This window comes from Roseateles flavus (assembly GCF_039872765.1).
Taxonomy (GTDB): Bacteria; Pseudomonadota; Gammaproteobacteria; order Burkholderiales; family Burkholderiaceae_C; genus Roseateles_B; species Roseateles_B flavus.
Map to the genome: position 1 here is coordinate 282,737 of NZ_JBDPZC010000003.1, position 56,308 is coordinate 339,044.

Below are 56,308 nucleotides of genomic sequence, written 5' to 3' on the forward strand. Positions count from 1 at the left end.
TACACATAGGCCGCCAGGCAGCGCGCCGCCTGCTGCGAGACCAGCTGGCGGCGATAGGCCGCCTTGCCTACGGTCACGTTGGAGGCCGAGAGGTTCACCAGCACCGTCGCACCGGCCAGGGCCGCATAGCTGGACGGCGGGATGGGTGTCCAGACGTCCTCGCAGATCTCGGCATGGATCACCAGGCCCGGCACGTCCTGCGCCTCGACCAGCACATCGGTGCCCACCGGCACCCGCTGGCCCAGCAGCTCGATCTCACGGCTCAGCAACTCGTCGGCCGCGTTGAACTGGCGGGCCTCGTAGAACTCGGCATAGTTGGGCAGATAGGTCTTGGGCCACACCGCCAGCAGGCGGCCCCGGTGCAGGGCCACCGCGCAGTTGAAGAGCCGGTGCTCGAGGCGCAGCGGCAGGCCGACGATGGCGATGGGCGTCAGCGCCAGCGAGTGCTGCAGCAGCTCGGCCAGGGCCTCCTCGCAGGCGTCCAGCAGGGCGCGCTGATGGAAGAGGTCGTCGCAGCTGTAGGCCGAGAGGCCCAGCTCGGGAAAGGCCACCACGGCCGCACCAGCCTCATGGGCCTGCTGCATCAGCGCTGCCGTCTGCAGGGCATTGAAGGACGGGTCGGCGATACGGCACTGCGGCACGCCCACGGCAATGCGTGCCAGCTGATGGTTGTAGAGGTTGTGGAATTCCATGGCCTGCATCCTGCCATCATTTGCACGGGGTCCAAATCCCTCCGCAATGGCTGGCTGCGCCCCTCGCCCTAAGATCCCGCCCACGATGAGCCTTCGACCGCCCCTGGAGGTCCGGATCGACGACGATCCCGGCCAGCTGCCCTCCCCCGCCTGGAATGCCCTGCTGGCCGCCAGCCCGCAGCCCACGCCCTTCATGCGCCTGGAGTACCTGCAGGCCCTGCACGATTCGCAATCGGCCGCCGAGCACAGCGGCTGGACGCCCCAGTTCTTCAGCGTCTGGGAGGGCCCCGAGCTCGTGGCCGCCTGCCCGGCCTACCTCAAGACGCATTCCTACGGCGAGTACGTGTTCGACTGGGCCTGGGCCGATGCCTACGCGCGGCACGGCCTGGCCTACTACCCCAAGCTGCTGGTGGCCGTGCCCTTCACGCCCGTGCCCGGCAGCCGGCTGCTGGCTCGCGACGAGGCCGCCCGCCGGGTCCTGATCGAGGCCCTGCGTGCGCATGCCGAAGCCTTGAAGCTCTCCTCCGTCCATGTGCTGTTTCCGACGGCCGCGGAGCAGCAGGCCCTGGTCGGCGCCGGCTGGCTGGGCCGCAGCGGCGTGCAGTTCCACTGGGAGGCCGGGGCGGCTCCACCGGCGAGTTTCGAGGCCTTCCTCGCCAGCCTGCAGCGGGACAAGCGCAAGAAGATCCAGCAGGAGCAGCGCCGCGTGCGCGAGGCGGGCGTGCGCTACCGGGCGCTCCTGGGCGAGGAGATCCGCGAGCAGGACTGGGACTTCTTCCACCGCTGCTACCGCCAGACCTACGCCGAGCACCGCAGCACGCCCTACCTCAGCCGCGACTTCTTCCACCGCATGGGGGCCGCTATGGCGCGGCACTGGCTGCTCTTCATCGCCGAGCTGGACGGCGAGCCCGTCGCCAGCTCCCTGATCGCCCTGGACCCCGACCAGGGTGTGGCCTACGGCCGCTACTGGGGCAGCCTGGTCGACATCTCCTGCCTGCATTTCGACGCCTGCTACTACCAGCCCCTGGCCTGGTGCATGGCCCAGGGCTACCGGCGCTTCGAGGGTGGCGCCCAGGGCGAGCACAAGCTGGCGCGCGGTTTGATGCCGGTCGGCACGCAGTCGGCCCACTGGCTGGCCCATCCGGACTTCCGCGAGGCGGTGGCCGATTACCTGGACCGTGAAGGACCGGCCATCGCGGGCTATGCCGAGGACCTGCGGGCCCACCAGCCCTTCAAGCGTGCTCCTGCAGGCGAAGCCTAGGTGCATGAAAAACGCCGCCGGGGCCTGGGCCATCGGCGGCGTCATCCTGGGGCGTCCTCCGGGGGGGCGGAGCCGACCGGGGGTCAGCTCTTGCCCTGCTCGGTGCCCGGCTTACTTCTGCTGGGCCTTGGCGTAGTTTTCCATGCCGGTCACGATCTCGGCTCGGGCGGACTCGGGGCCTTCCCAGCCCTGCACCTTGACCCACTTGCCGGCTTCCAGGTCCTTGTAGTGCTCGAAGAAGTGCTGGATGGCCTTCAGGCGCATCGGGTTGATGTCCTCGGGCTTGTTCCAGTGGTCGTAGATCGGGAGGATCTTGCTGGTGGGCACGGCCAGCAGCTTGGCGTCACCCCCCGCTTCGTCGTCCATCTTCAGGACGCCGATGGGGCGGCAGGTCACCACCACGCCCGGGGTCAGGGCGAAGGGGGTGATCACCAGCACGTCCACGGGGTCGCCATCGTCCGAGAGGGTCTGGGGGATGTAGCCATAGTTGCACGGGTAGTGCATGGCCGTGGTCATGAAGCGGTCCACGAACAGGGCACCGCTTTCCTTGTCGACCTCGTACTTGATCGGGTCGGCGTTCATCGGGATCTCGATGATCACGTTGAATTGCTCAGGCGCCTTGGGGCCGGGGGTCACGTTGTGCAGGCTCATGGTCTTATGGGTAGTCAACGAAAGGGGTCCGCGCTCGCGTCACGGGGAAACCCGGATTCTAGCGGCGCCCCTGATCTCAGCCTGACACAGGCCCCTGCCTGCCCCTGTTTGAGCGTCCAGGGAATTCTGGCAACCACTGGTAAACGATCAATCTTTCGGCACTTCCGCTCGCATAGCATGGCCCGACGGACCTGTTGAACGGCGTGCAGGACTGACGTTGAGAAGCAGGCGTCTTTTTCAAACGGCAGAGACAACGAAGGAGACATGTACATGTCGACGAGTGTGGCGCTGTATTTCGCGCTGGCCTGCGGCCTGGCCGCGGTTCTGTATGGTTTCATTCAACGCAGCTGGATCCTGAGTCAGGACGCCGGCAATGCCCGGATGCAGGAGATCGCTGCGGCGATCCAGCAAGGTGCGGCGGCCTATCTGGGGCGGCAGTACCGCACCATAGCCATCGTCGGGGTCGTGCTGGCCATCGCGATCGCGGTGGTGCCGGGCCTGGGGTTGCAGACGGCCGTGGGCTTCGTGATCGGGGCCGTGCTGTCGGGCATCTGTGGCTTCATCGGCATGAACATCTCGGTGCGCGCCAATGTGCGCACCGCGCAGGCCGCCACCAAGGGCATGGGCCCGGCGCTCAACGTGGCCTTCAAGGGCGGCGCCATCACCGGCATGCTGGTCGTGGGCCTGGGCCTGATCGGCGTGGGCGGCTTCTACTACGCCATCACCGGCGGAACGGGCGCCACCAGCGAGGCCCTCAAGCCCATGCTGGGCCTGGCCTTCGGTTCCTCGCTGATCTCCATCTTCGCCCGCCTGGGCGGTGGCATCTTCACCAAGGGCGCTGACGTCGGCGCCGACCTGGTGGGCAAGGTCGAGGCCGGCATCCCCGAAGACGACCCGCGCAACCCCGCCGTGATCGCCGACAACGTCGGTGACAACGTCGGCGACTGCGCCGGCATGGCCGCCGACCTCTTCGAGACCTATGCCGTGACCCTGATCGCGGCGATGGCCCTGGGCGCGCTGATGGTGGGCGGCTCCGCCACCCATGCCGGCGTGGTCTACCCGCTGGCGCTGGGCGGCGTGTCCATCATCGCCTCCATCATCGGCTGCGGCTTCGTCAAGGCCAGCGAGGGCATGAAGAACGTGATGCCGGCGCTGTACAAGGGCCTGATCGTGGCCGGCGTGCTGAGCCTCATCGCCTTCTACTTTGTCACGACGGCCATGTTCCCCGGCGAGATCGAGCTGGCCGGCGGCCTCAAGGCCAATGCCATGTCCCTGTTCGGCGCCTGTGCCGTGGGCCTGGTGCTGACCGCCGCGATGGTCTGGATCACCGAGTACTACACCGGCACGCAGTACGCACCGGTGCAGCACGTCGCGCAGGCCTCCACCACCGGCCACGGCACCAACATCATCGCCGGGCTGGGCGTCTCGATGAAGTCCACGGGCTGGCCCGTGATCTTCGTGTGCGCGGCCATCTACACCGCCTTCCACCTGGCCGGGCTGTATGGCATCGCGGTGGCGGCCACTTCCATGCTGTCCATGGCCGGCATCATCGTGGCCCTGGACGCCTACGGCCCCATCACCGACAACGCCGGCGGCATCGCCGAGATGAGCGACCTGCCTGACAGCGTGCGCGACATCACCGACCCGCTGGACGCCGTGGGCAACACCACCAAGGCCGTGACCAAGGGCTATGCCATCGGCTCTGCCGGCCTGGCCGCCCTGGTGCTGTTCGCCGACTACACCCACGCACTCGAAGCCCGGGGCATGCACCTGAGCTTCGACCTGTCCGACCACAAGGTCATCGTGGGCCTGTTCATCGGCGGCCTGATTCCCTACCTCTTTGGTGCGATGGCCATGGAGGCCGTCGGCCGTGCCGCGGGCTCGGTGGTGGTCGAGGTGCGCCGGCAGTTCAAGGAGATCCCCGGCATCATGGAAGGCACGGCCAAGCCCGACTACAGCGCAGCCGTGGACATGCTGACCTCGGCGGCCATCAAGGAGATGATCATCCCTTCGCTGCTGCCGGTGATCGCGCCCATCGTGGTGGGCATGACGCTGGGCCCGGCCGCCCTGGGCGGTGTGCTGATGGGCACCATCGTGACCGGCCTCTTCGTGGGCATCTCCATGTGCACCGGCGGTGGCGCCTGGGACAACGCCAAGAAGCTGATCGAGGAAGGCTTCACTGACGACAAGGGCGTCGTGCACCGCAAGGGCTCCGAGGCGCACAAGGCCGCCGTCACCGGCGACACCGTGGGCGATCCCTACAAGGACACCGCCGGCCCGGCCGTGAACCCCTTGATCAAGATCATCAACATCGTGGCCCTGTTGATCGTGCCCCTGCTGCCCATGACGCAAGGCACCGCCAAGCCGGCGGAGGCCAGCCCGGCGCCCGTCAGCGCCCCGGCCCCGGCGGCCTCCGAGCCGGCGGGCGTTGCCTCGATGCCCGCCATGGCGGCCCCCGCGGCGGATGGCGCTTCAGCCGCCAAGCCCTAGCCACGGGAGACCTGAGCCGCCCGGCGGCTCAGGAATACCCGAATCTGGGCAAAAGAGCTCGCATCCGCGGGCTCTTTTTCATTGGCGGCCGTCAGCGGCAGGCCACAATAGTGCCCAGTATGTTTGCGAGCCGTGAGACCTGACGCCTTCCCTGGATTTGCCATGCGCCGCCCTGTGCTCACTCGCCACGAATTCGAACGCCGCCGCCAGCAGATGGCGGACCTGCAGCGCTATGTCGCCGAGCAGGAGCAGAGCTTTCACCTGCTGCACGCCGCACTGCAGGCCTTCGTGGACCGCTACACCGCCTTGCTGGGCCCGCTCTACCTGGAACTGGACGCGCTGGAGTCCCAGCTGCACGCCGCCAGCCTGTACCTGGCCGAGGCCCTGCGCCGCAACGGCCTGGAAGCACCGCTGCCCACCCCGCCCCGCGCCACCGCCCTGCCCCAGGTCCCGCGCCTGCCGGAGTCGGCGCCGCTGCCGCAGCAGCCCGAGGGCGGCGGCGTGGTCGAGATCGAACCGCCTTCGCTGAAGCAGCTCTACCGCCGCGCAGCCATGCGTCTGCACCCGGACCTGGCGCCCAACGAGTCCCAGCGTCGCCAGCGCGAGCAGGCCATGATGGACGCCAACAGGGCCTATGCCGAGGGCAACCGCTTCCTGCTGGAACGCCTGCTGCTGGATGCCGGCGAGGACCCTTTGAAGGTCACCGGCAGCAATGGCGACGCCGTGCTGGAATGGCTGCGCCGCAGCGAGCTGGCTGTGCAGGGCCGCCTGCGCGTGGTGCAGGCCCACCTGATCTCGCTGCAGGCCCATCCCATGCACCAGCTGATGCAGGCCATCGAGGGCGCCGAGGGCCGCGGCCTGGCCCCCTTCGAGATCATGCAGAGCCGCCTGCGCACCCAGATCAGCCAGCGCCGCCAGGAGCTCTACATCGGCCAGCGCCTGCAGCCGGAGTCCGAGCTGGCGGTGGCCTTCCTCACCCAGCGCGTGGAGCGCCTGGGCGCGTCGGCCTGCTGAGCACGCCCGCGACCCTTCACAAGAATCCCAGGCCACCCCAGGACGGCGCTGACAGCACGATCGCTGCCGTGCTGCACGCTCCCCTCGCCTCGTTCCCGCGCGCCGGATGGCCTGCCTGGCGCGCCGGGGCTCGCCGTCAATGCGAGGTCCCCTCCTCCCGGCTGATCTTGTTCCAGACGTTGTACTTGCCCACTGGCTTGCTCATGGGCAGGCGCTTGAGTTCCTTGAAGGTCCGGGCGTCGTACACGATCAGCGCGCCGTCCATCTCCCACAGGCTGGCCAGCACGTAGCGGCCGTCCTTGGTGAACTCGACGTGGGCCAGGGTCTTGCCCGGCTCGCGCACCTGGGCGACGACCTCCAGGCGCTGCTTGTCGATGATGCTCAGCGTGTCCTTGGCCGCGGGGCTCATCATGGAGTCGGTCCAGGCATAGGGGCTCTGGGCATGGCTGCGCATGAAGAAGCCAGGGCCGGGGGTGACGATCTCCCTGACCAGCTGCCAGCTCTTGAGGTCAACCACGCTGATGCGGCCGTCCTTGAGGTTGGGGCTGGCCAGCAGGCGCCGGCCTTCGCGCGTGAAGCTGATGCCTGAGCCCAGGTGCGGCAGGCCCGGGATGGGCAGCTCGGCGATCTTCTTGCGCACGTCCAGGTTGACCACCTGGCCCAGGCTGCCGCCGCCCTCGCGGGGCCGGGCCGAGCCCAGCACATGGGCGTAGCTGTCGTCGAAGAAGAAGTCGTCCAGCGGCTCCTCCAGCAGGGTGCGGCGAATGTTCTGATAGCCCGGCGTGGGCAGGGCCTCGCCCATCTTGTAGTCGTGCACATAGCCCTCGTGGATGGGCTCGGCCTTGGGGTCGTAGCTGATCTCCCAGAGCTCGGGCAGGTCCTTGAGGGCGACGACGAAGCTCCTGCGCGGCGTGGCGTCGTACACCGCAGAGACCCGGGAGCTCTGCGCCCCGTCGCGGCTCTGGGCGGGATAACTGCGCACCAGTTGCAGGTCCGCGTCGAAGAGCACGGCATTGCGCGGCAGGTAGTTGGCCGCCATCACCCAGCGCCCATCGGCGCTGACGGCCACATTGCGCATGTTCAGCCCGGCGCGCACCTCCGCGACCAGCTTCAGGTTCCAGAGGTCGTACTTGCTGATCCAGCCGTCACGCGAGCCGAAGAAGACATAGCGGCCGTCCGGCGTGAACTTGGGCCCGCCATGCAGGGCGAAGCGGCTGGCGAAGCGGTGCAGGACCTCAAAGCGGTCGCCGTCCACCAGGCTCACGTGGTGATCCCCGCCCTCCACCACCACGAAGAGGTTCATGGGGTCGGCGCTCCACTGGGGCCTTGCGGGCCAGCGGGCGCTGTCGGGCTCGAAGCTGTGGGAGGCCTGGATGTCGGCATCGCTCCAACGCGGCACGGGCAGCTGAGGCGCGTAGACGAAGGCCTGCAGCGCCTGGATCTCGGCCTCGCTGAGCTGAGCGCCAAAGGCCGGCATCTGCGTGGCCGCGCGCCCGCTGCGGATCACCGCCAGGGCCTCGGGCTTGCGCAGGCGCTCCAGGCTCTCAGGCAGCAGCGCCGGGCCCATGCCGCCGGTGCGCTCGGCGCCGTGGCAGCTGGCGCAGTGCTGCTGGTACAACGCCGCGCCGGACAGGGGCTTGGGGGCCTCGTCTGCCGCGCGGGCGTAGTCCAGGCCCACCATCACGAGGCCCAGGGCCAGCAGCAGCTTGCAGAAGGACTTGAAGGTTTCGTTCATGCCGACAGCACCTCGATGACGCGGCGCTTGCCGCTGAAGGGCGTGAGCGCCACCCGCGCCAGCCGGCTCGCGGCCTCCTGCGAGAGGCCGATTTCGTTGTCGTCCAGGTAGCAGCCTGGATCCTCGGCCCAGTAGTCGCCGGTCAGCTGGTGGGCACGGACCCGCGTGTTGCCGCCGCACAGCGCCAAGTGCTGGCACTCGGCGCAGCGGCCCTTGACGGGGCGCGGATGCATCTTGAGGCCGTCCATCAGCGGGTCGCTGCGGTCGCTCCAGATGGCAGAGAACGGACGCTCCCGCACATTGCCGAGCTGGTGGTGCCCCCACATGGTGTCGGGGTGGACCTCGCCCTGGCTGTCGATATTGGCCACGCCCACGCCCGACGCATTGCCACCCCAGGCCACCAGGCGAGCCCGGAGCGGGGCCTGCCACTGGGGCCAGCGCCGGCCCACCCAGGCGAGCAGGTAGGCGGCATCGGCGTCGTTGTTGCCAGTGACGTAGTCGCGGCTGCTGCCGGCCTCGGCATCGGCCCAGGCGGTCTCGAAGAGCAGGTCCAGGGCCTGGCGCGTGGCCTCGAAGTGGGCGTCACGGCCGCGATGGATGTTGCCGCGGCCAGCGTAGTTGAGGTGGGAGAAGTAGAACTTGTCCACGCCCTCGTCCTTCATCAGCTGCAACAGGAAGGGGAAGTCCTGGCCGTTGAGGTCGGTGAAGGTGTAGCGCAGGCCGGTCTTCACGCCGCGCTCGTGCAGCAGGCGGATGCCGGCCATGGACTCGTCATAGGCCCCGACCTTGCGGCGGAAGCGGTCGTGGGTGTCACGGCTGCCGTCGATGCTGACGCCCACGTAGTCGAAGTGCTGGGCCGCGATGCGGTCCGCCATCGCGGCGTCGATCATCGTGCCGTTGCTGGAGAGCGCCGTGTAGAAGCCCATCCCCTGCGCGCGGCTGGCGATCTCGAAGAGCTGCGGGTGCAGCAGTGGCTCGCCGCCCGAGAGGATCAGCACCGGCACGCCATAGGCGCGCAGGTCGTCCATCACGGTGCAGATCTCCTCATGGCTCAGCTCACCGGGATAGTGGTGATCGGCCGAGAGCGCATAGCAGTGCTTGCAGGTGAGGTTGCAGCGGCGGGTCAGGTTCCAGATCACGACGGGGCGGGTCTCGCCGCCCGACTGCGCACGGCGAGGGCTCGGGTACACGCCCTCGCGCTCGGCGGTGGCGATCTCGCGCAGGTATTGGCTGATGCGAAGCATGCTCAGTCCTCCATGGCTGCCGGACGCGCCGACAGGCGCAGGCCGGTCTTCTTCAGGATGGCGCTGCTGTAGAGGATGTCGTTGGCGCGGCAGGCGTCGCCCAGCAGCTGGCGGATCTCCTGCGCCTGCGCCTCCACCTCCTCGCGGCTGCGGCCGTGCAGCATGGCGAAGAGGTTGTAGGGCCACTGCGGCAGGTGGCGCGGGCGTCGGTAGCAATGGCTGACGCAGGCCAGACTGCCGATGCGCTCGCCGATCTCGTCGACCAGGGCGTCGTCCACGTCCCACACCGTCATGCCATTGGCCAGGTAGCCCAGGCGGTAGTGGTTGGGCACGGCACCGATGCGGCGGATCAGGCCGCGATCCTGCATGTCCTGCATCAGGTGCAGGACCTCGGTCTCGCTGATACCCAGCAGCGCGCCGAGGGCCTCGTAGGGCTTGGCCACCAGGGGCATGCCTTGCTGGGTGGCGGCGATGAGGTGGCGCTCCAGCGCACTGAGCGGCGCGGAGGCCTGCAATGCGGGGCTCATGGGCGGGCCTCCATCGTGGCGCGGGCCGGCAGGTGCAGGCCCACGAAATACTCGCGCTCCTTGGGGAAGGCCCAGACCTTGAGGCCGGTCTCGGCCTCGATGGCATGGACCACACGCGTGATGTCCGATTCCTGCTCGGTGGCCAGCACGAACCACATGTTCAGCAGATGCTCGCGGCGGTAGTTGTGAGCCACCTCGGGATGCGCGTTGACCTGGGCCGTGACGGCCTCGTAGCGTTCCTGGGGCACCTGCAGCGCGGCCAGCACGAAGCGTCCGCCGGCGCGCTCGATCTGGAACAGCGGGCCGAAGCGGGTCAGCGTGCCCTCCCCCAGGAGGCGGTGCAGGCGGTCGAGCAGCTCGGCCTCGCTGCAGCCCAGCTCCTCGGCGACGGCGGCAAAGGGGCGGGGCACCAGGGGCAGCGCGCCCTGCAGGCGGTTGATCAGTGCCGCGTCCAGGGCGTCAAGGCGCGCCAGGCTGCGGCGCGCGGCGGAAGGCTCATGCATGGGCACACTCCTGGGTCGACAGGCTGGCGGCCGGGGCCGGCAGCGCATCGACGAAATAGCCCGAGCCGCACTGCTTGAAGCGCCGACGGCTGAACAACTGGGCCTGGGGAAAGGCATGAAGGCCGGCGGCCTCGCGGGCGACGTCCAGCGCCGCACGCACGGCGTCGCGTTCGCGGCCATGGATCATGCAGAAAAGGTTGAAGGGCCAGCCCTGGCCGCGCTCGCGGCGGTAGCACAAGGTGACGCCGGGCTGCTGCGCGAGCACGCGTGCGTGGGCATCGACGTCGTCGTCCGGCACGTCGAAGACGCACATCGCATTGCTGGCGATGCCCAGCTCATGGTGGCGCACGATGACGCCCAGGCGTCGCAGCACGCCCTCGTCCAGCCAGGCCTGCAGCGTCGAAAGCACCTGGGCCTCGGTCCAGCCCAGGGCCGCCGCCCAGGCAGCAAAAGGCCGGGGCTGCAGAGGCAGGCCCTGCTCCAGCAAGGCCGCCAGCGGCCGCTGCGCCGGCGTGATCGCCCGCACGCGCGCGGGCTGGGCCGCACCCGCCGGCACGGGCGCCGGGCCGCGGGCGCGCAGGTCGAAGCCCAGGTTGATGCGATACGGCCGCACCATGGGCAGGCGCAGGGCCTGCAGGCCGCAGCGCTGCTCCAGCTCCCGCAGCCGCTGCTCGATCCATTCCCGCGAGGGCCCGGTGATCACGAACCACAGCGAGTACGCATGCTCGCGCTCGTAGTTGTGGTTGACGCCTGGCACCGCGTTGACCAGGGCCGCCACCGCCTCCAGGCGTTCCGGCGGCACGGCCAGCGCGCACAACAGCCCCGCCCCGCCCGAGCCCGGCGCGAACACGCCGCCCAGGCGCGAGACCGAGCCCTGGCTCACCGCCTGAGCCAGCTGCTCGATCACCACCGCCTCGCTGCAGCCGTAGCGCCGTCCCATGGCCTCGAAGGGCTGGGCCACCAGCGGCAGCCGCTGCTGCCAGTCGTTGAGCAGGGCTTCGCGCAGCGGCGCGGGGCCGGCGGAAGGGTCGAGGGGCCGTGCGTTCACAGGCCCACCTTGCCGGCCCGGCTGGTGAAGAAGATGCCGCTGGGCGAGGACGAGTCCAGCGTGGCCAGCGTGGCGAAGCTGGCGGTGTCGATCACCGAGACGCGATTCGCGTCACGCGAGGAGATCCACACGGCCTCGCCGCGCGGCGTGAACTCCATGTGCAGGACGGCCTTGCCAGGGCTCAGGGTCTGCACGATCTGGCGGGTCTGGGTGTCGATGACCTGCACGCGGTCGTAGTCGGGCACGGCGAAGTTGACCCAGACCTGGCGACCATCCGGCCGGGCCATCACGAAGACGGGCTGGCCCTGCACCGGGATGCGGGCGACCTCGCGCCAGGTCTCGGTGTCCACCACCAGCACTTCGTGCCGGCCGATGGCGGGCAGGTAGGCATGACGGCCGGCCACGGCCCAGCCGCGCAGGTGCGGCATCTTGAAGACGGGCAGCGGCTCCTGGCCGCGGCCGTAGCCCCCCAGGATGCGCTCGACACACGGCTCGGCTGCCCAGAGATCGATCTTGGCCAGGCCGTCCTCGCCGAAGAGGCCGGCGATGTAGTGGCGGCCGTCGGGCGTCACCAGCGCGTCGTAGGGCTGGCGGCCGATGTTGCGAAATTTCTGCAGCTTGGGCACGCGCGGGTCGGCGAGGTCGGCGACCCAGATCTCGTCGGCATCGAACAGCGCGTAGATGAAGCGCTGGCCAGGCAGGTCCGCCAGGCCCACCACGCGCGAGAACTTTCCCGGCGCGTATTCGGCGGGGATGTCGGCCAGGGGCTGCAGGGTCTGGGCGTCGAAGACCTTGATGCCGCCAGGCTGGTAGTTCTGGGCCACGACCAGGCGGCCATCCTGCGAGATCGCCCCGCCGATGGAGTTGCCGGCCTGCTGCACGCGGGCCACGATGCGGCGCTCGCCCAGGTTCACCTTGCTGAGGGCGCCGTCGCGGCCAAAGACATAGGCATGCAGGCCGTCGCGCGCATAGACGATGGAGGCATGGGACAGGTCGCCCAGCCCCTCGATGCGGCCCAGCACGCTGCGGCTGCTGGTGTTGACCACCTGCAGGCGGCCGTCGGCTCGCTCGACCACAAGGCCGAGGTCGCCAGTGCCCACCCAGCGCGTCACCGGCGCCGGCGGCGCGCTGACGCAGGCGCCCAGCAGGGTCAGCAGCAGCGCGGACGCGCTCATCCAGAGGGCCCGCAGCCAGGGGCGCTTCTTGTTCATGGTTGTCTCCTCGGCACCGCCTGCGCAGGCGTCAGGCCACTCGGCGGCGGGCTCAGCAGCTGCAGCGCCAGCCAGTCGGCTTCGTCGCTGCTCAGCATGCTCTTCCAGGGCGGCATGGGCGTGCCGGGCCGGCCGTGGAAGATGGTGGCGCTGAGGCTCTGCCAGGGCTTGCCCTGCAGCGCATCGGCCGTGAGGGCCGGCCCCAGGCCACCGGTGAGCCGCATGCCGTGGCAGGACCCGCAGTCCTGCCTGAGCATGCGCAGCAGCTCGGCCTGGCGCTCGGGCACCGGCGCGGCCGAGCCGCAGACCGGCCAGGCCAGGGCCAGCAGGAGCAGGCGGACCGCGCTGCGCATGGGCGCTCAGCTCTTCAGGATCTGCTCGACGGCGGCCTTGAGGTCGCCATCGCTGATCTTGTCCGGGCCGACCGGCGCCATCGGAATCGGGCCGAAGGTGCCGGAGCCGCCCTTGCGGACCTTCTCCATCAGCTTGGCCGTGACGTCCTGGCCCTTGTACTTGGCCGCGATGTCCTTGAAGGCCGGGCCCACCACCTTCTTGTCCTTGCTGTGGCAGGCCATGCAGCCGGCCTTGTTCATGGCCTCATCCACGTCGGCATGCGCCGAGATGGCGGCGAGGCCCAGGCTCAGGGTGATCAACAAAGCTCTCATGTGTGCTCCTTGCTTGCTGTCTTGGAGACCGCCCCGGTCCTCGGTCGAGGGCCGGGGTCAGGTCTTGCCAGCGCTCGATCAATAGACGTCGTGCTGGGTGTTGTAGACGTTGAAGTGGCCCGTCGGCGTGATCAGGCGCGGGTCCTTGATCACGGTCTTGAGCTTCAGCGTCTTGTCGTCCACGACCACCAGGGCGGACTGCTTGTCCTTGGCGGACCAGACGGCGAACCACACCTCGTCACCGGCCTTGTTGTACTCAGGCTGCACGACGCGCTGGGCGCCGCCGTCCGTGATACCGGCCCATTCGGCGATGGGCAGCACGGTGTAGCCCTTGTCCAGGTTCTTGATGTCGAACACGGCGACCGACTGCGAGAGCTTGGGATCCGGGTTCAGCGGCGTGTCGACGTACAAGTGCTGGCTCTTGGGGTGGCTCTTCAGGAACAGCGAACCGCCGCCCTGCCCCTTGAGCACGGCCACCTGCTTGAAGGCGTACTGCTTGTGGCCCTTGGGATCGGTGGCGATCAGCGAGATGCTGTCACCGCCCAGGTGGCCGGTGGACCACACGGGGCCGAACTTCGGATGGATGAAGTTGGCGCCACGACCCGGGTGCGGGATCTTGTCCACGTCAATCAGCGCGGCCAGCTTGCCTTCCTTGGCGTCCACCGCGGCAATCTTGTTGCTCTGGTTGGCCGCGACCATGAAGTAGCGCTTGCTGGAGTCCCAGCCGCCGTCATGAAGGAAGCGGGCGGTGCCGATCTCGGTGGTCTTCAGGGCGTTGAGGTCGGAGTAGTCGACCATCAGCGTCTTGCCGGTCTCCTTGACGTTCACCACGAACTCGGGCTTGAAGTGCGAAGCCACGATGGAGGCCACGCGCGGCTCGGGGTGGTATTCCTGCTTGTCCACCGTCATGCCGCGTGTGGCGACGATCTTCAGCGGCTCCAGCGTGTCGCCCTTCATGATCACGAACTGCGGCGGCCAGTAGCTGCCGGCGATGGCGAGCTTGTCCTCGTAGCCCTTGTACTTGGAGGTGTCGACCGAGCGGGCTTCCAGGCCCACGCGGATTTCGGCCACGTTGTCGGGCTTCTCCATCCACAGGTCGATCATGTTGACCTTGGCGTCGCGGCCGATCACGAAGAGATAGCGGCCCGAAGCCGAGGTGCGCGAGATGTGCACCGCGTAGCCGGTCTTGACGATGTTGATGATCTGCTTCGTGTCGCCATCGATCAGCGCGACCTCGCCGGTGTCACGCAGCGTGGTCGAGAAGATGTTGTCGATGTTGTAGCTGTTCATCTTCTTGGTCGGCCGCTTGGAGGGGTCGATCAAGAGCTTCCAGGTGGCCTTCATCTGCTCCATCCCGAACTCCGGCGGGGTGGGAGGGTCCTGCTGGATGTAGCGGGCCATCAGATCGACTTCCTTGTCGTTCATCTCGCCCGAGGTGAGCCAGTTGGGCATGCCGGCGGCCGAGCCATAGGCAATGAAGACTTTGAGGTAGTCCGTGCCCTTGGCCAGCGTGATGTCCGGCGTCAGCGGCTTGCCGGTGGCGCCCTTGCGCAGCACGCCGTGGCAGCCGGCGCAGCGTTCGAAATAGATCTTGCGACCCAGGTCGAACTCCGCCTGCGTCATGGGCGGCGCCTTGGGATTGCTGCTCTGGTACATGGGCTCGCTGGCCAGGGGCGATGAGCCGGCCTGGTAGTTCACCTCCGCGGGGGTCACGCTCTTCTTGGCATCCTGGGCCTGAGCGTGCAGGCTGGCCAGCAGGGCCAGGGCGGCCACGCTGATCACGGCGAACCGGGGACTTTGCGGTGTCTTCATCACTCCACTCCGACAGGGACGGGGCCCGGCAAACCAATGCAATGGGCGGCGCCCCAGAGGCAGCACGTCGTCCAGACTCTGCTGGGCTCGGCAGGGGCTGCTTGTGCCTGGTCCGAGCGAGGCCATCGTCCCGCCGCCAGCCCCCGGCGTCCTTGAACTGGTTCAAGGACGCCACAAGAGCCCCTTTCCACAATGGGCTCATCCAAGGAGAGCCCCATGAGCCGACTCGACGAGCCGCTGTATTTCTCGACCCCCACCAGCGCCAGCGCAGCCCAGCCCGCGCCGGTCACGCTGGTCGGCGCAGGCCCTGGCGACCCCGACCTGCTGACGGTCAAGGCCGCACGCGCCCTCGGCCAGGCCACGCTGGTGCTCTACGACCACCTGGTGTCCAAGGACGTGCTCAAGCTGATCCGCGACGACGCGGACTTGATCTATGTCGGCAAGGAAGCCGGCCATCACACGCTCACGCAGGAAGGCATCATCGAGCTGATGATCCGCCTGGCCCGCAGCGGCCGCGCGGTGCTGCGGCTCAAGGGCGGCGACCCCTACATCTTCGGCCGCGGCGGCGAGGAGGCGCAGGCCCTGGCCGCCGCCGGCATTCCCTTCGAGACGATCCCCGGCATCAGCGCTGCGCAGGCCGCGGGCGCGCTGGCGGGCATCCCGCTGACGCACCGGGACCACGCCTGCTCGCTGGTCTTCGCCACCGGTCATCTGCGCGAGGCGGTCGACGGCGAGCCACGCTCGGTGGACCTGGACTGGGACATGCTCGCCCGGCCGCGCCAGACGGTGGTGATCTACATGGGCCTGGGCAGCTTGGCCATCATCAGCGAGCAGCTGATCGGCCACGGCCTGTCGCCGGACACGCCGGCCGCGCTGGTGGAGAAGGCCAGCACCCCGCAGCAGCGCTGCCTGCGCGGCAGCCTTCAGACCCTGCCCATGCTGGCCAGGCTGCATGGCGTGAAGCCGCCGGCCCTGCTGATCATCGGCGAGGTGGTCGCGCTTCACGAGCAGCTGTCTCCGGCCATGCAGGCCACTCACTGCAAGGGGTAGGACGCCAGGCCGCGGGTGTTGAGGATGCGGATGTCGCGGCGGTCGATCTGGATCAGGCCCTCCGCTTCCAGCTCATGCAGCACGCGCGAGAAGTACTCCGGCGTCAGTGACAGCCGCGACGCGATCGTGGCCTTGCTGACGGGCAGCGAGACGGTCAGCGTGTCACCGTCCTCGTAATCCTCCTCCTGCTCGCTGAGCAGGAAGCCGATCACGCGCTGGATGCCGCTGTGCAGGCAGTAGGACTCCACGTCGCGGATCAGGCCGTGCAGACGGCGCGAAACGCCGGCCAGCATGCGCAGTGCGAAGCGCGGGTCGCGAGCGATTTCCTCCATCATCGCGGCCTTGCTGATGGACAGCAGCAGGCATTCCGACAGCGTCTGCGCATTCACGATGTGCGGCCGGTCGGTGAACATAAGGGCCTCGCCGAAGCTGTTGCCCGGCCCCACCAGTTCGATCACCTTCTCGGCCCCGCTGGGCGAGAGCGCATAGAGCTTGACCTGCCCCGTCACCACCACATGGAAGGCATCGCAGGCCTGCCCCACGCGGAACACGGTCTCGCCCCGGCCCATGCGGTGCAGCTGGCAGCCTTGCTCGGCCAGGGCCTGCAGCTCGGTGGGCTGCATGTCACCGAACAGCGGCAGGACGGACAGGTAGCGGGGGAGATCGAAGGTGGCTGGCATGGGGGCTCCCGGGAATGGCTGGCGACCTTTGCAGGCCTGACGAGCGCGATTCTGTGGAGCCCGCCGAGCGCGGATTTGAGTTGGATCAAGCGTGCCCGGCACCTAGTTCTTCCGAACGATGGCGGCCCTGTGGCGCCCTAGTTCCTCTGTCGTACTGTGTTTGTGTGGCTCAGGCGGCCAGGCGTGCATAAAGGCGCGGGAGGCTGCTGACGAGCTCCTGCGGCCGCCGCAGATGCACAAAGCCCTGCTGGCCGAACAGATAGGGCAGGTACTCGGCCGGCCCCTCGTCGATGCTGATGCACACGGGGCTCAGGCCCGCCTGGCGTGCTGCCAGCACCGCCTGGCGCGTGTCCTCCAGGCCCCAGCGCCCTTCGTAGTGATCCAGGTCATTGGGCTTGCCATCGGTCAGCAGCAGCAGCAGGCGCTGGCGCTCCGGCCGCTCGGCCAGCCGCTCGGTGGCATGGCGAAGGGCCGCGCCCATGCGGGTGTAGAAGCCCGGCTTGATCGCGCCCACGCGGTGGCGGGACATCGCCCCCCAGCGTTCGTCAAAGCCCTTGAGCTGCTGGATGCGCACCTGCTGGCGCTTGACCGAGGAGAAGCCCAGCATCTCGAAGGGATCGCCCAGGCCAGCCAGGGCCTCGCCGAAGACATAGAGCGCGTCGCGGATGACGTCGATCACCCGCATCTCGCCCTGCACGCAGGCGTCGGTGGACAGGCTCAGGTCCGCCATCAGCAGGCAGGCCAGGCTGCGGTCCTGGCGCTGCGTCTGCTGGAAGACGGGCGGCGACTCCGCCGAGCGGCGTCCACCGATCAGCCGGGTCTCGCTGGCATGGCGCACCCAGGCGTCCAGGTCCAGCTCGTCGCCCTGGGGCAGGCCCTTCTGCCAGCGCGGCGCGGCGCGCAGCACCTCCAGGCGGCGGCGCATGCGGTGGCCCAGCAGACGCAGGGCCGGTGGCGGCAGCCAGGGGTCAGGTCTTGCCGCGACGAAGCGCTGCAGGCCGCAGTAGTCCTCGCGCAGCTGCTGGGCCTTCCAGTCCCACTCGGGCAGGCGCTCAGGCAAGCCCACGGGGGCATCGTCCGCGGCGGCACTGGGCAGGTCCAGGTCGAAGCGCACCCGCGAGGCCAGGGTCTCGCCGCCCTCGGCCACGTCCAGCTGGCGCATGTCATTGGCCACGGCAGCGCCGTCGCTGTCGGGGTCGTCATCGCCGGCCCGGTTGACCTTGACGAATTCGGACCAGGACAGCACCGACTCCGCACGGAACATCAGGATCAGGCCCTGCTTGCTGCTGCTGTCCTCGTTGCGGCGGGCGCTGCGGCGCTGGCGGTCCTGGGCGGCCTTGTGGCCGGCGGTGGGCGCGGCGCCCTCCTGGCGGGCCGCCATGGCCACGCTCGCGGGGGCGGGCTGCAGCCACAGCCACACGGCGGCCAGGGCCTCGGGCTGAAGCGAATGCGCAGCGCCGGGCAGGCCTTCCAGCCGGCCGCGGGCCTGCAGGGCCTGGCGCAGCAGGCGCTCCGGGCGGGCGTCCGCGCCCATGGTGTCCGGATCGGGCCGCTGGCGCAGGTGGGCGTCCAGCAGGCGTTCATGAAGCTGAGACAGGCCCGGGAAGCGCTCCAGCGCCAGAGCCGTGGCCCGAACATTGGCAGCGAGCCAACCGCCCTGCCCTGCTCCGTCGGCGTCCCAGCACGAGGACAAGGCCGCCAGCCAGAGATAGAGACCCCGGTTCAGGGCCGGATCGGGAAACACGTCGAGCCGTGCCGGGAGGGCCAGCACCTCGGGGCCCAGCTGGGCCTGGGCCGCGCGCTGCTCGCTGCCGGCCAGGCGCTGCAGCCAGCCGCGCGGACCGCCGTGGCGCAGGGCCTGTGCCTCGGCCAGGCGCAGGGCATGCGAGCCACCGCCGGCGCGGAACAGCAGGCCCAGGGCGCGCTGCACCTGGGCCAGCTCCACCGCGGCCTGCGGGTGCCCCTGCTCGGCGGCGCGGGTGACCCAGCGGTGCCAGGTCTTGCCAACCCACTCTTCCATCAGGCGGCCTCCCGGTCCGGGCGGCTGTCGTTCGTGGCGGATCCGTCGTTCTCGCGGGGCGTCGTCAACGGGTGGGCCTGCGACTGCTGCAGGGCTTCCAGCTTCTTCTGGCGCAGGGTCTCACGCACCGCCTCGATGCCGACCTGCCACTCCAGCAGCGGCGCCTTCTCGCGCCGGCCCTGCGAGCTTTCGCAGGCGTCCAGGCACTGGCCGCACTGCACGCAGGAGAACATCATGCGCTTGATGTTGCGCGGGTTCAGGCGCATGGGGCAGGCGGTGTCGCAGGCCGAGCCGGCAAGGCCGGGGGCGATGTCGCAGGACTTGCAGTCGCGGGCCTGCTCGCGCTTGAAGGCCACCACCATGCCCTTGGGATTGGCCATCCACATCAGGCTCTGGAACAGGCCCACGGCGCAGCCGAAGCGGCAGAACAGATGGCGGGCAAAGGCGAACTCGGCGCTGAACACCAGCGTGCCGATGCCGATGAAGCGGGCCTGGTTGGGCGTCAGCGTGCCGTTCCACAGGCCGCTCCACAGCTCTCTGGGCGGCAGCAGATAGCTGGCCAGGGTGATGGCCCAGATGAAGCCCATCAGCACGCAGGCCAGGCCGAACACCGGCCACCAGCGGCTGTCCGGGCTGCGGCCGGCACGCTTCACGGGCAGACGGTCCCACAGCGAGAGCTTGCCGATGGCGCGGTGCAGCAGCTCGTTGAGCAGCTCCACGATGGAGAAGTGCGGGCACAGCCAGCCGCAGTAGAGCCGGCCGTAGCGCCAGGCCACGAAGAGAAAGCTGCCGACGACCAGCGCGATGGGCAGCAGGGCCTTCAGCAGCAGGTTCAGCGCGGCATCGGCGCCGCTGGCCCGGCCGTGCTGCACGGCGTCCAGCCCCAGGTGCCAGGGCTGGCCGAAGAGCCACAGCTGCGTCTCGTGCAGGTCGAAGCGCAGCAGGTCCAGCAGCGGCGCAGAGATGAAAAGGAGGAAGAAGCCCAGCTGAAGGCTGCGGCGCAGGCGCTGCGAAGGCGCCGAGCGGCCGCTGCCGCCAGCGGGCTTCAGCAGGACAGAAGGGGGGCGGTCCATGTCAGAGTACCGCGCCCACCACCTCGGCCAGGGCGGCGGCCGTGTCGGCCTCATCGGTCAGCGCATCCACGATGGCGGTCTGCACGGCCAGGCGCAGCGGCAGGCCGGCCACGGCCAGGCGGGCCGCGGCCACCAGCAGCCGGGTGCTGACAGTCTCTTCGAGGTCGTGCTCACCCAGGCGGCGCAGCGCACAGGCCAGGCGTACCAGCTGCTGGGACAGCAGTTCGTCGCAGGCCGATTCGGTCTGCACGATGCGCTGTTCCACCTCAGGCGCCGGATAGCCCATCTGCAGCGCGACGAAGCGCTGCCGCGTGCTGGGCTTCAGGCTCTTGAGCAGGTTCTGGTAGCCGGGGTTGTAGGAGATCACCAGCATGAAGCCGGGCGCCGCGGCGATCTGCTCCCCGGTGCGCTCGATGGGCAGCATGCGGCGGTCGTCCGCCAGCGGGTGCAGCACCACCGTGGTGTCTCGGCGCGCCTCCACCACCTCGTCGAGGTAGCAGAGGGCGCCCTGGCGCACGGCCCGCGTCAGCGGCCCGTCGCTCCAGACGGTGGCGCCGTCCTGGATCAGGAAGCGGCCCACCAGGTCGGCTGCCGTGAGGTCGTCATGGCAGCTGACCGTGATGAGGGGGCGGCCCAGGCGGGCCGCCATGTGCTCGACGAAGCGCGTCTTGCCGCAGCCCGTCGGCCCCTTGATCAGCAGGGGCAGGCGCTGGGCATGCGCGTGAGCGAAGACCCGGCATTCCTCTCCCTGCTCCGCATAGAAAGGCAGTTCACCTTGCCCCAGCTGGGCGGCGGGTACCTGGAGTCTGTCCACCGGGTTCTCCTCGTTCACTGGTCCATCACAGATCACGCACGCGCTGGGCGGGCTGGCCGCGCAGCATGCCGCCGCCACGGGCGTCGGCATCCGCCTGCGTCACCGGCTCGCCGCCGATGAAGAAGCTCGACAGATAGGTCAGCAGCCCCAGCAGGAAGCCCACGCCGCCGGCCAGACGCACCCAGTAGAAGAAGCGCAGCTGGTCCTGGGTCGCCATGAAACCCATGGCGCCTTCGGTGGGCATGCGTTGCAGCCAGACCTGCAGGATGCCGGCGCCGGTCAGGGCCAGCACCATCACGCCCATCCCGATGGTCATGATCCAGAAGCTCCACATTTCCACGTTCTGCGCACGCTGGCTGTTGGCGATGCGGCCGCGCAGGATGGGCATGGCGTAGCTGATCAGCGTGATCACCACCAGCACATAGGCACCGTAGAAGGCCAGGTGGCCGTGGGCCGCGGTGACCTGGGTGCCGTGGGTGTAGTAGTTGACCGGCGACAGCGTGTGGATGAAGCCCCAGAGGCCCGCGCCCAGGAAGCCCATCACCGAGGTGCCTACCGCCCACAGCACGGCGGCCTGGTTTGGATGTTCACGGCGGCGACGCTGCACCATGTTGAAGGCGAAGACCGTCATCATGAAGAAGGGGATGGGTTCCAGCGCCGAGAAGATGCTGCCGATCCAGGTCCAGTAGCCGGGCAGGCCGATGAAGTAGAAGTGGTGGCCGGTGCCCAGAATGCCCGTCATCAGCGCGAAGGCGATGATCACGTACAGCCACTTGTCGATCACCTCGCGGTCCACGCCGGTGGTCTTGATCAGCACATAGGCCAGCAGCGAGCCCAGGATCAGCTCCCAGACGCCTTCCACCCAGAGGTGGACCACGAACCACCAGTACATCTTGTCCCGCACCAGGTTGTGCGGATTGACGAAGCTGAACAGGAACATCAGCGCCAGGCCCCACAGGCCCATCAGCAGGACCAGGGAGATGGCCGTCTTGCGGCCCTTCAGCACGGTCATGCTGATGTTGTAGAGGAAGCCCAGGGCCACGACCACGATGCCCAGCTTGGTCGGCAGCGGCTGTTCCAGGAACTCGCGCCCCATGGTCTGCAGCAGGTCATTGCCGGTCAGCTCGGCCAGCTTGGCATACGGCACGGCCAGGTAGCCCACGATGGTGAGTGCGCCGGCCACGAGGAAGATCCAGAACAGCGCCAGCGCCAGCTTGGGGCTGTGCAGCTCGGTCTCGGACTCCTCCGGCACCATGTAGTAGGCCGCCCCCATGAAGCCGAACAGCAGCCACACGATCAGCAGGTTGGTGTGCACCATCCGTGCCTGGTTGAAGGGGATGTAGGGGAACAGGAAGTCCCCGACGAGGTACTGCAGGCCCAGCCCCAGGCCGAAGAGGATCTGGCCGGTGAAGAGGGCCAGGGCGGCGATGAAGTAGTACTTCGCCACCGCCTGGGATTTGTACTTGAGGGTGATCATGATGGGTGCGCCTCCTCAGCCTTCGATATTGGGGGGCCACTGCTCGGTGTTGACCTCGCTCGTCCACTTGAGGAACTCGACCAGGTCGCTGAGCTGCTGCTCGTCCAGGTTGAACTGGGGCATCTGGCGGCGGCCTTCGGCGTGGGTGGGCTGGGCCTTCATCCAGGCCTTGATGAACTCGCCGCCACGGCGCTTGTAGACATTGCCCAGCTCAGGCGCGAAATAGGCGCCCTCGCCCAGGAGCGTGTGGCAACCAATGCAGTTGCGCGTCTCCCAGATCTTCTTTCCCGCCACCACCGCAGGCGTGATGGCCTGGGCATTGGAGCGCTGCGGGATGCGCTGCTCCGTGTGAAACACGATGGCTGCGAACAGGAGGGCGAAAAATACAGAACCGCCCCAGAACATGTTTCGTGCCATCTGCTTGGTGAAACCGCTGCCCTGACTCATGGGGCCTCCTTGCGTGGATCAAACAGATGGGCGCAAGACTAGGCGCCGCAAGGGCAAGAATCCTTGAACCGGTTCAAGAACCTGCCAATTCCGAAAGATATAGGAAAGATATAACTATTGACAAACAAAAAAGCCGCCCGGAGGCGGCTTCTCACAAGCTTGGCAGCTTCAGGCGTCCTGCATCTGCAGCTCTTCATCGCGGGGATACCAGGCATCCACCCAGCGGCTCACGCGCACCTGCGCCACGGCCGGATAGGCCTTGAGCCAGGCCGCGGCGGCGTCGCGCTGGGCTTCGCTGACCGAGCCGCGGCCCAGGGTACCGACGAAGCCGTCGGTCTCGGCCAGGGGCAGCCAGCCACCCAGGCCGCCAATCTGCAGGCCCTGGGCCGCCAGGGCGGGATAGACGGCGGCGCAGAAGGCATCCAGGGCGGCGTCGTCCAGGGCGGACTTGAATTTCAGCTCCACCCAGAAACCCAGCTCCTGGAATTCGCCGACGCGCAGCTTCTTGCGCTGGCGACGGTTCAGGCGGGACAGGCGGCGCTTGGACAGCGAGGGGACGGTGGTTTGAGTCATGGGCGGCATTCTACGGACGCGGGGGCCAGGCCTTGCTCAGTCCTTCAGCACCGACATCGGGTCCACCAGGTTCACGTCGTGCATCTGCTGAAGATAGGCCTCGTAATAGCCCTTGTGGGATGCGCCGACGATGCTGAGCATCCGCATGCCCCGATGCTGGCCCAGGACCTCGCGCATATTGGCAACCATGCGGAGGTTGCGTGTCTCCCAGTAGCCCAGGTATTCACGCCCGTAGGCCTGGGGTGAGGGCTCCACCAGGGTCGCCCCGAAGTCGGAAGCGTAGACCAGCGTCGGCGCCTCAGGCGCGTTGTAGGCCCTGTACAGCCTCAGCAAGCCCCCTGGCTCCTTCAGACCTGCCTGCAAGGCCTTGTCCTGCGCCATCCGGGTCCGGGTGGCCTCGTTGTTCCAGGCCTTCTGGATGGCCTCTCCTTGCGCCTTTCTTTCGGCGGGGTCGGCGGCATCCGGCGTATCGGCGCTGTGGTCGTCGACGGCGTACAGGCGCTCCAGCCCCAGCTCAGCGGCCAGGGCTGCGGCGATCCAGGTGATTTCGCTGGGGGGCCCCGCCCATCGCTCCAGCTGGCTCAGGGCCTCAGCGTTCATGCCGTCACCGGCCCGGCGCTCCGCTGAAGGCAGGCGCAGCCATTGAACCCATGCCGATGCGGGCTCGCCCGCGGCCATGAGCAGGACCGCCAGGCGCCGACGCTGCGCTGGCGTCGGCGCTGCTGGCCAGGCTGCCAGCTGCCGCTCCACTTCCACGTTGGCGGCCGGCACATCCAGGCCGATGGCGCTGGCGGCAGGCGCCACGTCGAAGCAGTAGGTCGCCACGGTGTCGGCGTAGCGGCCGGGCTGGCGCCGCAGGCTGTCGCACTGCAGGCCGGACAGGCGCTCGATGGCGATGCCAGTCGGCCGCCACTGCGCCAGCCTTTTCAGCAGGGGCGAGAGCATGCCCTGCTCGATCACGCCCTTCATGCCCGACAGATGCGGCGTGCCCAGCACCAGCACCTCGTTGGCCGCACCCGCAGGCGGGCCCTTGTGCAGGCTGGGTTTGAAAGCTGGCTCGTAGGGCAAGCCGGACGATGACTGCGCCTGGGCGATCTGCGAAGCGATCACCCACGACAGGGCGGCCAGCACGGGCAGGAGTCGGGATTTCTGGGGCGTCACGGCAGGACCTCTCGATGTGCTCTGGACAAAGCCCGGGAGCCCCGCCGGCAGCGGGCCCCGAGCGGGCGGTGCAGCGGTCCGGCCTGCTAGCAAGCCGCAAGGCCGGCCGGCATCTGAGGGGCCTGGCATCAGGCGCCCGTCCCGCTGCAATGCCGCCATGTTGTCTGAAAGGTCTGCCTGACGCGCAGTGGCTTGAGACGAACGGTCGCAGGCCAGGGCTCAGCCGTCACGACAGCGGCATGAGTGCTGCACATGAGTGGCTCACATGAAAAGCACACATGGGCGATGCATTCGCGCGGAGGGTCAGGTCTTGCCCCCTCGCCAGCACAGGGTCCCACGGCGCACGGGTGGCTGCAATGCAGACCGCGCCGCACACGGCGCACGACGCGGCTGGCAACCGCGCGCATGGCTCATGGCTCATGGCTCATGGCTCATGGCTCATGGCTCATGGCACGCCCACATGCACTTGGCACGCGCCACATAGCAAAAAGCCCGGTACCTTTCGGTACCGGGCTCGTGCTTATCTTTGGTCGGGGTGGCGGGATTCGAACTCGCGACCCCTTGCACCCCATGCAAGTGCGCTACCAGGCTGCGCTACACCCCGACGAAGAAGAAAGATTATAGAACGATTTTTTAGAGTTGTGCAAGTAGTGTGGAGCGAATTGCCAATAATTCTTCTCGCACCTGCTCCAGGCTCAGTTTTTCCACGCTGACGCTCAGGCGGGCGGACTCGTGCTTGTCGGCAGCCATGGCCATGGCCTGCACGTGCGAGGCCTCGAGGGCGTGCAGTTCCTGGGCCAGGGCCTCGGCAGCCACGGCTTCATCATGGAAGCTGGCGGCCGTCTCCGGACGCGCCAGGCCATCGGCCAGCTGGTTGCGGGCGCCGCTGATGGTGAAGCCCTGGTCATAGAGCAGATCGCGGATGCGGCGGATCAGCAGCACCTCGTGGTGCTGGTAATAGCGCCGGTTGCCGCGCCGCTTCATGGGCTTGAGCTGCGTGAACTCCTGCTCCCAGTAGCGCAGCACATAAGGCTTCACGCCGCACAGCTCGCTCACCTCACCAATGGTGAAGTAGCGTTTGGCGGGAATGGCGGGAAGCGCTTTGTCCATTGAAATCAAGGGCTTCAGGTGGGGAGGTCAGACTCTACTCGAAGTCCTCGTCGCCGGGAACATCCCCCTGCACCACCCCCTTGAGTTTGTGGCTCGCATGGAAGGTCACGACATTGCGTGCCTTGATGGGGATGGACTCGCCGGTGCGCGGATTGCGACCGGGGCGCGGTGCCTTGCGGCGGATGTTGAAGTTGCCGAAGCCCGAGAGCTTCACCTCGCGCCCCTGCACCAGGCTGCCATGGATGATGTCGAAGAAAGCCTCGACCATGTCCTTGGACTCGCGCTTGTTGAGGCCCAGCTTGTCGAACAGCAGTTCGGCCAGCTCGGCCTTGGTCAGCGTGGGCGTCTCCAGGCTGGGCAGCAGCAGCGGGCCGCCCGCTGGCTTCATCTCGTCCGTGCTCATGCGAAAGCTCCTCCTCAGGCGCGCAGACGCGCGCCCAGCTTTTCACCCAGGGCCGACAGCACCGTGGCCACGGCCTGCTCGATGCGTTCGTCCGTCAGCGTGGCTTCTTCGTCCAGCAGCTCCAGCCGGATGGCCATGCTGCGTTCGCCTTCCTTCAGCTCACCACTGGGCTGGGCAGGCTTGAAGATATCGAACAGACGCGCCGAGCGTACCAGGGCATCCCCGGCCGTGCCGATGGTTTGCATCAAGGATTCGTGTGTGACGGTATCCGAGACGATCACCGCGATGTCGCGCAGCACCGCCTGCTGGCGCGGCACGCCCTGCCCCACCGGCAAGCTGCGCGCCAGCACGGCGTCCAGCTCCAGCTCGAAGAGCACCGGCGCGCCCGCGCCCTGAGGCAGCTCGTAGGCCTGGCGCCACTTGGGATGCAGCTCGCCGATCACGCCGATGGGCTGGCCATCCAGCTCCACACGGGCGCTGCGGCCCGGGTGCAGGGCCGGATGCCCAGCCGCCACGAAGCGCAGCTGGCGAGGGGCGAACAGGGCTTCCAGATCGCCCTTGACGTCGAAAAAGTCCACGGCGCGATCGCGCTGGCTCCACTGCTGCTGGTCCGCCGGGCCGAAGGCCAGGCCGCCCAGGCGCATGGGCTGGGCGATGCCGGCCACGCTGGCGGCACCGGTCTGCACCGAGGCGTCGCGCAGGAAGACGCGGCCGATCTCGAACACGCGCACGCGGCTGGCCTTGCGGGCCAGGTTGTGGCGCAGCACGTTGAGCAGGCTGCCCATCAGACTGGTGCGCATCACCGAGAGCTGGCTGGTGATGGGGTTGAGCAGGCGGATGGGGTTCTCCTCACCGGCGAGCTCACGCTCCCAGCGCTCCTCCACGAAGCTGAAGTTGATGGTCTCGAAGTAGTCGCGCGCGGCCACGGCATGGCGCAAGGCATGCACGCCGCGGCGCGATTCCGAGCGGGTCTTTGCCACCACGGGCGCCAGCGGCGGCGTGGCCGGCAGCTTGCCGTAGCCCAGCACGCGGATGACTTCCTCGATCAGGTCTTCCTCGATGCTGATGTCGAAGCGCCAGCTCGGCGGCGTGACGGTCAGGGTGCCCTCACCTTGCATGAAAGGCAGGCCCAGGCGGCGGAACACGCCGGCGCATTCGTCCTGCGTCACGGGCATGCCGATCACCTTGGCGGCACGGGCCACGCGCAGGGTCACGGGCTTCGGCGCGGGCATGTTGACGCGCTGGTCCACCAGCGGGCCAGCCTCGCCACCGCAGATCTCCAGCACCAGCTGGGTGATGCGCTCGATGTGCTCGGCAATGCTTTCGGGATCGACCCCCCGCTCGAAACGGTGGCCGGCATCCGTACTGAAGTTGTAGCGGCGGCCGCGACCCATGACGGCCTCGGGCCACCAGAAGGCCGCCTCGATGTAGACGTTGCGGGTGTCGTCGGAGACGGCGGTGTGGTCGCCGCCCATGATGCCGGCCAGGGACTCGACCTGGCTGGCATCGGCGATCACGCCCACCTTCTCGTCCAGCTCGACGGTGTTGCCGTTCAGCAGCTTGAGCTGCTCGCCCGCCTTGGCCCAGCGCACGATGAGCTCGCGGTCGATCTTGTCGAGGTCGAAGATGTGCGAGGGGCGGCCCAGCTCGAACATCACGTAGTTGGAGATGTCCACCAGGGCCGAGACGGAGCGCTGGCCGCAGCGGGCCAGGCGCTGGACCATCCAGGCCGGCGTCTGGGCCTTGTGGTTGACGTTGCGCACCACCCGGCCGGCGAAGCGGCCGCAGAGATCCGGCGCTTCCACGCGCACGGGCACGGTCTGGTCGACCACCGGCTTCACCGGCGTGATGGCGGGCAGGGTCAGCGGCGCGCCGGTCAGGGCGGCCACCTCGCGGGCCACGCCCAGCACCGAGAGGCCATGGCCCAGATTGGGCGTGAGCTTCAGCGTGAAGAGGGTGTCGTCCAGGTTCAGGAACTCACGGATGTTCTGGCCCACGGGCGCCTCCGCCGGCAGTTCCAGCAGGCCGCCGTGGTCCTCGCTGAGCTTGAGCTCGCGGGCGGAGCACAGCATGCCGAAGCTCTCGACGCCGCGCAGCTTGCCCACCTTGATCAGGAAGGGCTTGCCGTCCTCACCCGGGGGCAGCTCGGCACCCACGGTGGCCAGGGGCACCTTGATGCCGGCGCGCGCATTGGGCGCGCCGCAGACGATCTGCAGCGGCTCGCCGTTGTTGAAGGCCGGGCCGGCATTGACCTTGCAGACCCGCAACTTGTCAGCGTTAGGGTGCTGCTCGGCCTCCAGGATCTCGGCGACCACGATCCCGCTGAAGGGCGGCGCGGCCGGGCTCAGCTCTTCGACTTCCATGCCGGACATGGTCAGCAGCGAAGCCAGCTCTTGGGTGTTCAGGGGCGGATTGCAGAAGGCCCGCAGCCAGGACTCAGGGAATTGCATGGGATTCTCGTCAGCGTGTTCGGTGGTGTTCTTGCGATGCTCGCGATCAGGGCAAGCGGGGCTTACTTGAACTGGCTCAGGAAGCGCAGGTCGCCCTCGAAGAACAGGCGCAGGTCATTGACGCCGTAGCGCAGCATGGCCAGGCGGTCGATGCCGGAGCCGAAGGCGAAGCCGATGTAGCGTTCCGGGTCCAGGCCCATGTTGCGGATCACCTGCGGATGCACCTGGCCGGCGCCGGAAACCTCCAGCCAGCGACCCTTGAGCGGGCCGGTCTCGAACATGATGTCGATCTCGGCGCTGGGCTCGGTAAAGGGAAAGTAGCTGGGACGGAAGCGCAGCTGCAGCGCATCCGTCTCGAAGAAGGCGATGATGAAGTTCAGGTAGACCGACTTCAGGTCCTTGAAGCTGATGTTCTCGCCGACCCACAGGCCTTCAACCTGATGGAACATGGGCGAGTGCGTGGCGTCGCTGTCCACGCGGTAGGTGCGGCCCGGGGCGATCACGCGGATTTCCGGCATGGTGTCCTGACCGGCATAGCGCTTGGCATGGGCCTGCGCGTAGCGGATCTGCATGGGGCTGGTGTGCGGGCGCAGGTTGAACCAGCGGCCGCCCTCGTCCTTCATGTCCACGTAGAAGGTGTCCTGCATGGAGCGCGCAGGATGGTTCTCGGGATTGTTCAGCGAGGAGAAGCTGAACCAGTCGGTCTCGATCTCGGGACCGTCAGCCACGTCGAAGCCCATGGAGCCGAAGATGGCCTCGATGCGCTCCATCGCACGCGTGATGGGATGCAGGCCACCGGTGCCGCGCTGGCGGCCGGGCAGGCTGACGTCCAGGGCTTCGGCCTTGAGCTGCTTCTCGAGCTCGGCGTCGGCGAGCGCCTGGCGGCGGGCGTTCAGCGCCGCCTCGATGCCCTGCTTGAGCTGGTTGATCTCGGCGCCGCGGGTTTTCTTCTCCTCGACCGGCAGCGCGGCCAGGCCCTTCATCAGCTCGGTCACCTGGCCGGACTTGCCCAGGAACCGCGCCTTGGCGTTCTCCAGGTCGGCAGGGGTGGAGGCCTGGGCAAATTCAGCCTGGGCGCTTTGCAGCAATTGGGCGAGATCGTTCATCGCAGCGGCGGACTCGTAAGCAGGAAAGCAATAAGAAAAGGCCGAACACCAGGGTGTCGGCCTTCAAGGGGTGCGCACCCCGGCCTTGCAGCCGGGGCCGCCCTGATGCGGCTTGCACCGCATCGGGACATTTAGGCGAGAGCGGCCTTCACCTTGGCGAAGATGCTGGCAAAGCCAGCCGGATCGTTCACAGCCAGATCAGCCAGGACCTTGCGGTCGATGTCGATCTGGGCCTTCTTCAGGCCAGCCACGAACTTGCTGTAGCTCAGACCCAGGCCACGGCTTGCTGCGTTGATACGAGCAATCCACAGCTGGCGGAACACGCGCTTCTTGGCACGGCGGTCACGGTAGGCGTACTGGCCTGCCTTCATCACCGCCTGCTTGGCGATGCGGAAGACATTCTTACGACGACCACGGAAGCCCTTGGCCAGAGCCAGGACCTTCTTGTGACGAGCACGTGCGGTAACACCACGTTTGACGCGAGGCATGTTGTATCTCCTTAAATCGTGGGATTACAGACCGGCATAGGGCAGCATCGCAGCGATGTGACCCATGTTGGTTTCATGCACGTTCACGGCACCGCGGAGCTGGCGCTTGTTCTTCGTGGTCTTCTTGGTCAGGATGTGGCGCTTGTAGGCCTGACCGCGCTTGACGGTACCACCCGGACGGACGCGGAAACGCTTCTTGGCGCCGCTCTTGGTCTTCATTTTGGGCATGACTGCTCCTTTTAAATGCGTCCCCTGGGGCGGTTGCGGGACTCGCAACACTTGCCAGCCTCAGGGAGACTAATAAGCCCGTCGACGACCAGATCGACGGGCCTGAACCATGGGCCGGGGCCCAAGCAACGCCGGCACACCACCGACAACGATGCCGCCCCACGGGCGGCTCTTTGCCAGCGAGGCCTTTTCAGGCCGTCCGCCGGGCCGCCCCAAGGACGGCCACTTGCATACAAAACCGGGCCAACGCCCGGTTTTGTATGCACCCCCGAATTTTCAAGCTTCAGGGGGTGGGCCCGCGTACCCGCGGGCCCTGGGGTCAACGCTTTTTAGGCGCGAGGACCATGATCATCTGCCGGCCTTCCAGCTTGGGCATGTGCTCGACGACCGCCACATCCGCCAGTTCGTCACGGATGCGCTCCAGCAGCCGCATACCGATGTCCTGGTGGGTGATCTCGCGACCGCGATAGCGCAGCGTCACCTTGCCCTTGTCACCATCCTCGGCGATGAAGCGGCGCAGATTGCGCATCTTGATCTGGTAGTCGCCTTCGTCCGTGCCCGGGCGGAACTTGACTTCCTTGACCTCGATGACCTTCTGCTTGGCCTTGGCCTCGGCCGCGCGCTTCTGCTCCAGATACTTGAACTTGCCGTAGTCCATCAGCCGGCAGACCGGCGGATTGGCAGTGGCGGAGATCTCGACGAGATCCACATCCATGTCGCCCGCCATACGCAGGGCTTCCTGGATGCTCACGACACCGATGGGTTCGTTCTCCGGGCCGTTCAGACGGACCTCGGGAGCAAGGATTTCGCGGTTCAGCCGATGCTTACGCTCGGGAATCGCACGACGGTCAGCAAAAGTAGCGATGGTGCCACCCTTTCAATGAGCCCAAGGCATGGGGCCCGGCAATAAGCAAAAGCGCGCCCAACTCCAACCACTCAGGCCTTGTTGGTGATGTCCGCCGCCAGCCTCTCACTGAAGCTGGCCAGCGACATCACACCCAGGTCCTGGTTGCCACGGGCGCGCACCGCAACGGCTCCGTTTGCCTTCTCCTTGTCACCGACGACAAGGATGTACGGAACCTTCTGCAAGGAATGCTCGCGGATTTTATACGTGATCTTTTCGTTGCGCAAATCTGCGGCCACCCTAAGCCCTTGTTTTTGCAGCGATTTCACGATATCAGCCACGTAATCGGCCTGGGCGTCCGTGATATTGGCCACCACGACCTGGGTCGGGGCCAGCCAGACGGGCAGCGCGCCGGCGTGCTGCTCGATGAGAATGCCGATGAATCGCTCCAGGCTGCCCACGATGGCCCGGTGCAGCATGATGGGGCGCTGGCGGCTGCCGTCCTCGGCCACAAACTCGGCGTCCAGGCGCTCGGGCATGTTGGGATCGACCTGGATGGTGCCGCACTGCCACTGGCGGCCCAGGGCGTCCTTGAGCGTGTACTCGATCTTGGGGCCGTAGAAGGCGCCCTCGCCCGGCAGGTACTCGAACTCGCAGCCCGAGGCGCGCAGGCCCTCAGCCAGGGCGGCCTCAGCCTTGTCCCAGCTCTCTTCCGTGCCGATGCGCTGCTCGGGGCGCGTGGACAGCTTGTAGAGGATTTCCGTGAAGCCGAAGTCCTTGTAGACCTTCTGCAGCAGGGTCGTGAAGGCCGTGACCTCGGTCTGGATCATGTCTTCCGTGCAGAAGATGTGGCCATCATCCTGCGTGAAGCCGCGCACGCGCATGATGCCGTGCAGGCCGCCCGTGGGCTCGTTGCGGTGGCACTGGCCAAACTCGCCAAAGCGCAGCGGCAGGTCGCGGTAGCTCTTGATGCCCTGCTTGAAGATCAGGATGTGGCCGGGGCAGTTCATCGGCTTGAGCGCGTAGTCGCGCTTCTCCGATTCCGTCGTGAACATGTTCTCGCGGTACTTGTCCCAGTGGCCCGTCTTCTCCCACAGCGACTTGTCGATGATCTGCGGGCCCTTGACCTCCAGGTAGCCGTTCTCGCGGTAGACGCGGCGCATGTACTGCTCCACCTCCTGCCAGACCGTCCAACCCTTGGGGTGCCAGAAGACCACGCCGGGAGCGTGCTCGTCGATATGGAAGAGGTCCAGGTCCTTGCCCAGGCGGCGGTGGTCGCGCTTCTCGGCTTCCTCCAGCAGGGTGAGGTACTTCTGCAGGTCGTCCTTGGAGGCCCATGCCGTGCCGTAGATGCGCTGCAGCTGCTCGTTGCGGTGGTCGCCGCGCCAATAGGCACCGGCCACCTTCATCAGTTTGAAGTGCTTGAGCTTGCCCGTGGAGGGCACGTGCGGGCCGCGGCAGAGGTCGGTGAAGGCGCCCTCGGCGTAGAGGGACACGTCCTCGCCCTGCGGGATCGATTCGATGATCTCGGCCTTGTAGGCCTCGCCGATGCTCTTGAAGTAGGACACCGCCTCGTCGCGCGGCAGCACCGAGCGCGTGACCTTCTCGTCCTTCTTCGCCAGCTCGTTCATCTTGGACTCGATGGCCGCCAGATCCTCGGGCGTGAAGGGACGCTTGTAGCTGAAGTCGTAGTAGAAGCCGTTCTCGATGACCGGGCCGATGGTGACCTGGGCCTCGGGGAAGAGCTCCTTGACGGCATAGGCCAGCAGGTGAGCCGTGGAATGGCGGATGACCTCCAGGCCATCGGCGTCCTTGTCGGTGACGATGGCCAGCTGGGCGTCGGCCTCGATCAGGTGACTGGTGTCGACCAGCTTGCCATCGACCTTGCCGGCCAGCGCGGCCTTGGCCAGGCCGGCGCCGATGGAAGCGGCCACCTCGGCCACAGTGACGGCCTGCGGGAACTCGCGCTTGGAACCGTCAGGCAGTTGGATGGAAATCATGGGGTGCTCCGAATCGCAAGGGCCTCGCCGTTCGTGCGCCACGGCAGCTGGAACGAAGCCCGGAAATGAAAAAGCGCGGCCTGGTGCCGCGCTTTGTTCGGGAGGCATCACCGGATCGAGGTGATGGAGTGATGCCCAAAGACGAGACGTGCCGCGGCCGACTATGCTCCGGTGGAGGTCGTAGTTCGCGGTGTCATAACCATCTCGCCTTTCTCAGCCCTTGTTGGTCAAAGAGGCCCCGATTGTAGCCATAACGGGCTGCGCAGGCTCAATAGCGCTGCAGCCGGCCGTCGACGATGCGCACGCGGTCACCGCTGCGCAGACCGTCCAGGCGCTCGAAATCGAAGGCCTGCTCGCCTCCGCGTTCCAGGCGCACCCAGACTCGGTAGCGCGAGCCGCCGCCCCGGTTGCCGTCACGCTCGATCTCATTGCCGATCACGGCGCCCACGACCGCGCCGATGGCCGTTCCCACGCCGCGGTCGCGGCGGTCGCTCATCTCATGACCGATGACGCCGCCGATGACACCCCCCGCCACGGCACCCGCACCGGAGCTGCCACGATCGCCGCCACGGCCGTAGGCCTCGATGCGCCCGACGGTCCCGTACAGCACCCGGTCGCCGCCATAGCGGCTGGGCGGCGGGGCGTAGCGGCGGTCCTCGTAGCGTCCGGCGCCGTAGCCGCGGTTGTCGCCGTAGACCTGGCCGTCGTCCCAGTCGCGACGGCGCTCATGGGCGCAGCCGGCGAGCGTCAACACGGACAGGGCGGACAGCGCCAGGGCCAGAGACCAGGAACGGGGCTTGGAGGACAGCATGGGCGTACCCATCGAGAAGTCAGGACAGCCCTCCAACGCACGAGGCCCGCCTTTGGTTGATCACCGCGGAAGGCTCATGCGCTTTGTTACACGCTCACAGAGGCAGCGCCTGGATCGTGTCCTGCCGGCAGGCCTCGGCGAATTCGTCCCGCAGGCGCTGGCTTTCGTCGATGGCGCGGCGCCACGCGGCAGCGCGAGCGGCCACGTCATCCCCATAGCGCTGGAAATCGGCCCGGTCGGGCAATTTGCTGTTGGGCAGGCTGCGCACCCAGTCGGGGTGCGGGGCCAGCAGCACGACGTTGTCCAGGAAGGCGGTGGCGCGGTGGCGGTGCTTGAGTGCCTTGTCCAGCCAGCCCGGCACCACCTCGCGCTGGAAGTGCGGGTACAGCACAACGCCTTCCCCCACCATCGCGGCGTAGTTGAGGTGCAGATGGTAGTCCGTGATGCCACCGTCCCAGTAGGCGCCAGCCGGCGCCCCGGCGATGTCGTGCACCGCCTGCAGCCAGAAGGGGATCGAGCAGCTGGCCAGCAGCGCCGCCTGCAGATTGCGGGCGTTCAGGCCGACCTGGCGGCTGCGGTAGTCGCGCAGGTCCATGGGCAGGGGCGAGCGCAGGTCCGAGAACACCACACGCTCCAGCCAGCGGCCCATGGCCCGGCGCGACAGCGCATTGGCCGCAAAGGCCGCGGCATAGCCCACCGGCGTGCGCCAGCGGTGCTCGCGCGCGAGCAGGCCCTGCCCGCGCGAGGTGAAGAGGTGCAGACGCCAGCGGGGGTGGCTCAGCACCTGAGCCTCCCGGCCGCCGAAGACCTCATGCAGCTTCTGCCCGAATCCCCGCGAGACCACCGCCGCCGTGGGGGATTTGCCCGGCGCACTTTCGTACTGCTGGTGGATGTACTCCTCGGCCAGGCGCTGGAACTCCGGCACGGCCTCCGCGGGCCGGTGCGCCAGGCAGGCCGTCGCCATGCGCCAGGCGCCGATGGAGGCGCCCAGCAGATGCACCTCCTGGCGGCTGGCGGCCAGCCAGTCGCCGAAGATGTACTGGTCCAGCGGGTTGAGGATCAGCCCCTTGGGACCGCCCGCCGCCGCCGGGATGACCTGGACATCCTCCGGCCGCAGCCCCTGCTGCGCCAAACGGGCGCGGGCCCGAGGGCCCGCGAAGATCTGCAATGCTTTCGTCATGGTCGCGATTAGAACCGCTGACGAAAACCCGAGCGGATCAGAGCTTCATTTCGAGACCGACGTTGAAGTTGGTCCGGCCCTGGCGATCGCTGCGGCTGCCGTAGCCGCTGCTGAGCGTCGTGCTGTTCCAGCTGTCGACCGGCACGAAGTTGTTGGCCGCGATGCGCAGCGAGGTCGTGCGGTTGAAGGCCCACTGCGCGAACACGTCCAGCGAGCGGCTGCGGGACTGCTCCACGCCCTGGCTAGCCGTCTGCTGCGTGGCGTAGCCGGGCGTGTAGGCCAGGCTGGCACCGGTGGTCAGCGGCAGGCTGCTGAAGCGGTAGTCGAAGCCCAGGTTGGCGGACCAGGGCTGCTGGCCTTCCAGGCGGTTGTTGGGCCCTTCGACGGCCTCGACCCTGGAGCGGTAGATGTTCAGCGCGCTGCGCAGGTTCAGCGGCAGCTTGGCGTCGAACAGGGCCGGCAGCAGCTCGCCGGCACGCCCCTTGAGCTCCAGCTCCAGGCCACTGCTCTGGGCCTTGGAGATGTTCACGGGCTGCGAGATCCAGCGCGGCACACCGGCCCAGCTGACGGACTGCAGCGAGACGACGTTGCGGATCAGGTCCTTCACCTCGCGGTGGAAGACGCCGATGCTCAGCATGCCGCCGCCGGTGAAGTACTTCTCGTAGGCCAGGTCCAGGCCGGTGGCCAGTTCGGGCTTCAGCAGGGGGTTGCCCAGGCGGTCCGGCGAGAGCTCGGTGTTGGGCTTGCTGACGTCAGGGAACAGGCCGCTGATGCCGGGGCGGGCCAGCATGGCGTTGAGCTCGGGCGCCTTGTAGCTCCGGGTCAGGCTGGCGCGGATGAGGTCGCGACCCTTGGGGTCCAGCTTGTAGTTGAGGTGCCAGAGGGGCGTCAGCACCGAGCTGCTGTTGCGGATGGTCTCGGCCAGGCCGCGGCTCTCGGTGACGATGCGCTCGTTGCGCAGACCCAGGTAGGTGGACCACTGCGGCGACAGCTCCCATTCGTCCTGGATGAACAGGGCCTGGCGCTGGATGCGGGCGCCGAAGGGCTGGCCGTCGAAGTCGGGCAGCTGCGGGTGGCCCAGCTCGACGACGGTGCGCTCCTCGTCACGGCGGCGCCATTCCAGGTCCCAGCCCAGGGTCAGGCTGTGGGCATCACCGATCAGCTGGCCGAACTTGCCGGCCTGCGTCACGCTGCGGTCCTCGTTGGAGCCCGTGGTGAGGCGACGCTCAGCGTGGTCGCGGTAGGTCTGGCTGCGGAAGGTGCCGCCGGAGTCCCCGCCACCCAGCTTGAGCTCCAGCTTCTGCGTGTCATTGAAACGGCGCGACCACTGCGAGTTCAGGCGGATGTTGTGCCAGGTGCCCTTGTTCAGCGCGTCGTCGTCCAGCACCGCATTGGCCGTGGCCGATTCGGTGATGAAGGTCTGGCGGTTGTTCCAGAACCCCTTCTGGATGAAGGCCTGCAGGCTGGCGTTCTCCTCATCGGAGATCTTCCAGTTGATGCGCGGCGCGGTGTTGAAGCCATGGCCCCAGAAGGCCTGCTCGTTGTCCTGCAGCGAATCCGAGCTCAGGCCGTCGGCACCGGGCATGTGGCGCGCATTGCGGGCATCGTTCTGGCCGCGCCATTCGAATAGCGACACCGGCAGCGAATACGCAAAGCCGCCCTGGCGCGAGCCATAGGTGAAGTTGGCGCCCGGCGTTGGGCGCACGGCGCTGTAGCCGAAGCCCACGCGCAGGTCCTTTTGCGTGACCTTGGGGGCTTCCTTCAGGATGATGTTGATGGCGCCGGCCACGGCCTGCGCGCTCTGGTCGGCGGTGGGGCCCTTGGTGACCTCGATGCGCTCCACCTGGGCCGGATTCAGCTGGGTGAAGTCGAAGCCCGGGGGCGCGGGATCGCCATTGATCAGAATGAGCGTGTAGCCCGCACCCAGGCCGCGCATGCGGGGACCGCCGCCCTGCATGTCCACGCCGGGCAGGCGCTTGAGGACGTCGGCGAGGTTGCTGTCGCCGTACTTGTCCATCTCCTCGCGACCGTAGATCTGCTTGGCCACGGGCGCGCGGCGACGCAGCTCGGTGTCACTTTGCGGGCGGGCGGTGATCTCGACCCGCTCCAGCTTGTTGCCCTGCTGGGGGCGGCCCTGGGGATCGGCTCCCTGGGGCATCTCCTGGCCCAGCGCGGGCAGGGTCGCCAGGGAGGCAAGGGCAAGCGCCGCAGCGGCGGCAATGGGGTGAAGGCGCACGGAAACTCCTGAACTGCGTCCTGTTCTTCGGACTGGGGCGCACGATAGCGGCAGCGGCGCGCGCTGTCAGCACCGCTGCGACCAGCGGCGGTTTCAGCGTCGCCACTGGTCAGTGCCTGCGCCGAACTGCAGGAACCGGCGCCTGGCGTCAGCGCTTGCCCTGCAGCTTGGCGAAGGCGGCCGCCATGGCATTGCCGGCCGGTGCGGCGGGCGCGGCTGCGCGGCCGGGACGCTCGTTGCGCGCGGCGGGGCGGAAGCTGTTGTCCGCCTTGGCTGCGCCGCGTGGCGCCGCGGCGTCCAGCTTCATCGTCAGGGAGATGCGCTTGCGGGCCAGGTCGACCTCCAGCACCTTGACCTTGACGATGTCGCCCGTCTTGACGACCTCGCGGGCGTCGTTGACGAACTTGTTGGACAGCTGGCTCACGTGCACCAGGCCGTCCTGGTGCACGCCCAGGTCCACGAAGGCGCCGAACTGCGCCACGTTGGAGACCGTGCCCTCGAGGATCATGCCCTCGGCCAGGTCCTTGATGTCCTCGACGCCCTCATTGAAGCGGGCCACCTTGAAGTCGGGGCGCGGATCGCGGCCCGGCTTCTCCAGCTCGGCCAGGATGTCCTTGACCGTGATGGCGCCGAAGCGCTCGTCGGCAAAGGCCTCGGGCTTCAGGCTGCGGATCACGTCGGCCTTGCCCATGACTTCCGTGATGGGGCGCCCGACCTGGCCCAGGATGCGCTGCACCACCGGGTAGGTCTCGGGGTGGACGCCGGAGAGGTCCAGCGGGTTGTCGCCATCGCGGATGCGCAGGAAGCCGGCCGCCTGCTCGAAGGTCTTGGGCCCGAGGCCCGTGACGTCCAGCAGCTGCTGACGGTTGCGGAAGGCCCCGTTGGCATCACGCCAGCGCACGATGGAACCCGCCACCGTGGCCGACAGGCCCGACACGCGCGACAGCAGCGGCGCCGAGGCCGTGTTGAGGTCCACGCCCACGGAGTTCACGCAGTCCTCGACGACGGCGTCCAGCGTGCGCGCCAGCTCGCTCTGGTTGACGTCGTGCTGGTACTGGCCCACGCCGATGCTCTTGGGGTCGATCTTCACCAGCTCGGCCAGCGGATCCTGCAGGCGGCGGGCAATGGACACCGCACCGCGCAGGCTCACGTCCAGCTCCGGCAATTCCTTGGAGGCGAACTCGGAGGCCGAGTAGACCGAGGCGCCGGCCTCGCTCACCACGACCTTCTCGATGTGGGTGCCGGGGGCCAGCTGCTGGATGCGCTTGATGAGGTCGGCGGCCAGCTTGTCGGTCTCGCGCGAGGCCGTGCCGTTGCCGATGGCGATCAGGTTCACGCCGTGCGTCGCGCACAGGCGGCCCAGGGTGTGGATGGAGCCTTCCCAGTCCTTGCGCGGCTCGTGGGGGTAGACGGTGGAGGTGTCCAGCACGCGGCCGGTGTCACTCACCACGGCCACCTTCACGCCGGTGCGGATGCCCGGGTCCAGGCCCATCACCACGCGCTTGCCGGCCGGCGCGGCCAGCAGGAGGTCGCGCAGGTTCTCGGCGAAGACCTTGATGGCCACGCGCTCGGCCTCCTCGCGCAGCCGGGAGAAGAGGTCGCGCTCCAGGCTCATGGAGAGCTTGACCTTCCAGGTCCAGGCCACGGTCTTGCGGATCAGCTCGTCGGACGCACGCTTACCATGGCTCCAGCCCAGGTGGCGGGCGATGCGGCCCTCGGCCAGGGAGGGCTGGCCGGGGAGGATCTCTTCGTCGAGCACCAGCTTGGCATCGAGGAACTCCTGCGTGCGACCGCGGAACACGGCCAGCGCGCGGTGCGAGGGCACGGTCTTGATGGGCTCGGCGTAATCGAAGTAGTCGCGGAACTTGGCGACGTCGGCGTTGTTCTCGTCCTTGCCGTCCATCAGCTTCGACTTGAACAGGCCCTCCTCCCACAGCCACTCGCGCAGCTTGCCGATCAGCACGGCGTCCTCGGCCCAGCGCTCGGAGAGCAGGTCCCGCACGCCGTCCAGCACCGCGTAGGCATCGGCAAAGCCGGCGTCGGGGTTGAGGAAGGCCTGCGCCTCGGCCTGCGGGTCCAGGGAAGGATCGGCGAAGAGCTTGTCGGCCAGCGGCTCGAGGCCGGCCTCGCGGGCAATCATGCCCTTGGTGCGGCGCTTCTGCTTGTAGGGCAGGTAGAGGTCTTCCAGCTCCTGCTTGGTCGGCGCGGCCTCGATGGCGGCGCGCAGCTCAGGGCTGAGCTTGCCCTGCTCCTCGATGCTCTTGAGCACCGCGGCGCGGCGGTCCGCCAGCTCGCGCAGATAGCCCAGGCGGGACTCCAGCTCGCGCAGCTGGGTGTCGTCCAGCCCGTCGGTGACTTCCTTGCGGTAGCGGGCGATGAAGGGCACGGTGGCCCCGCCATCAAGCAGCTCCACGGCCGCGTTGACCTGGGCCGGGCGCACATTCAGCTCGGCGGCAATCTGAAGCAGGATCTTGTCCAAGACGTCTGGAGAGGGAAATGCTGAAAGCGCGCGAGTGTGCCACAGGCCCCGCGCGGGCGCGTTTCCGCTGGTTTCAGTGCCGCGTCAGGCCTGGCGCTTCGCGTAGGCTGCCGCGCCCTCGCCTGCCACCCAGCCGCTGGCCATGCTGGCCGTCAGCAGGTAGCCGCCGGTGGGCGCCTCCCAGTCCAGCATTTCGCCGGCGCAGAAGACGCCGGGGCGCTGGCACAGCATCAGGTGCTCGTCCAGGCACTCCAGGCGCACGCCGCCGGCCGTGCTGATGGCCTCGGCCACGGGACGTGCTGCCGCCAGGCGCAGCGGGAGGCGCTTGAGGGTGCGGGCCAGGCGCTCGGTGTCCTGGATCTCGGCCTTGTCCAGCACCTCGTACAGCAGCGCCGCCTTGAGGCCCTCGATGCCCAGACGGCTCTTGAGGTGCGTGGAGAGCGAGCGCGGGCCGCGCGGCCGGCGCACCTCGGCCAGCACCTGGGCCTCGTCATGGTTGGGCAGCAGGTCCAGGTGCAGCAGGGCCTCGCCGAACTCAGCGATCTCGTCGCGCAGCAGGGCCGAAGCCGCATAGACCAGGGAGCCCTCGATGCCGCGGGCCGTGACCACGAATTCACCCTGGCGCTCGAAGCGGCGGCCGCTGCGGCCCTCGAAGACGAGCCGCACCGGCTTCACCGGCTGACCCGCCCAGCGCTCGACGAAGAAGGCGGACCAGCCCGCCTCGGCCGCACCCTCGCGGCGCGGACCCAGGTCGAAACCGCAGTTGGCGGCGCGCAGCGGGGCGATCTCGGCCCCCGCCTCGGCCAGCGGGCCCTGCCAGGCCCCGTTGGAGCCCAGCTGCGGCCAGGACGCGCCGCCCAGGGCCAGCACCAGCGCCGCGGGCGCTGGCACGGTGCGCTCGCCCTCGGGCGCGGCAAAGCGCAGCGCGCCTTCCGCCGCCCAGCCCAGCCAGCGATGGCGCATGTGGAAGCGCACGCCCGCGGCGCGCAGGCGCTGCAACCAGGCGCGCAGCAGCGGCGCGGCCTTCATGTCGGTCGGGAAGACGCGGCCCGAGCTGCCCACGAAGGTCTCGATGCCCAGGCCCGCCGCCCACTGGCGCAGGGCCGGTCCGTCGAGGCGGTCCAGCCAGGGCCGCAGAGCCTGCGCGCGCTCGGCGAAGCGCTGCTCGAAGGCCTCGCGCTCCTCGGAGTGCGTGAGGTTGAGCCCGCCCTTGCCGGCCAGCAGGAACTTGCGGCCCACGGAGGGCATGGCGTCGTAGAGGTCGACACGCAGGCCCGCCGCGGCCAGGCGCTCGGCCGCCATCAGGCCCGCGGGACCTCCGCCGATGACCAGGGCTTGTGCAGGGAGGGAAGAGTTGGAGGACATGGCGGGACTTCAGCGGACGGGGCCGGCAGTGTGCCAGAAGTAGCCAGGCACCCCGCCCCTGCCCTGCTTCAGGACTTGCGCAGTGCCGCCACCAGTTGCTCGCGCAGCGCCGGCTTGTCCGCGAAGGGGTCGGTGGGATTGCGCTGCTGCATCACGTCCTCCAGGCGCGTCTGCACCCCGCCCAGCACCTGCGGGTGGCTGAAGACGTAGAAGCGGCTCTCGTCCATGGCCTGGAAGACCAGGGCCGCCACGTCGGCCGCGGTGATCTTGCCGGCGTTCACCGCCTTGTCAGTCATGGCCTGGGACACCAGCTGGCTCTTGCTGGGCTTGTCCATGGGATGGTCCGGCGTGCGGTTGCGGTGGCTCTGGGAGATGCCGGTGGGCACGAAGTAGGGGCACAGCACCGAGCAGCGGATCTGATCCGTCACCAGGGTCAGGTCTTGATAGAGCGTCTCGCTGAGGCTCACCACCGCGTGCTTGCTGACGTTGTAGACACCCATGTTCGGCGGATTGAGCATGCCGGCCATGGAGGCGGTGTTGACGATGTGGCCCTCCCACGAGGGGTCGGCCTCGGCCGCGGCCAGCATCATGGGCGTGAACAGGCGCACGCCATGCACGACGCCCATCAGGTTGACGCCCAGCACCCATTCCCAGTCGGACAGGCTGTTCTCCCAGATCAGCCCGCCCGAGCCCACGCCGGCGTTGTTGAAGACGAAGTGCGGGGCGCCAAAGCGCGCCTTCACGGCTTCGGCCAGGGCCTCCATCTGGTCGGCCTTGGCCACGTCCACCTGGCGCAGCAGCAAGGGATGGGCGCCGAACTCGGCCTCCAGCCGCGCCATGGCATCGGCCTGCACATCGCAGAGCACGAGGTTCATGCCGCGCTGCGCGGCCAGGCGGGCGACCTCCAGGCCGAAGCCCGAGGCGGCGCCGGTGATCACGGCCGTGCGGCCCTGGTACTGCTTCATCGTTTCACTCCGCGGGTGCCGGGTCGCGGCACATGTCGATATGGGGAATGCCGTCTTCGTCATAGACCGGAGAGACGGCGCGGAAACCCAGGCTGGCGTAGAAGTCCTGCAGATGGGCCTGGGCGCTGAGCTCCTGCCCGACGCCCGGCCAGCGCTGCTCGCACTCGCGCAGGGCCTGGCGCACCAGCGGCCGGCCCTGCCCCTGGCCGCGCAGGGCCGGCGAGGTCAGCACACGGCCGATGGCGGCGCGCTGCTGCTGCGGCCCCTTCAGCCCGGGCGGCAGCAGGCGGGCATAGGCCAGCAGGCGCCCGGTGGCGTCCCGGCCCATGACGTGCAGGCAGTCGCGGTCGCGGCCGTCGGTGTCCTGGTAGAGGCAGCGCTGCTCGACGACGAAGACCTCGTTGCGCAGCGCCAGCATCTCGTAGACGCCCTCGGCGTCCAGGGCCTGCAGGGGCAGGCAGGACCAGAAGAGCGGGCCCATCAGACGAGCTTCACCAGCTGCTTGCCGAAGTTGCGGCCCTTGAGCAGGCCCAGGAAGGCCTCGGGCGCGGCGGCCAGGCCGTCGGCAATGGATTCGCGGTACTTGAGCTTGCCAGTGGCGACCATCATGCCCAGCTCCTTCAGGGCCTCGGGCCACAGCTGCATGTGCTCGGAGACGATGAAGCCCTCGATCTTCATGCGGTTCACCAGGATCAGCTGGGGCGCCATCATCGGGATGGGCTCGCCGTTGTAGCCGGAGATCATGCCGCACATGGCGATGCGGCTGAAGGCGTTGGCGCGCATCATCACGGCGTCCAGGATCATGCCGCCCACGTTCTCGAAGTGGCCGTCGATGCCTTGCGGGCAGGCCTGCTTGAGGGCCGCCAGGAGCGACTTCAGCTCACGGTGCTCCTTGTAGTCGATGCAGGCGTCGAAGCCCAGTTCCTCAACCACATAGCGGCACTTGTCCGGGCCACCGGCAATGCCCACGGCGCGCGCGCCACGCGCCTTGGCCAGCTGGCCCACGGCGCCACCCACGGCGCCGCTGGCGGCGCTCACCACCACGGTCTCGCCGGCCTTGGGATTGATGATCTGGGTCAGGCCGTACCAGGCCGTCACGCCGGGCATGCCCACGGCGCCCAGGTAGGCGGCGAGCGGAATGTGGGTGGTGTCGACCTTCTGCAGCACCCCGCGCTGGCTGGCGTCGACCAGCTGGTACTCCTGCCACCCGCCCATGCCCACCACCTGGTCCCCCGCCTTGAAGGCCGGGTTGCGAGACTCCACCACCTCGCCCACGGTGCCGCCCATCATGACCTGGTCCAGGGGCTGCGGATCGGCGTAGCTCTTGGCGTCGCTCATGCGGCCGCGCATATAGGGGTCGAGGCTCAGGTAGTGGTTGCGGACCAGCACCTGGCCTTCCTGCACGGCGGGCAGCGGGGCCTCGACCAGGCGGAAGTTGTCGACCGTCGGCTCGCCCGTGGGGCGGGACACCAGGTGGATTTGGCGGTTGATGCTCATGGCTTCCTCTTTGTCGCTAGCTGTGTCGGTTGGACGGGCCAGGTTCAGGCCCTCATGGCAGAGATTGAATCATGGCCCATTCGTGACACTCGTCTCAGTGGCGACAAAAACGAACGGTCGTTCGCCTCTATTCGCAGGAAGCTTGCTTGCAATGGATTCCAGCCATCAGGGAAGTACCGAGGAAACAAAGCGCCGGGCCTATGCGACAGGGGTCGCAAAAGGCGTCTGCGCTGGAGAGACCATGCAGTTCACGAATTTCAAGATCGGCACCCGCCTTCTGGGTGCCATGCTGGCCATGGCCCTGCTCGCCGCGGTGGTGGGCCTCGTCGGGCTGCGCGCCCTGGGCACCGTGGCCGAGAACGGCCGGACCATGTACACGCAGGAGCTGATGGCCATCTCCAGCATCAAGGACGCCAACAAGGATCTGGTCCTGCTCGCCCGAGACGTGCGCAACGTGCTGCTGGCCCCCACGCCCGAGAAGCGCGAGGCGGCCCGCCAGACGGTGAAGGCCAACGTCCGGGCCATGAAGGCTGACCTCGACAAGGCGCTGCCGCATTACGTCACCGAGCGCGGCCAGGCCGAGATCGCCCGGTTGAAGGCCCTGATGCAGCCCTGGGAGGCCACCCTGGCCACCCTGGAAGGCAAGCTGGCCGAGGGTGCGGATCCGGAAGCGGCCCAGCAGTACCTGTACGAGACCTATGTGCCCACCTTCAACGCCGTCGACGACCAGCTCAAGCTGCTCAGCCGCCTCAAGGAGGACTACGCCGACCAGCTGGCCCAGCAGGGCATGGCCGACTATGCCCGCAGCCGCAACATCATCGCCATCCTGATCGTCCTGAGTCTGGGCGGTGCCGTGCTGCTGGCCCTCCTGCTGGCCGGCCAGGTGAGCCGCGGGCTGCAGCGGGCGGTGGTCGCGGCCCGCGCCATGAGCGAGGGCGACATGACCGTGCGCCTGGACGCCCAGGGCCGGGACGAAGTCGCCCAGCTCACCGCTGCCCTGGAGGACATGCGCAGCAAGCTGCTGGGCGTCGTGCATACCGTGCGTGCCAACGCCGAGAGCGTGGCCACCGGCAGCTCCCAGATCGCCTCGGGCAACTCCGATCTCAGCCAGCGCACCGAAGAACAGGCCAGCGCCCTGCAGCAGACGGCCGCCACCATGGACCAGCTCGGCTCCACCGTGCGCCACAACGCCGACAGCGCGCAGCAGGCCAACCAGCTGGCCGTCAATGCGTCCGAGGTGGCGCAGCGGGGCGGCGGCGTGGTGTCCGAGGTGGTGGAGACCATGAAGGGCATCCACGAGAGCTCGCGCCGCATCGCCGACATCATCGGCGTGATCGACGGCATCGCCTTCCAGACCAACATCCTCGCCCTGAACGCGGCGGTGGAGGCCGCTCGGGCCGGCGAGCAGGGCCGCGGCTTCGCGGTGGTGGCAGGCGAGGTGCGCACCCTGGCCCAGCGCAGCGCCGAGGCGGCGCGGGAGATCAAGTCCCTGATCACGACCAGCGTGGAGCGCGTCGAGCACGGCACGCAGCTGGTGGACCACGCCGGGTCGACCATGGGCGAGGTGGTCCAGGCCATCAGCCGCGTCACCGACATCGTGGGCGAGATCAGTGCGGCCAGCCGCGAGCAGAGCACGGGCATCAGCCAGGTCAGCGAGGCGGTGACGCAGATGGACCGGGTCACCCAGCAGAACGCGGCCCTGGTCGAGCAAAGCGCCGCGGCCGCGGAGAGCCTGCGCGGCCAGTCGGCCCAGTTGCTGGACGTGGTGGCCTTCTTCCGGCTGCAGGCCGGCGGTGCCGGAATGCAGGCCGCGCAGGCCCGCCGGCGGGGGATTTGAATCGTGAACAAGTCCCTCTTCCGCGGCTGAATCAGGCCGGACCGGGGGGCTCGGCCGCTTCGAAACGTGTCACATTCGCTTGCATGTTCGGTTCAGATTGATAACGATTGCACTCTCCTGGAATGCCCAGGAGCCAACGCCCGGCTGCCTTGCCGGCCGCGACCGTCCACCGCATTCGTCCTGCCCTGCCAGCCCAGAAGGAAGCACCATGTCGCTGACCGGAAACCCTCGCCTTGGTCTGATCGGCCGCCTGCTGATCATGGCCGCAACCCTGGCGCTGATCCTCATCGGCGCCGCCGTGTACACCTCTCGGCAGCTGGTCACCCTGCAAGAGGCTGCTCACGCGGCCGAGTCCTCCAGGTTTCCTCAGCTTCAGCGCATGGCCCTGGCCCAGCTGGAAGTGACGCGCCTGTCCCTCCAGCTGCGTCACGCCATGCTGTCCCGCACGCCGCAGGAGCGTGACACGACGCTGCAGGACATCAAGCGGCTCAAGGAGGCCATCACCGAGCAGCTGGGCGCCTACGAGAAGGCCCTGCATACCGAGACCGGGCGCCAACGCTTCCGCCCCGTTCAACAGAAGGTCCAGGCTTTCGCGGAGGTCGAGCAGAAGAACCTCGCGCTGATCGAGGCCGGACAGATGAGCGAGGCCTTTGCCTTCCTGGTGGACCAGACCATTCCAGCGCGCAACGCCCTGCTCCATGAGATCGCCGACAACGTCAAGTACCAGGAGTCTCGCCTGCAGGAGGAGCTGCAGCTGGTGAAGAGTCAGGCCGGCAATGCCCGCCTCGAGTTCGGCTTCGTGGCGGTGGCGGCGGTCCTGGCCCTGATGGCCACGACCGCCTACCTGGCCCGCGCCCTTCGACAGCGCGTCCATGCCCTCAATGCCGTGGCCAACCGCCTGCGCGACGGCGACTTCACCCAGCCCGTGCAAGACACGCAAGCGGATGAGTTCTCCGCCGTGATGCGCTCCATGCAGCACATGCAGGACGCCCTGGCCGGCATCGTCCATACCGTGCGATCCAACGCGGAGAGCGTGGCCACGGGCAGCGAGCAGATCGCCCATGGCAATGCAGACCTGAGCCAGCGCACCGAGGAGCAGGCCAGCGCCCTGCAGCAGACCGCCGCCACCATGGACCAGCTGGGCTCCACCGTGCGCAACAACGCCGACAACGCGCAGCAGGCCAATCAAATGGCCCTGCAGGCCTCGGAGGTGGCCCGGCGCGGCGGGGGTGTCGTGGCCGAGGTCGTCGAGACCATGAGGAGCATCAACGAGGGTTCGCGCCGCATTGCCGACATCACCGGCGTCATCGACAGCATTGCCTTCCAGACCAACATCCTCGCCTTGAACGCGGCCGTCGAGGCGGCTCGCGCCGGCGAGCAGGGTCGCGGCTTCGCCGTGGTGGCGGGAGAGGTCCGCATCCTGGCCCAGCGCAGCGCCGAGGCAGCCAAGGAGATCAAGTCACTGATCGGCGACAGCGCGGCGCGCGTCGAGCAGGGCACCCAGCTGGTCGACCGGGCCGGCAGCACCATGGACGAAGTGGTGAAGGCGATCCACCGCGTGACTGACATCGTGGGCGAGATCAGCGCCGCCAGCCGTGAGCAGAGCACCGGCATCGGGCAGGTCGGCGAGGCCGTGAGCGCCATGGACCGGGTCACCCAGCAGAACGCGGCGCTCGTCGAGGAAAGCGCCGCCGCTGCCGAGAGCCTGCGCAACCAGTCCGCCCGGCTGCTGGAAGTGGTCGCCTTCTTCCGTCTCCAGCTGGGAGCGGCGCCGCGCTGAGGAGGCCTGCGATGGCACGGCCCCCACCGGCCCTGGACGGGGCTGGCGCGTCCTGCACACAAGGCCCCGGGCGCGGCATTGGTCACGAATGGACTGGGTTTTTCGGGCGGTGCAATCGGTTCCCAAACCGGCAGGAGCCGCGGCCCTGGCATAGACTGCCGGCCGTGTTGCTCCCTGCCCTGACTCGGTGCCGCCTCCTGCGTCAGGGGCTGGCCTTGCTCTTGGGCCTGGCCCTCTTGCAGGCCCAGGCCCAGCAGCTGCGCCTGTGCCAGACCGAGTCGCCCCGCTACGACTACCGGCTCGCCCTGACCCGACTCCTGATGGAGAAGACCGCGCAACGCGGCGAGTCCTTCACCCTCATCCGCCATGGCCAGGGGGCAGATCCCTCGCAGGAGCGCTGCCTGGAGCTGCTGCGCAGCGGCGAGGTGGACCTGGTCTATCTGCCGCCCAGCCCGGCACGGCTGGCGGAGTTTGCCGTCCTGCCCATCGACCTGCACGCCGGCCGCCTGGGCTACCGCCTGCTGCTGATCCGCAAGGAGGACGCGCCGCGCTTCGCCCGCATCCAGACCCTGGCGCAGCTGGGCAAGCTGACGGGCGGCTTTGGCCGCCAGTGGGCCGACCTGGCCGTGTTCGAGGCCAACGGCCTGCCCGTGGTCGCCGGCCCGGGCACCGAGGCCCTGCTGGCCATGCTGCGCGCCCGGCGCTTCGACTACCTGCAGCGCGGCGTCTCCGAGGCCTACGCGGAGCTGGCCAGCTTCGGCGGCAATGACCAGCTCATGGTGGAGCCGCACCTGGCCCTGCACTACGCCTGGCCCGTCTACTTCATGGCGCGCCGTGACCGGCAGCCGCTGCTGCAGCGCCTGCAACGCGGGCTGCAGCTCGCCCAGCAGGACGGCAGCTTCCGCCGGCTGCTGGACCAGCACCAGGGCCGGGACTGGGCCCGCGCCGCCATCGAGCGCCGCCGGGTGCTGGCACTGAAATCGCCCTGGCCGGACATGGCCCTGCCTGCGCCAGAGCATTGAAGGCCGCCGCGCGCCGGGCCCTGCGTGGACCCGGCCCCTCTCTCAGTCCGCCTCGCGGCGCTGCAGGGACTTGAGCTGGCGCCCCTGCCCCGGCAAGGCCCTCAGGTACTTGAAGGTGGCGGTGGCGTGCGCACAGAGCCGACCGTCCTCACCCAGCACCCGCCCCTCGCAGAAGGCCATGGTGGCGGTGTGATGCAGCAGCTCGCCCTGGGCGCGCAGCTCACCCTCGGCGGGGCGCATGAAGCTGGTCTTCATCTCGATGGTGACCACGCCGGGGCCCATGCCTTCCTGGTGCATGTGGATGCTGCGGGCGGCATGAGCCATGGCCACGTCCAGCAGGCTCATCAGCACGCCGCCATGGGCCACCTCCCAGGAGTTGAGATGGCCCTCGCGGATGTCCACCCGCAGCTCCGCGCGGCCGTCGCCCAGGCTGTGCAGCTCGAAGCCCAGCTGCTCGACGAAGGGGATGCGGACGGGGAAAGACAGGGGCGGCGTGCGTTTCATGGCGTCAGTCTAGGGCCTCAGGCACCGTGGATAGCTGACACACCGCCGTCCACCGCCAGCACCTGCCCCGTGATGTGCTTGCCGGCGCGGGAGGCGAACAGCAGGGCCGCGCCCTTGAGGTCGTCCTCGTCGCCCAGGCGGCGCAAGGGCGCGGCCTCGGCGATCTTGTCCTCGCCCATGGCCGCGAGCAGGCCCTGCGTCATCTTGCTGGGGAAGAAGCCCGGCGCCAGCGCGTTCACCGTGATGCCGTAGCGGCCCCACTCGCCGGCCAGCGCGCGGGTGAAGTTCACGGCCGCGCCCTTGCTGGTGTTGTAGGCGATGGTCTTCATCATCGCCGGGTTGCCGCCCAGGCCGGCGATGGAGGCCACATTGATGATGCGGCCGTGGCGCCGCGGGATCATGCTGGCCTGCGCCGCGGCCTGGCTCATCACGAAGAGGCTGCGGATGTTGAGGTTCATCACCTTGTCCCAGGCCTCCAGCGGATGGTCCTCGGCCGGTGCGCCCCAGGTGGCGCCGGCGTTGTTGACGAGGATGTCGATCTGACCGAGGCGTTCCATCGTCTGCTCGACGATGCCGCGGGCCTGGGTTTCATCCGCGGCATCGGCGGCGATCCAGCGGGCATCGATGCCCCGCGCCTGCAGCTGGGCCACGGCCTCCTCCAGGTCAGCGGCCTTGCGCGAGCTGAGCATGATCTTCGCGCCCGCCTCGCCCAGGCTTTCGGCGATCTGCAGCCCCAGGCCGCGCGAGCCGCCGGTGACCAGGGCCACCTGGCCGCTGAGGTCGAACAAGTCCTGCACCTTGGTGCTCATGGGAGTCTCCTTTGAATTTCCTGAGAGGTCAGAACCAGGCGTCCTGCATCTCGCGGCACAGCGCTTCGCGGCGCTGCACCACGGCCAGCCAGGCGGCAATGCGTGGCAGCTCGTAGGCGAAGAAATAGGCCTGGGCGGCCCGCTTGCCCTGGGCGAAGTCACGGGTGTCGTCCGGTGCCAGGGCCAGCACCACGTCCAGCCAGATCCAGGCCAGGACCGTGTGGCCAAAGGCCTGCAGATAGGGCGTGGCATTGGCCAGCGCGGCCTCGGGCTCGCCGGTGGCCCACGCCGCCTTGGTCGCGGCGCCCACCTGTGCCAGGGCCTGAGCCAGCTGGTTGGCGGCCTCGGCAAGACCTGGCACCTGACCTGCCGCGCTGATCGTCTCGTTGATGCGCCGGGCCAGCGCCATCAGCGCCGCGCCGCCTTCCATCACCACCTTGCGGCCGAGCAGGTCCAGGGCCTGGATGCCGTGCGTGCCCTCGTGGATCATGTTGAGGCGGTTGTCGCGCCAGTGCTGCTCGACGGGAAAGTCCCGCGTGTAGCCATAGCCTCCCAGCACCTGGATGGCCAGGGAGTTGGCCTCCAGGCACCACTCGCTGGGCCAGCTCTTGGCGATGGGGATCAGCACCTCCAGCAGCAGGCGCGCACGGCCTGCGGCCTCGGCCTCGGCCGTGTGCTGCTCGTCGACCAGGCGGGCGCAGAACAGCTCCAGGGCCAGCGCCCCTTCCACATAGCTCTTCTGCGCCAGCAACATGCGCTTGACGTCGGCGTGCTCGATGATGGGCCGCTGGGGCGAGGCGGCGTCCTTGCCCGTGGCCGTCAGCGGCCGGCCCTGCGGCCGCTGGCGGGCATAGGCCAGGCTGGCCTCGTAGCCCGCATAGCCCAGCATGGTGGCGCCCAGGCCCACGCCGATGCGGGCCTCGTTCATCATGTGGAACATGGCCTTGAGCCCCTCACCGGGCGCGCCCACGCGATAGCCGATGGCCCCGCCCTGCCCGCCCGGCTGATGCCGGCCCTCGCCGAAGTTCAGCAGGCAGTTGGTGGTGCCGCGGTAGCCCAGCTTGTGGTTGAGGCCGGCCAGCACCACGTCGTTGCGTTCCCCCGTGAGCTGACCCTCGGCGTCCACCAGCCACTTGGGCACGATGAACAGCGAGATGCCGCGCACCCCGGGCACCGGCTTGCCATCCGGGCCGGGGATCTTGGCCAGCACGAGGTGGACGATGTTCTCGCGCAGTTCGTGCTCGCCGGCGGAGATCCACATCTTGTGGCCGCGCAGGCGGTAGCGCGGGCCGAGGGGGTCGTTTTCAGAATCGGCGCCGTCGGGCTCGGCCCGCGTGGCCACGTCGGACAGCGAGGAGCCCGCCTGCGGTTCGGAGAGGCACATGGTGCCGAACCAGCGCCCCTCGAACTCGGCCTTGGCGAAGACCTCGCGCTGCCGCGGCGTGCCGTGCGCCATCAGCAGATTGGCATTGCCGTTGGTGAGCATGGCGTAGCCGCCCAGTGCGATGCAGGCCTTGCTGAAGAAAGCATTGGCCGCCATCTCCACCGTGCAGGGCAGCTGCATGCCGCCGTTCTCGTAGTCCTGGGCGGCGCTGAGCATGCCCGACTCGACGTAGGCATCCAGCGCCTCGCGCGTGGCCTGGGGCAGGTGCACACGCTCGCCGTCGAAGTGCGGCTCCTGGGTGTCGAGCAGGCGGTTGACGGGCGCGAACTTCTCGCGGGCGATGCGCTCGCAGGTGTCCAGCACGGCGTCGAAGGTCTCGCGGCTGTGGTCGGCAAAGCGCTCGCGCTGGTTCAGCGATTCGGATTGGAGCCAGCCGTAGAGCAGGAAGTCGAGGGTGTCGCGCATGGCGATCTCCAGCAGTCGATGGGGCCCGCGCTCAGGCGGGCGTGAGTGCCATGGTGGCCGAGGCCTTCATCACCAGCGTGCGGGTCTCGCCGTCCACGGCATGGACCTCGGCCTCGGTGAAGCTGAGCGTGCGCCCGGCCTTGAGGACCCAGGCCTCGCACTCCAGCTGCTGGCCGCGGGCGCCGCGCAGCAGGCTCGTCTTGAGCTCGGCCGTGAGAATCCACTGCCCGGGCGGCGCCTGCGTCTGGGCGGCCGAGCCCATGCTGTGGTCGGCCAGCGAGGCCAGCACGCCCGCATGCACCAGGCCCGTGTGCTGGCGCAGGCCTTCGCGAATGGGCAGGCGCGTGCGCACGCGGCCGGGCTCCACGGCCACGGCCTGCACGCCCAGCTCAACCATGAAGGGGGAACGGGCGATGAAGCCCTGAAGCGTGGCGAGGTCCAGTTCCATGGCGTCTCCTGCTGCAGGCTGGGCCGCAGCGCGGTCAGGTCAATAAAGGGCGGCACCGGCACGGCGCCGCCCTCAGGGCTCGGATCAGAGGACTTCGAACACGCCGGCCGCGCCCATGCCACCGCCGATGCACATCGTCACGCACACCCGCTTGGCGCCGCGGCGGCGGCCTTCCAGCAGCGCGTGGCCGGTCAGGCGCTGGCCCGACATGCCGTAGGGATGGCCCACGGCAATGGCGCCGCCATTGACATTCAGGCGGTCCAGGGGGATGCCCAGGGTGTCGGCGCAGTAGAGCACCTGCACGGCGAAGGCCTCGTTGAGCTCCCAGAGGTCGATGTCATCCACGCCCAGGCCCAGGCGCTTGAGCACCTTGGGGATGGCGAAGACGGGGCCGATGCCCATTTCATCGGGCTCGCAGCCGGCCACCGCAAAGCCGAGGAAGCGGCCCAGGGGCTTCAACCCTTGCTGCTGGGCATAGCGCTCGCTGACGAGCACGCAGGCGCCGGCGCCGTCAGAGAACTGGCTGGCATTGCCCGCGCTCACCACGCCGCCGGGCAGCGCGCTGCGCAGGTCCTTGATGCCCTCGTAGGTCGTGCCCTCGCGCAGGCCTTCGTCCACGCTGACGCTCACTTCGCGGGTGACCAGGCCCTGGACCTTGTCCACCACGCCCGCGGTGACGGTGATGGGCGCGATCTCCTCGGCGAAGAGGCCGGCCGCCTGCGCGGCGCAGGCTTTCTGCTGGCTGGCGGCGCCGTAGTGGTCCTGGCGCTCGCGCGAGATGCCGTAGCGCTGGGCCACGTTCTCGGCGGTCTGCAGCATGGTCCAGTAGATCTCGGGCTTGTGCTTCATCAGCCAGCGCTCCGTGATCATGTGCTTGTTCATTTCCTGCTGCACGCAGGAGATGCTCTCCACGCCGCCGGCCACGTAGGCATCGCCCTCGCCAGCCATGATGCGCTGCGCGGCCATGGCGATGGTCTGCAGGCCGCTGGAGCAGAAGCGGTTGACGGTCATGCCCGCCACGCTGACGGGCAGGCCGGCACGCAGGGCGATCTGTCGCGCGATGTTGTTGCCCGTGCCGCCTTCGGGGAAGGCGCAGCCCATCAGCACGTCCTCGATGGCGTCCGGCGCCACGCCGGCCCGCTCGACGGCGGCCTTGACCACATGGCCGCCCAGGGTGGCGCCGTGGGTCATGTTGAAGGCACCCTTCCAGCTCTTGCTGAGCGGGGTGCGGGCGGTGGAAACAATCAGTGCTTGGCTCATGAAAAACTCTCCGCGATGAGGCGAGAACAACCCGCCGCAAACCTCAACCCAATCCCAGCGGCGCCCGAGGATCCGGCTCTGCCGGGCCTGGGGATGGCCTTGCAGGCCGCGTCGGACCTGCGGGTCCGACTCCTCGCCAGGCTGGGCGGGTCCGCTGGACCCACCCAGTCCGGGCTCGGCCCCCTTGAGGGGGCTGGCGAAGCCAGCAGGGGGTGGGTCATCAATCCGTGAATCCCTTGCCTTCGGCAACGAGGCGCTGGATCAGCGGCGCCGGCTGCCAGAAGCTGGCGTCGTCCAGCGGGTTGCGGGCGAAGCGCTTCATGGCCTCGACCACGTTGTAGAGGCCCACCGTGTCGGCATAGCACATAGGGCCGCCGCGCCACAGCGGGAAGCCGTAGCCGGTGAGGTAGACCATGTCGATGTCCGAGGCGCGCAGCGCGATGCCCTCTTCCAGGATGTGGGCGGCTTCGTTGACCAGCGAGAAGACGAGGCGCTGCACGATCTCCTCGTCGCTGATCTTGCGAGGCGTGATGCCCTGCGCGGCACGGTGCTTCTCGATCATCTCGACCACGACGGCCGAGGGGACGGCGTCTCGCTTGCCGGCGGCGTAGTCGTACCAGCCGGCGCCCGTCTTCTGGCCGAAGCGGCCCATCTCGCAGAGCAGGTCGGCCGTCTTCGAGTAGCGCAGATGCGGCTTCTCCTGGTAGCGCCGCTTGCGGATATACCAGCCCACGTCGTTGCCGGCGAGGTCGCCCATGCGGAAGGGGCCCATGGCGAAGCCGAACTTCTCGACCGCCTTGTCCACCTGCTGCGGCGTGCAGCCCTCCTCCAGCAGGAAGCCGGCCTGGCGGCTGTACTGCTCGATCATGCGGTTGCCGATGAAGCCGTCGCACACGCCCGAGACCACGCAGGTCTTGCGGATGGTCTTGCCCAGGGCCATCACCGTGGCCAGCACGTCCTTGGCCGTCTCCTTGCCACGCACGACCTCCAGCAGCTTCATCACATTGGCCGGGCTGAAGAAGTGCATGCCGATCACGTCCTGCGGGCGCTTCGTGAAGGCGGCGATCCTGTTCAGGTCCAGCGTCGAGGTGTTGGAGGCCAGGATGGCGCCGGGCTTCATCACGGCATCCAACTGCTCGAAGACCTGCTGCTTGACGCCCAAGTCCTCGAAGACGGCCTCGATGACGAGGTCGGCGTCGCCGATGTCCGCATAGCTCAGCGTGGTGCTCAGCAAGGCCATGCGCTGCTGGTACTTGTCTTCCTTGAGCTTGCCCTTCTTGACCTGACCCTCGTAGTTCTTGCGGATGGTGGCCAGGCCGCGGTCCAGGGCTTCCTGCTTCATCTCCAGGATGACCACCGGGATGCCGGCGTTGAGGAAGTTCATGCTGATGCCGCCGCCCATGGTGCCGGCACCGATCACCGCGACCTTGCGGATCTCGCGCCGGGGCGTGTCCTCGGGCACGTCGGGGATCTTGCTGGTGGCACGCTCGGCGAAGAAGGCATGGCGCAGGGCCTTGCTCTCGGGCGTCATCATCAGGGCCACAAAGCCCTCGCGCTCGGCCTTGATGCCTTCATCGAAAGGCTTGTAGACCGAGGCGGCAACGGCTTCCAGGCAGCGCAGCGGTGCGGGGAAGTGCTTCGCCTGGGCTGCGACCATGTTGCGGGCGAACTGGAAGTAGGCGTCGGGCTCGGCATGGCGGGCCTTGAGGTCGCGCACGCGGGGCAGCGGGCTGCCGTCGGCATGCCTGGCAATGACGGTCGCGGCGAAGTCCAGGGCCTCGCTCATCAGCTCGCCGCTGGTGATCTTGTCGAAGAGCTTCTGGCCGGGGACCATGGCCAGCAGCTGGCTCTCCACCGCCTCGCCGCTGACGATCATGTTCAGCGCCGGCTCCACGCCCAGGGCGCGCGGCAGGCGCTGCGTGCCGCCCGCGCCGGGCAGCAGGCCGATCTTGACCTCGGGCAGCGCGATCTTGGCGCCCGGCGCCGCCACGCGGTAATGGCAGCCCAGGGACAGCTCCAGCCCGCCGCCCATGCACACGGTGTGGATGGCCGCGATGACGGGCTTGCTGCAGGCCTCGACCTTGGCGATCAGCGAATGCAGATTGGGCTCGGCCAGGGCCTTGGGGCTGCCGAACTCGCGGATGTCCGCGCCGCCGGAGAAGGCCTTGCCGGCGCCGGTGATGACGACGGCCTTGACCGCGGCATCGGCCTCGGCCCGGTCGATCCCCTCGGCCACCGCTTTGCGGGTGGCGTAACCCAGGCCGTTGACCGGCGGGTTGTTCAGGGTGATCACGGCAACGGCGCCGTGAACCTCGTAGCTGGCACTCATGGGCGGGCTTCCTTCCTTGTGCAGTGGAGGGCTGCGGCCACTCTGGAGCGTGTCATGTGTGCCGCAGAAATAGAACGATCGTTCGATTCTAGGCAGACCCTGCGGCCCGGTCCTGTCCCAGCGGCGACAAACGGGGGAGAACCCTGAGCGTGCCGCGCACGAAAGACCGGCGGCGCTGCCGCCCGCGCCCCGGGCCGCACGGCGCGGCCGGACTCAGCCGCGGTTCAGCAGCTGCGTCGGCGCAAAGCCGTCGTTGGGGCGTTCGGGTTCGTCTTCGGGCAGGAGCTCGGGCGTGACGCTGTCCCCGCTCTGCGGCAGGGGCTCGTGGTGCACGACCCGGTGGTGGGCGCGCTCGTCAGCCAGGCGAATGTCGGACAGCTCCTTCTGGAGCTGCTCGATCTGGCGGCGGGCGGCCGTGTTCTGCTGGCCGAGCTGGTTGCGTGCGGCATCCAGCTGGGCCATGCGATGCTGCAAGGCCTTCTGCCGTTGCCAGGCCCACAACCAGGTTGCCAGGACCCCGAACAGCAGGCCGCCCAGTGCAGCCATCAACATCGACATCGTTGCTTGATTCCCCATCATTCCCCCTGCGCCGGTGGTGAACGGAGGCAACCGGTGAGTGCCGCCCCACCGGGCTGGAAAGAATGTAACTCTGCCTCGGGACCCCGACCATCCTCAAGGTAGGGGCAAGCAAGACCTGGCCCCCGCACCAGGGGGGGCCGCTGATTCCTTCACGCGGGCGCTGTGGTGTGGAAGCCGCAGTCCCGCGCCGGGCCTACACCTCCAGCCACTCCTTGCGGATGTAGGCATTGGCCCGCAGCGCGGCCGGGCTGCCCTCGAAGACCATGCGGCCGTGGCCCATCACATAGCAGCGCTCGGCGATGTCCAGCGCGATGGCCAGCTTCTGCTCGATCAGCAGCACGGCGATGCCGCGGCGCTTGAGCTCCTTGAGGTACTCGGCCACCAGCTCCACGATCATGGGCGCCAGGCCCTCGGTGGGCTCGTCGATGAGGATGAGGTCCGGATCGCCCATCAGCGTGCGGCACAGGGTCAGCATCTGCTGCTCGCCGCCCGAGAGCACGCCGGCCTCGGTGTGCTGGCGCTCCAGCAGGCGGGGGAACATGCGGTACATGTCCTCGAAGCTCCAGCGCGGCACCTTCTGC

The 56,308-nt window shown here is 68.4% G+C and carries 50 protein-coding genes and 1 tRNA gene (2 of these 51 cut by a window edge); 7 read left to right on the forward strand and 44 right to left on the reverse strand.

Annotated features, from left to right (window positions below; all coding sequences use genetic code 11):
• Positions 1-701: the start of an NAD(+) synthase gene (locus tag ABDJ40_RS09145; RefSeq protein WP_430765621.1), read on the reverse strand. 1,342 nt of this gene lie to the left of the window's left edge; the window shows 701 of its 2,043 coding nt (coding positions 1-701); the start codon lies at positions 699-701; its stop codon lies beyond the left edge, outside the window.
• Positions 702-777: 76 nt separating this feature from the next.
• On the opposite strand from ABDJ40_RS09145, the gene ABDJ40_RS09150 reads away from it, so the two are divergent.
• The gene (locus ABDJ40_RS09150; protein WP_347608914.1) at positions 778-1,953 is read left to right on the forward strand and encodes a GNAT family N-acetyltransferase; all 1,176 of its coding nucleotides are present in this window, start codon (positions 778-780) and stop codon (positions 1,951-1,953) included.
• Between the two features lie 111 nt (positions 1,954-2,064).
• On the opposite strand, the gene ppa is transcribed toward ABDJ40_RS09150, so the two are convergent.
• Positions 2,065-2,604 (reverse strand): inorganic diphosphatase, encoded by a 540-nt coding sequence (gene ppa / locus ABDJ40_RS09155; protein WP_347608916.1) that lies wholly within the window; start codon positions 2,602-2,604, stop codon positions 2,065-2,067.
• 270 nt (positions 2,605-2,874) lie between these two features.
• Between ppa and ABDJ40_RS09160 the strand changes: the two genes are divergently transcribed.
• Positions 2,875-5,094, forward strand: coding sequence for a sodium-translocating pyrophosphatase (locus ABDJ40_RS09160; RefSeq protein WP_347608918.1), 2,220 nt, complete (start codon positions 2,875-2,877; stop codon positions 5,092-5,094).
• Positions 5,095-5,256: 162 nt separating this feature from the next.
• Positions 5,257-6,108, forward strand: coding sequence for a J domain-containing protein (locus ABDJ40_RS09165; protein ID WP_347608920.1), 852 nt, complete (start codon positions 5,257-5,259; stop codon positions 6,106-6,108).
• A 136-nt stretch (positions 6,109-6,244) separates the two neighbouring features.
• Here the strand turns inward: ABDJ40_RS09165 and ABDJ40_RS09170 are convergent, their stop codons facing one another.
• From ABDJ40_RS09170 to ABDJ40_RS09210, 9 genes are all read right to left on the reverse strand, one after another.
• Entirely contained in the window at positions 6,245-7,843 is a 1,599-nt protein-coding gene (locus ABDJ40_RS09170; protein ID WP_430765622.1) for a cytochrome D1 domain-containing protein, read from the reverse strand.
• The gene (gene nirJ, locus ABDJ40_RS09175; protein WP_347608922.1) at positions 7,840-9,087 is read right to left on the reverse strand and encodes a heme d1 biosynthesis radical SAM protein NirJ; all 1,248 of its coding nucleotides are present in this window, start codon (positions 9,085-9,087) and stop codon (positions 7,840-7,842) included. The genes ABDJ40_RS09170 and nirJ overlap by 4 nt, the downstream gene beginning before the upstream one ends.
• A 2-nt stretch (positions 9,088-9,089) precedes the next feature.
• A complete protein-coding gene (gene ahbB / locus ABDJ40_RS09180) occupies positions 9,090-9,614 on the reverse strand; it encodes a siroheme decarboxylase subunit beta (RefSeq protein WP_347608924.1) in 525 nt (174 codons plus the stop codon).
• Positions 9,611-10,117: an Lrp/AsnC family transcriptional regulator gene (locus ABDJ40_RS09185; protein ID WP_347608926.1), complete on the reverse strand. Its 507-nt coding sequence runs from the start codon at positions 10,115-10,117 to the stop codon at positions 9,611-9,613. The genes ahbB (ABDJ40_RS09180) and ABDJ40_RS09185 overlap by 4 nt, the downstream gene beginning before the upstream one ends.
• Positions 10,110-11,165 (reverse strand): siroheme decarboxylase subunit beta, encoded by a 1,056-nt coding sequence (gene ahbB / locus ABDJ40_RS09190; RefSeq protein ID WP_347608928.1) that lies wholly within the window; start codon positions 11,163-11,165, stop codon positions 10,110-10,112. Before ahbB (ABDJ40_RS09190) ends, ABDJ40_RS09185 begins: the two co-directional genes overlap by 8 nt.
• The gene (locus ABDJ40_RS09195) at positions 11,162-12,340 is read right to left on the reverse strand and encodes a cytochrome D1 domain-containing protein (RefSeq protein ID WP_430765626.1); all 1,179 of its coding nucleotides are present in this window, start codon (positions 12,338-12,340) and stop codon (positions 11,162-11,164) included. Before ABDJ40_RS09195 ends, ahbB (ABDJ40_RS09190) begins: the two co-directional genes overlap by 4 nt.
• A 32-nt stretch (positions 12,341-12,372) precedes the next feature.
• Entirely contained in the window at positions 12,373-12,729 is a 357-nt protein-coding gene (locus tag ABDJ40_RS09200) for a c-type cytochrome (RefSeq protein ID WP_347608932.1), read from the reverse strand.
• A gap of 6 nt (positions 12,730-12,735) precedes the next feature.
• Complete coding sequence (locus tag ABDJ40_RS09205) at positions 12,736-13,041, reverse strand: c-type cytochrome (protein WP_347608934.1); 306 nt, start codon at positions 13,039-13,041, stop codon at positions 12,736-12,738.
• 78 nt (positions 13,042-13,119) lie between these two features.
• A complete protein-coding gene (locus tag ABDJ40_RS09210) occupies positions 13,120-14,853 on the reverse strand; it encodes a cytochrome D1 domain-containing protein (RefSeq protein WP_347608936.1) in 1,734 nt (577 codons plus the stop codon).
• Between the two features lie 216 nt (positions 14,854-15,069).
• On the opposite strand from ABDJ40_RS09210, the gene cobA reads away from it, so the two are divergent.
• Positions 15,070-15,903: a uroporphyrinogen-III C-methyltransferase gene (gene cobA / locus ABDJ40_RS09215; RefSeq protein WP_347608938.1), complete on the forward strand. Its 834-nt coding sequence runs from the start codon at positions 15,070-15,072 to the stop codon at positions 15,901-15,903.
• Here cobA and ABDJ40_RS09220 read toward each other — a convergent pair.
• The 25 genes from ABDJ40_RS09220 to ABDJ40_RS09340 form a co-directional block, all read right to left on the reverse strand.
• The gene (locus ABDJ40_RS09220) at positions 15,888-16,583 is read right to left on the reverse strand and encodes a Crp/Fnr family transcriptional regulator (protein ID WP_347608940.1); all 696 of its coding nucleotides are present in this window, start codon (positions 16,581-16,583) and stop codon (positions 15,888-15,890) included. The genes cobA and ABDJ40_RS09220 overlap by 16 nt on opposite strands.
• Before the next feature lie 169 nt (positions 16,584-16,752).
• Positions 16,753-18,603, reverse strand: a complete 1,851-nt coding sequence (locus ABDJ40_RS09225; protein ID WP_347608942.1) for a nitric oxide reductase activation protein NorD — start codon at positions 18,601-18,603, stop codon at positions 16,753-16,755.
• A complete protein-coding gene (locus tag ABDJ40_RS09230; RefSeq protein ID WP_347608944.1) occupies positions 18,603-19,676 on the reverse strand; it encodes a 4Fe-4S binding protein in 1,074 nt (357 codons plus the stop codon). The genes ABDJ40_RS09225 and ABDJ40_RS09230 overlap by 1 nt, the downstream gene beginning before the upstream one ends.
• 1 nt (position 19,677) lies before the next feature.
• Positions 19,678-20,490 carry a CbbQ/NirQ/NorQ/GpvN family protein gene (locus ABDJ40_RS09235; protein ID WP_347608946.1) on the reverse strand — a complete coding sequence of 271 codons (813 nt, stop codon included), beginning with the start codon at positions 20,488-20,490 and terminating at the stop codon, positions 19,678-19,680.
• 25 nt (positions 20,491-20,515) lie between these two features.
• A complete protein-coding gene (locus ABDJ40_RS09240; RefSeq protein WP_347608948.1) occupies positions 20,516-21,967 on the reverse strand; it encodes a cbb3-type cytochrome c oxidase subunit I in 1,452 nt (483 codons plus the stop codon).
• A gap of 15 nt (positions 21,968-21,982) precedes the next feature.
• Positions 21,983-22,414: a c-type cytochrome gene (locus ABDJ40_RS09245; RefSeq protein WP_347608950.1), complete on the reverse strand. Its 432-nt coding sequence runs from the start codon at positions 22,412-22,414 to the stop codon at positions 21,983-21,985.
• A 168-nt stretch (positions 22,415-22,582) separates the two neighbouring features.
• A complete protein-coding gene (locus ABDJ40_RS09250) occupies positions 22,583-22,987 on the reverse strand; it encodes a 50S ribosome-binding protein YggL (RefSeq protein ID WP_347608952.1) in 405 nt (134 codons plus the stop codon).
• 36 nt (positions 22,988-23,023) lie between these two features.
• The gene (locus ABDJ40_RS09255) at positions 23,024-24,148 is read right to left on the reverse strand and encodes a DUF5694 domain-containing protein (RefSeq protein WP_347608954.1); all 1,125 of its coding nucleotides are present in this window, start codon (positions 24,146-24,148) and stop codon (positions 23,024-23,026) included.
• A gap of 527 nt (positions 24,149-24,675) precedes the next feature.
• A tRNA-Pro gene (locus ABDJ40_RS09260) sits at positions 24,676-24,752 on the reverse strand.
• Positions 24,753-24,781: 29 nt separating this feature from the next.
• A complete protein-coding gene (locus ABDJ40_RS09265; protein WP_269629691.1) occupies positions 24,782-25,258 on the reverse strand; it encodes a MerR family transcriptional regulator in 477 nt (158 codons plus the stop codon).
• Between the two features lie 34 nt (positions 25,259-25,292).
• Complete coding sequence (locus tag ABDJ40_RS09270) at positions 25,293-25,661, reverse strand: integration host factor subunit alpha (RefSeq protein WP_269629692.1); 369 nt, start codon at positions 25,659-25,661, stop codon at positions 25,293-25,295.
• Positions 25,662-25,675: 14 nt separating this feature from the next.
• Entirely contained in the window at positions 25,676-28,111 is a 2,436-nt protein-coding gene (gene pheT, locus ABDJ40_RS09275; RefSeq protein WP_347608957.1) for a phenylalanine--tRNA ligase subunit beta, read from the reverse strand.
• A 62-nt stretch (positions 28,112-28,173) separates the two neighbouring features.
• The gene (gene pheS / locus ABDJ40_RS09280) at positions 28,174-29,217 is read right to left on the reverse strand and encodes a phenylalanine--tRNA ligase subunit alpha (protein WP_347608959.1); all 1,044 of its coding nucleotides are present in this window, start codon (positions 29,215-29,217) and stop codon (positions 28,174-28,176) included.
• Between the two features lie 131 nt (positions 29,218-29,348).
• On the reverse strand, positions 29,349-29,705 hold the full coding sequence (gene rplT, locus ABDJ40_RS09285; RefSeq protein ID WP_058934277.1) for a 50S ribosomal protein L20: 357 nt from the start codon (positions 29,703-29,705) through the stop codon (positions 29,349-29,351).
• Between the two features lie 24 nt (positions 29,706-29,729).
• Complete coding sequence (gene rpmI, locus ABDJ40_RS09290; RefSeq protein ID WP_183104755.1) at positions 29,730-29,933, reverse strand: 50S ribosomal protein L35; 204 nt, start codon at positions 29,931-29,933, stop codon at positions 29,730-29,732.
• A 319-nt stretch (positions 29,934-30,252) separates the two neighbouring features.
• A complete protein-coding gene (gene infC, locus ABDJ40_RS09295; protein ID WP_269630523.1) occupies positions 30,253-30,798 on the reverse strand; it encodes a translation initiation factor IF-3 in 546 nt (181 codons plus the stop codon).
• A 71-nt stretch (positions 30,799-30,869) separates the two neighbouring features.
• Positions 30,870-32,777, reverse strand: coding sequence for a threonine--tRNA ligase (thrS, locus tag ABDJ40_RS09300; RefSeq protein WP_347608962.1), 1,908 nt, complete (start codon positions 32,775-32,777; stop codon positions 30,870-30,872).
• A gap of 268 nt (positions 32,778-33,045) precedes the next feature.
• Positions 33,046-33,588, reverse strand: a complete 543-nt coding sequence (locus ABDJ40_RS09305; RefSeq protein WP_347608964.1) for a glycine zipper 2TM domain-containing protein — start codon at positions 33,586-33,588, stop codon at positions 33,046-33,048.
• A gap of 94 nt (positions 33,589-33,682) precedes the next feature.
• Complete coding sequence (locus ABDJ40_RS09310) at positions 33,683-34,768, reverse strand: patatin-like phospholipase family protein (RefSeq protein WP_347608967.1); 1,086 nt, start codon at positions 34,766-34,768, stop codon at positions 33,683-33,685.
• Positions 34,769-34,805: 37 nt separating this feature from the next.
• Positions 34,806-37,004, reverse strand: a complete 2,199-nt coding sequence (locus ABDJ40_RS09315; protein WP_347608969.1) for a TonB-dependent receptor plug domain-containing protein — start codon at positions 37,002-37,004, stop codon at positions 34,806-34,808.
• Between the two features lie 148 nt (positions 37,005-37,152).
• Entirely contained in the window at positions 37,153-39,483 is a 2,331-nt protein-coding gene (locus ABDJ40_RS09320) for a Tex family protein (protein ID WP_347608971.1), read from the reverse strand.
• 84 nt (positions 39,484-39,567) lie between these two features.
• Positions 39,568-40,848 (reverse strand): BaiN/RdsA family NAD(P)/FAD-dependent oxidoreductase, encoded by a 1,281-nt coding sequence (locus ABDJ40_RS09325; protein WP_347608973.1) that lies wholly within the window; start codon positions 40,846-40,848, stop codon positions 39,568-39,570.
• Positions 40,849-40,916: 68 nt separating this feature from the next.
• The gene (locus ABDJ40_RS09330) at positions 40,917-41,813 is read right to left on the reverse strand and encodes an SDR family oxidoreductase (RefSeq protein ID WP_347608975.1); all 897 of its coding nucleotides are present in this window, start codon (positions 41,811-41,813) and stop codon (positions 40,917-40,919) included.
• Between the two features lie 4 nt (positions 41,814-41,817).
• Positions 41,818-42,294, reverse strand: coding sequence for a GNAT family N-acetyltransferase (locus ABDJ40_RS09335; protein ID WP_269629703.1), 477 nt, complete (start codon positions 42,292-42,294; stop codon positions 41,818-41,820).
• A complete protein-coding gene (locus ABDJ40_RS09340; protein WP_347608978.1) occupies positions 42,294-43,310 on the reverse strand; it encodes an NADP-dependent oxidoreductase in 1,017 nt (338 codons plus the stop codon). The genes ABDJ40_RS09335 and ABDJ40_RS09340 overlap by 1 nt, the downstream gene beginning before the upstream one ends.
• A 241-nt stretch (positions 43,311-43,551) precedes the next feature.
• Here ABDJ40_RS09340 and ABDJ40_RS09345 point away from each other — a divergent pair, with 241 nt between their 5' ends.
• The 3 genes from ABDJ40_RS09345 to ABDJ40_RS09355 all read left to right on the forward strand — a co-directional run bounded on the left by ABDJ40_RS09345 (position 43,552) and on the right by ABDJ40_RS09355 (position 47,949).
• The gene (locus ABDJ40_RS09345; RefSeq protein WP_347608980.1) at positions 43,552-45,147 is read left to right on the forward strand and encodes a methyl-accepting chemotaxis protein; all 1,596 of its coding nucleotides are present in this window, start codon (positions 43,552-43,554) and stop codon (positions 45,145-45,147) included.
• Between the two features lie 208 nt (positions 45,148-45,355).
• Complete coding sequence (locus ABDJ40_RS09350; RefSeq protein ID WP_347608982.1) at positions 45,356-46,927, forward strand: methyl-accepting chemotaxis protein; 1,572 nt, start codon at positions 45,356-45,358, stop codon at positions 46,925-46,927.
• A gap of 221 nt (positions 46,928-47,148) precedes the next feature.
• The gene (locus ABDJ40_RS09355) at positions 47,149-47,949 is read left to right on the forward strand and encodes a substrate-binding periplasmic protein (RefSeq protein ID WP_347608984.1); all 801 of its coding nucleotides are present in this window, start codon (positions 47,149-47,151) and stop codon (positions 47,947-47,949) included.
• 42 nt (positions 47,950-47,991) lie between these two features.
• Here ABDJ40_RS09355 and ABDJ40_RS09360 read toward each other — a convergent pair whose 3' ends face one another.
• The 8 genes from ABDJ40_RS09360 to ABDJ40_RS09395 form a co-directional block, all read right to left on the reverse strand.
• On the reverse strand, positions 47,992-48,453 hold the full coding sequence (locus ABDJ40_RS09360) for a PaaI family thioesterase (protein WP_347608986.1): 462 nt from the start codon (positions 48,451-48,453) through the stop codon (positions 47,992-47,994).
• A gap of 17 nt (positions 48,454-48,470) precedes the next feature.
• Positions 48,471-49,262, reverse strand: a complete 792-nt coding sequence (locus ABDJ40_RS09365) for an SDR family oxidoreductase (protein ID WP_347608988.1) — start codon at positions 49,260-49,262, stop codon at positions 48,471-48,473.
• A 28-nt stretch (positions 49,263-49,290) separates the two neighbouring features.
• Complete coding sequence (locus tag ABDJ40_RS09370; RefSeq protein WP_430765623.1) at positions 49,291-51,111, reverse strand: acyl-CoA dehydrogenase family protein; 1,821 nt, start codon at positions 51,109-51,111, stop codon at positions 49,291-49,293.
• 31 nt (positions 51,112-51,142) lie between these two features.
• Positions 51,143-51,559, reverse strand: coding sequence for a PaaI family thioesterase (locus ABDJ40_RS09375; protein WP_347608990.1), 417 nt, complete (start codon positions 51,557-51,559; stop codon positions 51,143-51,145).
• Positions 51,560-51,643: 84 nt separating this feature from the next.
• The gene (locus tag ABDJ40_RS09380; RefSeq protein ID WP_347608992.1) at positions 51,644-52,819 is read right to left on the reverse strand and encodes an acetyl-CoA C-acyltransferase; all 1,176 of its coding nucleotides are present in this window, start codon (positions 52,817-52,819) and stop codon (positions 51,644-51,646) included.
• A 220-nt stretch (positions 52,820-53,039) separates the two neighbouring features.
• Positions 53,040-55,148 carry a 3-hydroxyacyl-CoA dehydrogenase NAD-binding domain-containing protein gene (locus tag ABDJ40_RS09385; protein WP_347608994.1) on the reverse strand — a complete coding sequence of 703 codons (2,109 nt, stop codon included), beginning with the start codon at positions 55,146-55,148 and terminating at the stop codon, positions 53,040-53,042.
• Between the two features lie 213 nt (positions 55,149-55,361).
• Complete coding sequence (locus ABDJ40_RS09390; RefSeq protein ID WP_269629714.1) at positions 55,362-55,700, reverse strand: hypothetical protein; 339 nt, start codon at positions 55,698-55,700, stop codon at positions 55,362-55,364.
• Between the two features lie 220 nt (positions 55,701-55,920).
• Positions 55,921-56,308, reverse strand: the 3' portion of a protein-coding gene (locus tag ABDJ40_RS09395; RefSeq protein ID WP_347608997.1) for an ABC transporter ATP-binding protein. Its footprint extends 332 nt past the window's final position; 388 of the gene's 720 nt are visible here — the last part of the coding sequence; its start codon lies off the right edge, out of view; its stop codon occupies positions 55,921-55,923.

Excerpts from the sequence above, each read along its gene's own strand:
- ABDJ40_RS09150 (WP_347608914.1), top strand. The coding sequence starts at position 778 with ATGAGCCTTCGACCGCCCCTGGAGGTCCGGATCGACGACGATCCCGGC.
- ppa (WP_347608916.1), bottom strand. The coding sequence starts at position 2,604 with ATGAGCCTGCACAACGTGACCCCCGGCCCCAAGGCGCCTGAGCAATTC.
- ABDJ40_RS09160 (WP_347608918.1), top strand. The coding sequence starts at position 2,875 with ATGTCGACGAGTGTGGCGCTGTATTTCGCGCTGGCCTGCGGCCTGGCC.
- ABDJ40_RS09165 (WP_347608920.1), top strand. The coding sequence starts at position 5,257 with ATGCGCCGCCCTGTGCTCACTCGCCACGAATTCGAACGCCGCCGCCAG.
- ABDJ40_RS09170 (WP_430765622.1), bottom strand. The coding sequence starts at position 7,843 with ATGAACGAAACCTTCAAGTCCTTCTGCAAGCTGCTGCTGGCCCTGGGC.
- nirJ (WP_347608922.1), bottom strand. The coding sequence starts at position 9,087 with ATGCTTCGCATCAGCCAATACCTGCGCGAGATCGCCACCGCCGAGCGC.
- ahbB (WP_347608924.1), bottom strand. The coding sequence starts at position 9,614 with ATGAGCCCCGCATTGCAGGCCTCCGCGCCGCTCAGTGCGCTGGAGCGC.
- ABDJ40_RS09185 (WP_347608926.1), bottom strand. The coding sequence starts at position 10,117 with ATGCATGAGCCTTCCGCCGCGCGCCGCAGCCTGGCGCGCCTTGACGCC.
- ABDJ40_RS09195 (WP_430765626.1), bottom strand. The coding sequence starts at position 12,340 with ATGAGCGCGTCCGCGCTGCTGCTGACCCTGCTGGGCGCCTGCGTCAGC.
- ABDJ40_RS09200 (WP_347608932.1), bottom strand. The coding sequence starts at position 12,729 with ATGCGCAGCGCGGTCCGCCTGCTCCTGCTGGCCCTGGCCTGGCCGGTC.
- ABDJ40_RS09205 (WP_347608934.1), bottom strand. The coding sequence starts at position 13,041 with ATGAGAGCTTTGTTGATCACCCTGAGCCTGGGCCTCGCCGCCATCTCG.
- ABDJ40_RS09210 (WP_347608936.1), bottom strand. The coding sequence starts at position 14,853 with ATGAAGACACCGCAAAGTCCCCGGTTCGCCGTGATCAGCGTGGCCGCC.
- cobA (WP_347608938.1), top strand. The coding sequence starts at position 15,070 with ATGAGCCGACTCGACGAGCCGCTGTATTTCTCGACCCCCACCAGCGCC.
- ABDJ40_RS09220 (WP_347608940.1), bottom strand. The coding sequence starts at position 16,583 with ATGCCAGCCACCTTCGATCTCCCCCGCTACCTGTCCGTCCTGCCGCTG.
- ABDJ40_RS09225 (WP_347608942.1), bottom strand. The coding sequence starts at position 18,603 with ATGGAAGAGTGGGTTGGCAAGACCTGGCACCGCTGGGTCACCCGCGCC.
- ABDJ40_RS09230 (WP_347608944.1), bottom strand. The coding sequence starts at position 19,676 with ATGGACCGCCCCCCTTCTGTCCTGCTGAAGCCCGCTGGCGGCAGCGGC.
- ABDJ40_RS09240 (WP_347608948.1), bottom strand. The coding sequence starts at position 21,967 with ATGATCACCCTCAAGTACAAATCCCAGGCGGTGGCGAAGTACTACTTC.
- ABDJ40_RS09245 (WP_347608950.1), bottom strand. The coding sequence starts at position 22,414 with ATGAGTCAGGGCAGCGGTTTCACCAAGCAGATGGCACGAAACATGTTC.
- ABDJ40_RS09250 (WP_347608952.1), bottom strand. The coding sequence starts at position 22,987 with ATGACTCAAACCACCGTCCCCTCGCTGTCCAAGCGCCGCCTGTCCCGC.
- ABDJ40_RS09265 (WP_269629691.1), bottom strand. The coding sequence starts at position 25,258 with ATGGACAAAGCGCTTCCCGCCATTCCCGCCAAACGCTACTTCACCATT.
- ABDJ40_RS09270 (WP_269629692.1), bottom strand. The coding sequence starts at position 25,661 with ATGAGCACGGACGAGATGAAGCCAGCGGGCGGCCCGCTGCTGCTGCCC.
- pheT (WP_347608957.1), bottom strand. The coding sequence starts at position 28,111 with ATGCAATTCCCTGAGTCCTGGCTGCGGGCCTTCTGCAATCCGCCCCTG.
- pheS (WP_347608959.1), bottom strand. The coding sequence starts at position 29,217 with ATGAACGATCTCGCCCAATTGCTGCAAAGCGCCCAGGCTGAATTTGCC.
- rplT (WP_058934277.1), bottom strand. The coding sequence starts at position 29,705 with ATGCCTCGCGTCAAACGTGGTGTTACCGCACGTGCTCGTCACAAGAAG.
- rpmI (WP_183104755.1), bottom strand. The coding sequence starts at position 29,933 with ATGCCCAAAATGAAGACCAAGAGCGGCGCCAAGAAGCGTTTCCGCGTC.
- thrS (WP_347608962.1), bottom strand. The coding sequence starts at position 32,777 with ATGATTTCCATCCAACTGCCTGACGGTTCCAAGCGCGAGTTCCCGCAG.
- ABDJ40_RS09305 (WP_347608964.1), bottom strand. The coding sequence starts at position 33,588 with ATGCTGTCCTCCAAGCCCCGTTCCTGGTCTCTGGCCCTGGCGCTGTCC.
- ABDJ40_RS09310 (WP_347608967.1), bottom strand. The coding sequence starts at position 34,768 with ATGACGAAAGCATTGCAGATCTTCGCGGGCCCTCGGGCCCGCGCCCGT.
- ABDJ40_RS09325 (WP_347608973.1), bottom strand. The coding sequence starts at position 40,848 with ATGTCCTCCAACTCTTCCCTCCCTGCACAAGCCCTGGTCATCGGCGGA.
- ABDJ40_RS09330 (WP_347608975.1), bottom strand. The coding sequence starts at position 41,813 with ATGAAGCAGTACCAGGGCCGCACGGCCGTGATCACCGGCGCCGCCTCG.
- ABDJ40_RS09335 (WP_269629703.1), bottom strand. The coding sequence starts at position 42,294 with ATGGGCCCGCTCTTCTGGTCCTGCCTGCCCCTGCAGGCCCTGGACGCC.
- ABDJ40_RS09340 (WP_347608978.1), bottom strand. The coding sequence starts at position 43,310 with ATGAGCATCAACCGCCAAATCCACCTGGTGTCCCGCCCCACGGGCGAG.
- ABDJ40_RS09345 (WP_347608980.1), top strand. The coding sequence starts at position 43,552 with ATGCAGTTCACGAATTTCAAGATCGGCACCCGCCTTCTGGGTGCCATG.
- ABDJ40_RS09350 (WP_347608982.1), top strand. The coding sequence starts at position 45,356 with ATGTCGCTGACCGGAAACCCTCGCCTTGGTCTGATCGGCCGCCTGCTG.
- ABDJ40_RS09360 (WP_347608986.1), bottom strand. The coding sequence starts at position 48,453 with ATGAAACGCACGCCGCCCCTGTCTTTCCCCGTCCGCATCCCCTTCGTC.
- ABDJ40_RS09365 (WP_347608988.1), bottom strand. The coding sequence starts at position 49,262 with ATGAGCACCAAGGTGCAGGACTTGTTCGACCTCAGCGGCCAGGTGGCC.
- ABDJ40_RS09370 (WP_430765623.1), bottom strand. The coding sequence starts at position 51,111 with ATGCGCGACACCCTCGACTTCCTGCTCTACGGCTGGCTCCAATCCGAA.
- ABDJ40_RS09375 (WP_347608990.1), bottom strand. The coding sequence starts at position 51,559 with ATGGAACTGGACCTCGCCACGCTTCAGGGCTTCATCGCCCGTTCCCCC.
- ABDJ40_RS09380 (WP_347608992.1), bottom strand. The coding sequence starts at position 52,819 with ATGAGCCAAGCACTGATTGTTTCCACCGCCCGCACCCCGCTCAGCAAG.
- ABDJ40_RS09385 (WP_347608994.1), bottom strand. The coding sequence starts at position 55,148 with ATGAGTGCCAGCTACGAGGTTCACGGCGCCGTTGCCGTGATCACCCTG.
- ABDJ40_RS09390 (WP_269629714.1), bottom strand. The coding sequence starts at position 55,700 with ATGTTGATGGCTGCACTGGGCGGCCTGCTGTTCGGGGTCCTGGCAACC.